This is a genomic window from Modicisalibacter tunisiensis (assembly GCF_020148005.1).
Lineage (GTDB): Bacteria > Pseudomonadota > Gammaproteobacteria > Pseudomonadales > Halomonadaceae > Modicisalibacter > Modicisalibacter tunisiensis.
Map to the genome: position 1 here is coordinate 743,541 of NZ_JAGXFD010000001.1, position 57,671 is coordinate 801,211.

Below are 57,671 nucleotides of genomic sequence, written 5' to 3' on the forward strand. Positions count from 1 at the left end.
GGCGATCGCGCTCGGCGAGCAGTGCGCGGTTGGTGGGCGCGAGGTCGTGGACCAGGGCATCGACGCCGGCCCAGAAGGCCTCGGGGTCGACACCGGTGCCGGGCAGGGCCTCGTCGGTGATGAAGCGGTCGAGTTCGGCGGCCACCTGCAGGCGGTGGCGGGTAACGCGGTCGGTCATGGAAGGATGTCCTCTCGCTGCGCTGTCGCATCGGCGTTCGAGCGCCGATTCGGTATTCATTATGGCAAAAGCAGTTATGGAAACGTCTTCCATATATTAACCGAAAGCGGGGTCACTGTGGATACCGCTCGACTAAGGGCTAAGAGCCCGTACCGCGCCGACGCCGCCATCATGCGCATCACGGGGATTGACCGGCGACAGACGACCTGCTCTCGTTCACAATCGGTACAAGCATGGAAGCGAACCTGGGAGATGCCATGACCGATTTCGCGCCGTTACAGGCGCTGGGACCGCTGGCCGTGGTCGATGCGCCGCGCGCCGAGGCGCTGGAGGAGTACCTGGCCCACTACCGACTGGCTCCCCTGCTGTCGGAGGGAGTCGAGCTGTACGCCGGTTTCGTGGATGCCGAGCGCTACCGGCTGTGGGCCCAGGTCTGGTGTCCCGGCGAGCCCTGCGGCACGGCCTTCGTGGTCCACGGCTACTTCGACCATCTGGGGCTCTACCGCCACCTGCTGGAGCGCCTGCTCGACCGGGGCTGGCGCGTGGTGCTGTGGGACCTGCCCGGTCACGGCCTGTCGAGCGGCCCCCGCGCCACCATCGACGACTTCGAGGAGTACGGCGCCTGCCTGCACGCGCTCCAGCGCCACCTCACCCGGCGCACGCTCGCCCCCGGCCCCTGGGTGGGGATCGGCCAGAGCACCGGCGCGGCGATTCTCGCCACCGACGCCCTGGGACGCGGCACCACGGCCCCCTGGGAGGCCCTGGTGCTGCTCGCACCGCTGGTCCGCCCCTGGGGGTGGCCGCAGTCGAGCTGGCTGCATCGCCTGGCCAGCCCCTTCATAAGCTCGATTCCACGGCGCTACCAGCCCAACTCCAACGACGCCGAGTTCGCCGCCTTCCTGCGCGAGCACGACCCGCTGCAACCGGATCGCCTGACCCTGACCTGGGTGACGGCGATGCGCCGCTGGATGGCCCACATGCTGGCCCTGCCGGCCAGCGACCTGCCGGTGCTGATCCTGCAGGGCGAACAGGACCTGACCGTCGACTGGAGCTGGAACCTCGAGGTGCTGACCCGCAAGTTCCCCCGCGCCCGGGTCCATCGCCACCCCGAGGCGCGTCACCATCTGGTCAACGAGAGCCCGCCGATCCGTGACACCCTGTTCGATGAGCTCGACCAGTTTCTCGACGGCGTCATCGAACCGGCCGACCAGCCCTCGGTGACGCCGTGAAACGCACGCTCTGCAGCCTCTGCCTCGCCCTGCTGCTGGCCGCCTGTGCCGGCGCCCCGCCCTCGAGCACCACGCCCGAGCGCCGGGCCCTGCAGGGACTGAGCCAGCGCGCCGCCGAGGCCGCCATGACCGCCCCCCACTGGGCGATCCCGGCCGAGGAACGCGTCCTGCTGCTGGCCCCGCCCCGGGTCGATGCCGACCTGCCCATCGCCACCGACACCTTCCGCGAGGCGCTCACCCGCGCCCTGCTCGGCCGCGACGGCGGCCCCCAGGTCCTCAACTGGAAGCCCACGGCGAACGAGTCCGCGGCCCCCGACAACCAGTGGATCCTGGAAAGCCGGCTGCAGACCGAAGGCCCGATCCTCGCCCTCTCCGACCGCCGCCTGCTGCCCTACCGCCTGGAGCTGACGCTGCGCCGCCCGGGCAGCGACGCGCCGCGCTGGCGCTACCATATCGACGGTGCGCTGGATGCCTCAGCGCTGTAATCGCCCCATCCCGCGTTTTGCGGCACCCGGCATCGCGCGCCACAATGACCGGCCAGCCTCACCCGAGCAAGGAGTCGTCAGTCATGCCCCGCTACGCCCGTCACCTCTATCGTGAAGGCCCCGCCAACCCCTTCCCCGGCCTCAAGGCCCTGGAACGCAAGCTGGGGCGTTCGATTCCGCACCGACTGGGCTCCAACGAAGGGCTCGACATGCCGCATCACGCCCTGAAGGCGCGTTTCGGCGAGGCCGTGGCCGAGCTGGCGCGCAGCTACGGCGATGCCGAGGCGCTGGGCGTGCGCCGCCGCCTGGCCGAGGCCCTGGACACCCCGGTCGAGGCGTTGCTGGTGGACGCCGGCGCCGACAGCCTGCTGGCCCTGGCGCTGCGCGCCACCTGCGAGCCCGGCGACACGGTGATCACCAGCGCCGGTACCTACCCGACCTTTCGCTACTTCGCCGCCGGCCAGGGCTGCCGGGTCGTCGAGGTCGACTACCGCCGCGCCCCGGGCCGGCTGGCGCCCGACCTCGCCGCCTTGGCGGAACACGCCCACCAGCATCACGCCCGGCTGGTCTATCTGGCCAACCCGGACAACCCCAGCGGCCACTGCCACGACGACGAGGCCGTGCAGGCGCTGCGCGACGCCCTGCCGGCGGAGTGCACCCTGCTGCTCGACGAGGCCTATCACGACTTCCGCGGCGATGCCGACGCGCCCGCCGCCGGCGCCGTATGGCCCGGGGTGATCCGCGTGCGGACCTTCTCCAAGGCCCACGGCCTGGCGGGGCTGCGCATCGGCTACGCGATCGCCGACCCGGGAGCGCTGGCCATGCTGCACAAGGTGCGCATCCATTACGCCGTCTCCTCGCTGGCGCTGGCCGCCGCGGAGACGGTGCTCGATCATCCCGGCGAGACCCGCGAGCACGTCGAGGCGGTGGTCCGGCGCCGCGAGCAGCTCGCCGAACGGCTGCGCGGCCTGGGTGCCGAGGTGCCGCCGAGCGACACCAACTTCATCGCCGTATGCCTGCCCGACGCCGAGACCGCCGAGCGCGTGCACGGCGAGCTGCTCGCCGCGGCCGTGCTGATTCACCGCCCCGCGCACCCGGCGCTGGGCGACGTGCTGCGCATCAGCACCCTGGCCGACGCCCTGCCCGAGGGCCGCCTGGCGGCGCTGGAGGCCGTGCTGCCCGGGCGCTGACCCCGGGCCCGGGCGTCATCCCGAGGCGGCCGAGCCGCCCAGCACCAGCATCGCCACCCCGGCCAGATAACAGGCGATGATCGCCACGCTCTCGAAGCCGATCCGCCCCGGCCCCTGCTCCTGGCGGCGGATCAGGCCCAGCATCAGGATGCCGGTCATCAGCAGCGACAGCGCCACCCACAGCGACACGTCATCGGGCACGGCGTGGTAGATCGAACCGCCGCGGTAGGCGATGTCCGAGGCCGCGGCGAACAGCGTGTCGAAGGCATTGCCGCCGATGATGCCGGCCACCGCCAGCGTCAGGGCACCGCGCCGCACCGCGGCGATCGAGGTCACCAGCTCCGGCAGCGAGGTGACCACCGAGGTCATCAGCACCCCCACCGCCGCCTGACTGAGCCCGGTACGCTGGCTGATCACCGTGGCGCTGCGCTCCAGCAGCCAGCCGCTCGCGCCGAGCACCGCCGCCATGATCACGAACGCCAGCCACAGCGTGGTCAGCGAGCGGGCCAGCGCCCGATCGTCCGGCTCGTCGAGACGGGTCTCGCGGGTGCGCGCCGGCTGCCACATGGGGTCGCGCTGGGCGCGGCTGACAAGACGCAGCCCGAACAGATAGATGATGAACAGCAGCGGCGTGACGGGATGCACCTGCCACATCGTCCAGTCCGGCGAGAAGCGCCCCACCAGCAGCAGCGCCAGCAGGCAGATCAGCAGCCCGCCCTGCATCAGGTTGCCGATCGAGGCCGCGGCATGCTCCAGATTGGCGCGCCGGTGCGCCAGGTCGGCGAGCGTCAGGAACAGCGTCTGCACGGCGATGCCGCCCAGGGCGTTGCTCATCGCCAGTTCCGGCTGGTCGGAAAGTGCCGCGGACACCGACAGCACGATGCCCGACAGCGAGGTCGCCATGCCCAGCAGAAGCGCCCCGGCAACGGCCTCGCCCAGCCCGGTGCGATCGGCGAGATCATCGACTACCCGGGTCAGCCGGGTGCCCACCACCCCGATCACCAGGGCACAGGCCGCGAACAGGCCGAGACTGACCGCCAGCGGCAGGGACTCGAGCAGGGCCGTCATGCCGGGCTCCCGGGACTGCCGATCACTCGGGTGAAACGACGTGCTGTCATGGCTCGGTCCTCCGTGACCCGGATGGCCTGGCGTTCAGGCCGAGGATTCCCCGCCGCCGCGCAGCCGGTCGAGCTGGCGATAGCCGATCGCCTCCATCAGCTGGGGGCGTTCAGGGCGCGACGCCCCGGCCAGATCGGCCAGCGTCAGTGCCACCCGCAGCACGCGATGGTAGGCCCGTGCCGAGAGCTTGAGCCGGGTCAGCACCTCGGCCAGCCAGACCCGCTCGGCCTCCGGCAGGGCACAGGCGGCCTCCAGCGCGGCTCCGGGCAGCCGGGCATTGAGATGCCCCCGTGCCAGCTGCCGCTCGCGGGCGGCGAGCACCCGCTCGCGTACCGTGGCCGAACTCTCGCCCCGGGTATCGCGGGTCAGCTGGTCGGGCGGCAGGGCCGGCACCTCGACCTGCAGGTCGATGCGATCGAGCAGCGGCCCGGAAAGCCGCGACTGGTAGCGCTGGATCTGCGCCGGGGTGCATACGCAGGCCTGGCGCGGGTCGCCCAGGTGCCCGCAGGGGCAGGGATTCATGGCCGCGACCAGCTGAAAACGTGCCGGGAAGCGGCGCTGGCGGCTGGCCCGGGCGATGTGGATCTCGCCGGACTCCAGCGGCTCGCGCATCACCTCCAGCACGCCGCGGTCGAACTGCGGCAGCTCGTCGAGAAACAGCACCCCGTGGTGGGCCAGCGAAATCTCGCCGGGCCGCGGCCGCGAACCGCCGCCCACCAGCGCCGCGCCGCTGGCGGTGTGGTGCGGCGAGCGGAAGGGACGCTGCCCCCACTGCGCCAGCAGGTCGAGCCCGCAGACCGAGCGCACCGAGGCCACCTCGAGCGCCTCGTCCGCCGACAGCGGCGGCAGGATGCCCGGCAGGCGGCTGGCGAGCATGGTCTTGCCGGTGCCCGGCGGACCGGCAAACAACAGGTTGTGCCCGCCCGCCGCCGCCACCTCCAGCGCGCGGCGCGCCTGATGCTGGCCACGCACCTCGGCGAGATCCGCCAGCGGCGCCCGGGACGGGGTCGGTGCCGTGAGGGTGTGGGCCGGCAGCGTGGCCTGCCCCAGCAGGTGCGCGACCACCTCGCTCAGGTGCCCTGCCGCCTGCACCGTCAGCCCCTCGGCCAGCGCGGCCTCGTCGGCGTTGTCCTCGGGCAGCAGCAGGGTCCGCTCGGCACGGCGCGCCGCCAGGGCGGCGGGCAGCACGCCGGAGACCGGGCGCAGCCGCCCGTCGAGGGCCAGTTCGCCGAGGCACTCCACGGACTCGAGCGACGCGACGGGGATCTGCTCGGAGGCCGCCAGGATACCCAGCGCGATCGGCAGGTCGAAGCGGCCGCCCTCCTTGGGCAGGTCCGCCGGCGCCAGGTTGACGGTGATGCGCCGCGTGGTGGGAAAGTCGAACCCGGCATTGGTCAGGGCGCTGCGCACCCGCTCGCGGCTCTCGCGCACGGCGGTTTCCGGCAGGCCGACCAGCGTCATGCCCGGCAGGCCGTTGGCCAGGTGCACCTCGACCAGCACCTCCGGCGCCTCGAGCCCCAGCCCGGCGCGTGTATGAACGAGAGCGAGTGCCATGGGCGGCTCCTTGATCCGACGACGTGGCCGCGAGCCGGACCGGCAGTGCCCGGCTCGCTACTTAAGAATCTGTTGATTCAGCATTCATTGATACAGATCGGGCCGTCATCGGCAAGGGCGTGGCTCAACGCGACGCCGAGTCGTCGTCCGCGGGCCGGGGCTCATCCGCCGCGGCGGCCTCGCCGGTTCCGGCGGACTCGCGCTCCGACGTGGCGTCATCCGGCGCGGGAGCGGTCGCCGTCTCGCCGGCGGACACCGGGGCGGCGCTCTCGGCCGAGGGCGTCTCGGCGTCCAGCGACGCCTCCAGCGCGGCGACCTGCTTCTCGAGGGCCTCGACACGGGAACGGGTGCGCTGCAGCACGTCCATGAGGATGTCGAAGTCCTCGCGGGTCACCAGTTCCATGCGCTCGAAGGCACCGCGCATCACGTTGTGCACGTTGCGCTGGATATCCTCCGGCGCATGGGAAGCATCCTGCAGCCGCTCGCCGAGCTGCTGGGCGAGGCGGCTGATACGGTCGTTGGGGATCATGGGTCTCTCCTTCCAAGGGTGTCTCCAGCATACGCAACGCACCTTTCGCCTGCACCAGCCTGTGCCGCCCGCTTCCGGTCATGTCAGGGCGGGTCGCGAGCGCTCGACGCCACGTGCGCCAGGGTGATGCGCCGGTCGTCACCACCGGCACCAGAATGGTGCGCTGCATCGCAGCAAATCCTCCCCCGCTTCTTCTCGTTCGCCCCGAAAACGCCACAAGCAACTGTTTTAAAAAACAATTTAAAAAAATGGCACAGCCTTCGCGATATCCTCTTCAGGCGCCAGCCGACAACAAGGAGACGCAAGGGATGAAACTCATCACCGCCATTATAAAACCCTTCAAGCTCGACGATGTGCGCGAGGCTCTCGCCGACAACGGGGTGCAGGGCATCACCGTCACCGAAGTGAAGGGGTTCGGCCGCCAGAAGGGCCACACCGAACTGTATCGCGGCGCCGAGTATGTCGTGGACTTCCTGCCCAAGGTCAAGATCGAGATCGCCGTCGACGACGACCGGGTGGACGGCGTGCTCGAGGCCATCCGAGCCGCCGCCAACAGCGGCAAGATCGGCGACGGCAAGCTGTTCGTCACGCCGCTGGAGGACGTGATCCGGATTCGTACCGGCGAACGGGGTCCCGACGCCGTCTGAAGACGCAGGACAAGGAGACAACAACGATGACAGAGCTCAACTACGCGCTCGACACCTTCTACTTCCTGATCTGCGGGGTGCTGGTCATGTGGATGGCCGCCGGCTTCGCGATGCTGGAAGCCGGTCTGGTGCGCTCGAAGAACACCGCGGAGATCCTCACCAAGAACGTCGTGCTGTTCGCCATCGCCTGCACCATGTACCTGCTCGTGGGCTACTACCTGATGTACTCGAGCGACGCCGGCGGCTTCCTGCCCAACCTCGGCGTGCTGCTGGGCGGCGAGCACGGCGTGGATGCGGTGCTGGCCGGCGGTGACGACGCGCCCTACTATTCCGCCCGCGCCGACTTCTTCTTCCAGGTGGTCTTCGTGGCGACCGCCATGTCGATCGTCTCCGGCGCCGTGGCCGAACGCATGAAGCTGTGGGCCTTCCTGGCCTTCGCGGTGGTGATGACCGCCGTCATCTACCCCGTCGAAGGGTACTGGACCTGGGGCGGCGGCTGGCTGAACGAACTGGGCTATTCCGACTATGCCGGTTCCGGCATCGTGCACCTCGCCGGGGCCGCCGCGGCACTGGCCGGGGTGCTGGTGCTCGGCCCGCGCCGGGGCAAGTACGGCAAGAACGGCGCCATCTTCGCCATCCCCGGCGCCAACATGCCGCTGGCCACGCTCGGCACCTTCATCCTGTGGATGGGCTGGTTCGGCTTCAACGGCGGCTCCGAGCTGAAGCTCTCCGACGTGACCTCGGCGAACCACATGGCACAGGTACTGGTCAACACCAATGCCGCGGCGGCCGGCGGCGTGATCGCCGCGCTGGTTCTGGCCAAGCTCTGGTTCCGCAAGGCCGACCTGACCATGGCGCTGAACGGCGCGATCGCCGGTCTGGTGGCCATCACCGCCGACCCGCTCTCCCCCACCGCCCCGGTTGCGACGCTGATCGGCGCCATCGGCGGCCTGCTGGTGGTGGCCGCGATCGTGACCCTCGACAAGCTGCGCATCGATGACCCGGTGGGCGCGATCTCCGCCCACGGCGTGGCCGGCATCTGGGGCGTGATGGTGGTGCCGTTCAGCAATGGCGATGCCAGCTTCGGCGCCCAGCTGATCGGCGTGATCGGCATCTTCGCCTGGGTGTTCCTCGCCAGCCTGGCGGTGTGGCTGATCCTCAAGGCGATCATGGGCATCCGCGTCAGCGAGGAAGAAGAATACGAGGGGGTCGATCTGGCCGAGTGCGGGCTGGAGGCCTATCCGGAGTTTACCGTCGGCGGCAACCAGTAACGCCGCCGACATACCGAGTGAGCTGGCGTGCTCCACCTGGCCCCCTTCGGGGGGTCTTTTTTATTCGCCCAACGAGCGGTGTATGCTTTAGGGCAACAATACCGACGCAATCCGGGGCCGACACCCGCGTGCCGGCCCCGCCCCAAGGCGAGGAGTCAAGACGATGAAACTGGTGACTGCCATCATCAAGCCGTTCAAGCTGGACGATGTCCGCGAGTCGCTCTCCGAGATCGGCGTGCAGGGCATTACCGTGACCGAGGTCAAGGGCTTTGGTCGCCAGAAGGGCCACACCGAGCTGTATCGGGGCGCCGAATACGTCGTCGACTTCCTGCCCAAGGTCAAGCTCGAGGTCGCCGTCGACGACAGCATGGCCGAGCAGGTCATCGAGGCGATCACCAGCGTCTCCAACACCGGCAAGATCGGCGACGGCAAGATCTTCGTCTCGCCGCTGGAGCAGGTGATTCGCATCCGCACGGGCGAGACGGGCAAGGACGCGGTCTGAGTTCGGCCTGAAAACTGGCTACGCTCGGCCATACGGCGTTAAAAATCAGCTCAAAATGCTCATTTACTCCGCGTAAACTCCGCTTTTTCGCTGATTTTTGCCTTGTCTGGCCATCGCTCGCCGACTTTTCAGACCAAACTGCCGCTCGCATCCATCCCGAACAACAACGCCCCCATGACCTTGTCATGGGGGCGTTCTTTATTTCCGTGTCGCGCCTGTGGCTTACCGCTCCCGGCGAAGCCGGGGCTTACTTCTCGACGAAGGCGCGTTCGATCACGTAGTCGCCCGGCTCGCCCATGCGCGGCGAGATCTTGAAGCCCAGGTCGTCGAGCAGCGCACTGGTCTCGTCGAGCATCGCCGGGCTGCCGCAGATCATGGCACGGTCCTGCTTGGGATCGAGCGCCGGCAGGCCGGTGTCCTCGAACAGCTTGCCGCTGCGGATGTGGTCGGTCAGGCGGCCCATGGTGCGGAAGTCCTCGCGGGTCACGGTCGGGTAGTAGACCAGCTTCTCGCTGATCTCCTCGCCCAGGTACTCGTGGGCCGGCAGCTCCTGCTCGATGAAGTCGGCATAGGCCAGTTCGCTGACGGTGCGCACGCCGTGGATCAGCACGATCTTCTCGAAGCGCTCGTAGACCTCCGGATCCTGGATCAGGCTCATGAACGGCGCCAGGCCGGTGCCGGTGGACAGCAGGTAGAGGTTGCGGCCCGGCAGCAGGTCGTCGGTGACCAGGGTGCCGGTGGGCTTGCGGCTGACCATGATCTGGTCGCCGACCTTGAGATGCTGCAGGCGCGAGGTCAGCGGGCCGTCGGGCACCTTGATGCTGAAGAACTCGAGATGATCCTCGTAGTTGGGGCTGGCGATGGAGTAGGCGCGCACCAGCGGCTTGCCCTCGACCTCCAGGCCGATCATCACGAACTGGCCGTTCTTGAAGCGCAGGCTGCGCTCCCGGGTCGTGCGGAAGCTGAACAGGGTATCGTTCCAGTGGTGGACACTCAGCACTTCTTCCAGGGCGTACTTGCTCATCAGGGCCTCTCAATATATTCCAAAAAAGAATAATACATCGGAGTTTAACTTTCCCATAATTCTAAGACCCCGGCCGATATCTGTTAAATGGGTTGTCTGGATAACCCTTATCGGTAATCTTGATAAGCAAGCCGCCACGAGTCCGCCCATGCGCTACACCCTTCGCCAGCTCGAGGTCTTCGTCGCCGTCGCCCAGCAGCAGAGCGTCTCGCACGCCGCCCGCGAGCTGGCGCTCTCGCAGTCCGCCGCCAGCACGGCACTGGCCGAACTGGAACGCCAGTTCGACTGCCGGCTGTTCGATCGCATCGGCCGCCGGCTCAAGCTCAACGCCCTGGGCTTCCAGCTGCTGCCCAAGGCGGTGGCCCTGCTCGACCGCGGCGAGGAGATCGAGGAACTGCTGCGCGGCCAGCGCGGCATCGGTTCGCTGGACGTCGGCGCCACCCTGACCATCGGCAACTACCTGGCCACCCTGCTGATCAGCGACTTCATGCAGCGCCACCCCGGCAGCCGGGTACGCCTGCACGTGCGCAACACCGCCTCGATCGTCGAGCGCATCATCCAGCACGAACTGGACCTGGGGCTGATCGAGGGCAACTGCCAGCACGAGGACGTGGTGCTGCAGCCCTGGGTGGAGGACGAGCTGACGGTGTTCTGCGCCCCGCACCATCCGCTGGCCGGCGCCGGCGACGTGGGCCTCGACCGGCTGCTGCGGGAGGCCTGGATCATGCGCGAACAGGGCTCGGGGACCCGCCTGACCCTGGAGCAGGCCACCCGCCACCGCCGCGGGCGCTTCAACATCCGCCTCGAGCTGGAGCACACCGAAGGCATCAAGCGGGCGGTGGAATCGGGGCTGGGCATCGGCTGCGTCTCCAACCTGGCCCTGCGCGACGCCTTCCGGCGCGGCAGCCTGGTGCCGGTCGCCACGCCGGCGCTCGACCTGCGCCGCCAGTTCGCCTTCATCTGGCACCGTCACAAGTACCTGAGCACCGGCATGCGGGAGTTCCTGCGCCTGTGCCAGCAGATGACCGAAGGCGTCAGCCGCAGCGACGAGATCGAGCTGCCCAGCGTGCCCTGAGCCGGCCAGGCCCAGGAAAGTCACGTTCCCCCCTTCAGAAACAGCGTTTTCCCCGCCCCGCCAGGATGAGCCCTGCCCCTCTCGTCGAGCTCACGACGCCCCTGATTTCCGGCGTTTTACTGCAACGCAAAATCAGCCTGGCGATGGGTCAATGTCAGGTTGGGCGCCCTCGCCGGCCCTCGTATCCTGACATGAGGATTTAACGCTTTGTAACGCGTTTGTCAGCCCGCTAACGCCGAACGCATCACTCGCCGGTTCAGGCGCAGGTACGAAAACAGGCGGCCGGGCACGGGATCTTCAGGCAACAGTGTGGGGGCGTGCGATGAACAAGCGGTCGATGACCTTGGGGACACTGGTCTGTCTGTCGGGGCTGCTCGGTGCACCCGCCGCCCTGGCCCAGAGCGGCAGCACGGATGCCCAGCGCGAGGCCTGGGTGGTCAAGGCCCGCCAGGGCGAGCGCGATGCGGCGATCGACGGCCTCAAGGCGCTCTACGCGCGCACCGGCGACACGCGGGTCCTCGACGACCTGATCGCGCTGCTGGTGCGCGCCGGCCGGCTCGAGGAGGCGCTGAACGCCTGCGGCCCCTGCCGGGCCGAGGACTACTCCGAGACCAGCCTGGTCGCCCTGGGCGGCGCGGCGCGCCAGCTCGGCCGCCCCGAGCGCGCCCAGGAGTTCTTCCGGGAGCTGACCCTGCGCGACCCCAACAACCCCCAGGGCTGGCTGGGGCTGGCGCTGACCCATACCGACCTGGGCAACGTCGAGTCGGCCGGCTGGGCACTGGCCCGCTACGAGGAAACCTTCGGCCGTACCGACGAGTACCTCGAGGCCCGTGCCTACCTGGCCGCGCGCACCGACAACACCCTTGGCGAGCTGCAGGCCCGCCAGCGTCTGGTCGAGCGCCAGCCCGAGAACGACCAGGAGGTCAAGGCGCTCTACCGGCTGGCCGTCACCCTCGGCGCCAGCGCCGCCGCCCAGCGGATGATGAGCGAGCATCCCGATGTCTTCACCGAGGCCGACCGGCTCTGGCTGCGCTACTACGATGCGGTCGCCAGCCTGCGCCTGGCCGACAGCACCGGCGACCTGAGCCATGCCGAGCAGGGCCTGGCGGGGCTGAACGCGGTCATCGCCGACGAGCGCTCCGCCCCCGGGCTGGTGCAGCGCGCCGAGTACGACAAGGTCGTCGCCCTGGCGACCCTGCGCCGCTTCCGCGACGCCGAGGCGCTGGCCGCCACGCTCGAGACCCGCTACGGCCCGCTGCCCAACTACGTGCAGGAAGCCCGGGCCGACGCCCTGAGCGGCCTGGGGCGCCCCGGCGAGGCGCGACGCCTCTACCAGTCGCTGGTGGCCTCCAACCCCGGCAAGGCCCGCGACGTCGATCACCCGCTCTATGAATCGCTGATCTACGCCTACGCCGACGCCCAGCAGTACGGCCGGGCCAACGACCTCCTCGAGCGCTGGAAGGCCGAGGAGCCGGCCACCCGCTGGGACTTCACCGGCACCCGGCGCATCGACAACCCCAACTTCGAGAAGGTGCGCTACCTGGAGGTCATGCTCACGGCCTGGCGCGGCGACGAGGACGGCGCCGAGGCGCAGCTCGACGACTACCTCGCCGAGGCCCCCGGCAGTGCCTCGCTGTGGCGCATCAAGGGCGACCTGTACCGCTGGCGCGGCTGGCCGCGCCAGGCGGAGCAGGCCTATCGCGAGGCCGCCGACCGCCGACCGCCGGACAGCCGCCAGGCGGCCGACTACGGCATTCTCGGCGCGCGCCTCGACCGCGGGCAGTGGCGTGACACGGTCGCCGCCATCAAGCAGGAAGTCGCGACTCGCCCGCCCAGCGTCGCGCTCGAGGGCCTCGAGCGCGACTGGCGCGAGCAGCGCGCCGGCAAGCTGTCGATCCAGGCCGAGCGGGGCGACACCCAGGGCAACGGCGTGCAGAGCTCCCGCGACTGGCGCTACGAGACCCGCCTCGATGCCCCGCGCAACGACGCCGGCTCGCGCTTCTTCGCCCAGCGCATCGGCATCTACGGCAAGTACAACGGCGACAATCTGTACGCCGCCTACGATGCCGCCGGCTACGAATTCAACCTCTACCCGGCGACGCTCTCCCTGGCGGTGGGCCGGGGCGCTCAGCTCAACGAGGACTGGCTGGCCTGGGGCCGCTTCAACTACGCCTTCTCGGATTTCTGGTCGATCAACGCCAGCGCCGAGCTGAATACCGCCCAGACCCCGCTGCGCGCCCTCAACGACGACGTGCGGGCCGACCGCTACAGCCTCGGCGCCAGGTACCGGCGCGACGAGAAGGGCGAGGGCGGCCTGGGTCTGGCCCTGACCGACTTCGACGACGGCAACCTGCGTCGCGAGGTCTTCGCCTACTGGGACGAGGACCTGATCCATCACGACGCCTGGCGGCTCAACGGCCAGCTGTTCGTCGGCGGCTCGCAGAACGACACCGTCGAGGCCAGCTACTACAACCCCGCCAGCGACATCAGCACCAGCGGCCAGCTCGCCTTGAGCTACCTGCTGCCGCTGGGCTACCGCAAGGGCTTCACCCAGACGCTGACCCTCGGCGGCGGCAACTACTGGGAGGAGAACTACGGCAGCGACGCCACCTGGCAGATCGGCTACGCCCACCAGTGGAGCCTCGAGCCCGACCTGATCGTGAGCTACGGCATCTCGCGGCAGAAGGCCGTCTACGACGGCGACCCGGAATACGGCAACTTCATCACCGCCGGCATCGAATGGAGGTTCCTGTGAACACGCGGCTGCTTGCCCTGCTGGCACTGTGCCTGACCCTGGCCCTCGCCGCCCCGGCGTTCGCCGGCCGTCAGCCCGGCGACGTGGCGGTGATCAGCTATCACGACATCGTCGATCTGGATCGCACCCCGAACCAGAAGCTCTACCCCCAGACGATCACCCGCAACATGCTGATCCAGCACTTCAACCTGATCGCCGAGCTGGGCTACCGGCCGGTCAGCCTGCAGCAGGTGCTGGACGCCCGCGACGGCAAGCAACCGTTGCCGGACAGGGCCGTGCTGCTGACCTTCGACGACGGCTATCGCAGCTTCTACGACATCGTCTATCCGCTGCTCAAGCTCTACAACTACCCGGCGGTGGCCGCCATCGTCGGCAGCTGGCTGGACGTGCCGCCGGGCCAGCAGGTGCTGTACGGCAACGACCGGCTGCCGCGCTCGCACTTCATGACCTGGGACCAGCTGCGCGAGATGGACGCCTCGGGCCGGGTCGAGATCGCCTCGCACACCTACGCCCTGCACTACGGGCTGGTGGGCAACCCCTTCGGCAACCAGCAGCCGGCGGCCGTGACCAGTGCCTGGACGCCGCAGGGCTACGAGGATGCCGCCGCCTACCGCGCCCGCATCCGCGAGGACTTCCGTCGCTCCCAGGAACGCATGCGCCAGGAGCTGGGCCACCCGGCCCGGGCGATGGTCTGGCCCTACGGCGCCTACAGCGAGGCCACCCTGCAGATGGCCGCCGACGCGGGCATGCCGACCACCTTCAACCTGATCTCGCGCATGGATAACATCGACGACGGCACCCGGGCCATGGGCCGCTATCTGGTGGACCAGGAGACCTCCCTGCAGTACCTGCAAGAGATCTTCGCCGGCAGGACCTGGGACCGCACGACCAAGCGCATCGTGCATGTCGACCTCGACTACGTCTACGACCCCGATCCCGCCCAGCAGGCGCACAACCTCGACCGGCTGCTCGACCGCATCAAGGCCTACGGGGTGAGTACCGTCTACCTGCAGGCCTTCGCCGACGCCGACGGCAACGGCGTCGCCGAGGCGCTGTACTTCCCCAACCGCCACATGCCGGTCAAGGCCGACCTGTTCAATCGCGTCGCCTGGCAGCTGAAGAAGCGTGCCGGCGTCCAGGTCTACGCCTGGATGCCGGTGATGGCCTTCAACCTGGGGCCGGGCTACCAGTACGTCAGCGACCTGCGGCTGGGCAAGCCCAACCCGCAGAACTATCGCCGCCTGTCGCCCTACGTGGCGGAAAATCGCCGGATCATCGACGACATCTACGAGGACCTGGGCCTGTACACCAAGTTCGACGGCCTGCTGTTCCACGACGACGGCTTCTTCAGCGACTACGAGGACGCCGGCACCGCCGCGCTGGCCTGGTATCACCAGAAGTGGGGGCTGCCCCCCGGGGTCTCGCTGATCCGTCAGGACAAGGCACTGATGGCGCGCTGGACGCAGCACAAGACACGCTTTCTGATCGACTTCACGAAGCAGCTGGCCCAGGCCGCCGACCGCTACCGCCTGCACGACGAGCGGACCCTGCGCACGGCCCGTAACGTCTACGCGCCGGTGGTGCTCGACCCCGAGAGCCGCGCCTGGTTCGCCCAGGACCTCGAGGCCTTCGCCGACGCCTACGACTACACCGCGGTGATGGCGATGCCCTACATGGAGGGCGCCAACGACGACGAGCTGTGGCTGCGTCGGCTGGCCCGCGACGCCCTGGCCCGGGTGCCGAGCGACAAGCTGGTCTTCGAGCTGCAGGCCACCGACTGGCGCGACAAGTCACCGGTGCCCAGCGCCACGCTGGGACGCTGGATGCAGGTGATCCGCGAGGCCGGCGTGCGCAACTACGGCTACTACCCCGACGACTTCCTCAACAACCATCCGGACGCGGGCGTGCTGCGCCGCAACTTCTCGTTGACCGCCCGCCTGGGAGCCCGGCCATGACGTCCACGGAACTGCTTGAACTCCTGGTGCTGTTCACCGTCGGCTATCCCAGCCTGATGGCGACCATCTGGATCTCCGGCGGCCTCTACTACTACTTCCACTGGGAGCGCCGACAGGCCCACGAGATGGTGACCCCCTCGCGGGAGGACGACCCCTGGGTGACGGTGCTGGTGCCCTGCCACAACGAGGCCGCGCACATCGACGAGACCATCGGCCATCTGTTTCGGCAGAACTACCTCAACTACGAGGTGATCGCCATCAACGACGGCTCCCGGGACGACACCGGCGCCCGGCTCGACGCCCTGGCCCGGCAGTACGCGAACCTCACGGTGCTGCACCAGGCCAACCAGGGCAAGGCCGCGGCCATGAACAACGGCCTGCACCACGCCCACGGCGAGATCGTGGTGGGCATCGACGGCGACGCCGTGCTCGACTACGACGCCCTGTTCTGGATGGTGGCGCACTTCCGCCAGAGCCCCCGGGTGGGCAGCGTCACCGGCAACCCCCGGGTGCGTACCCGCTCGACCGCGATCGGCAAGATCCAGACCGGCGAGTTCTCGTCGATCATCGGCCTGATCAAGCGTGCCCAGCGCATCTACGGCATGGTGTTCACCATCTCCGGGGTGGTCTGCGCCTTCCGCCGGAGCGCCCTGCAGCAGGTCGGCGCCTGGAGCACCGACATGATCACCGAGGACATCGACGTCAGCTGGAAGCTGCAGCTCGCCGGCTGGCAGGTGCGCTACGAGCCCCGGGCGGTCTGCTGGGTGCTGATGCCCGAAACCCTGCGCGGCCTCTACCGCCAGCGCCTGCGCTGGGCCCAGGGCGGCGCCGAGGCCTTCCTGCGCCACCTGGGCGCCGCCCTGCACTGGCGCAACCGCCGCTTCTGGCCGCTGCTCGTCGAGTACGTGATCAGCGTGACCTGGTGCTACGGCATGCTGGTCCTGGCGACCCTGTGGGTGGTCGATCTGGCGATGGCCGCGCCGGTCTCGAGCTGGTCGCCGCTGGAGGCGCTGCTGCGCTGGTCCGGCGGCCTGCTGGTCATGCTCTGCCTGCTGCAGTTCGCGGTCAGCTTCTTCATCGACAGCCGGTACGACCGGGCCATGCTCAAGTGCCTGTTCTGGTGCATCTGGTACCCGTTCTTCTACTGGCTGATCAACATGGCCACCGTGGTGGTGGCCTTCCCCAAGGCCGTGGTGCGCCGCCGTGGGCAGCTTGCCATCTGGACCAGCCCTGACAGAGGAGAGCGCTTCCGTGAACCATGAACTCGGCTCGATGATCATCGACAATCCCGGACGCCGCAGCCTGAGCTACCGGCTGCGCGATACCGCCCTGGTGATGGCCACCCTGGGCCTGTGGGGTCTGTTCGCCCTCCAGATCTGGAGCACGCTGGCGAGCAGTGAATTCCTGATCGAGCAGGCCTATGCCCTGGCCGTGCTCAAGCTCACCGCGCTGGACTTCGTCGGCGTGTTCTTCCTGCTGCACAGCTGGGTGATCTACGAACGCCTGCTGTTCCGCTGGCGACAGCGGATTGCGACTCGACACGCGTGACCCGAAGCGGGCAACAGAGGCCGGGGCCGCCGGGCGGGATCGCGCTCGGCGGCGGTCCGGTGGCGTCTGCATCGCGACTGACGTCGCTCCCACGGCCGGGCGCCGGGCGAACAGCCTGCCGGGAGAAGATCACCGCTCGCTGTGCCCGGAGCACGAATCGGGAGGCGAGTCGTGGCATTCGATGCGATTGCGGCCGTGTCGCTTGGCACGATAGAGGGCGTGATCGGCGCGGACGAACAGGCTGTCGAAGCCGTCATGCGCCTGACGGTCGGCCAGCCCCACGCTCAGGGTCACGTCGGCATCGATCGACCAGGCGTGCGCGGCCACCGTCCGGCGCAGGCGTTCCATGGCGCTGCACGCCTGGCGGGCATCGGCCTCGGGCAGCAGCACGGCGAACTCCTCGCCGCCGACCCGGAAGATGGCGTCGTGATCGCGGAAGGTCGCTCGCATCAGCCCGGCCAGCTGCTCCAGGATCCGGTCGCCCTCGGGATGGCCATGGCGGTCGTTGATGGCCTTGAAATGATCGATGTCCATCAGCGCCAGCGTCAGCGGCGCGCTTTCGCCGTCCTCGGCCTCCTTCAGCCAGGCGGCGAGCGTCTCGTTGAAGGCGCGCCGGTTCTTCAGGCGTGTCAGGGCGTCGCTGTAGGCCCAGTGCTCGAGGTGGCGATTCTGCTCGAGCAGCTCCCGGCGGTGGGCTTCCAGATCGGTCTTCAGCGCCTCGAGCTCCGCCACCGCGGCGACCTTGTCCTGCAGCGCGCGCTCCGTGGTCCGGCGCGCCTGGATCAGCTCGCGCTCGAGGCGACTCTTGCGCCGGATCGGCATCAGCGCCCAGTGCCACTGCGCCTGCCCGGCCGCCCCGCGGCGCTCGATGCCGCACAGCACGGGGATCTCCCCGCCCCCGGCGGTCTTCAGCGCCAGATGCACCTCCTCGGCCTGTCCCGCCTGCTCGAGCTGCGCCACCACATGCCAGTGCAGCAGGGTGCGGGCACTCGCCGTCAGCCAGTCTTCCAGGGCCTCGCCCGCCAGCGCCGGCACCCCCAGCCAGTCGTGCAGGCGCTGGTTGGCCGCCACCACCTCGCCCGAGGGCGAGGTGATCATCAGTCCGCAGGGCGCCGTCAGCCACGCCGTGAGGGTGTCGTCCGCCCTCCGTGGCGCTTCCGGCCTCATGCCGTGATCCAGGCGCGCAGGGCGTCGGCCAGCATCTCCGGCGCGCGGATCTGCGGATAGTGCCCCTCGACCGGCAGCCACGCGAGGCGCGCGTTCGGCAGCTGCGCGGCCAGGTACTCCGCCCCCTCCCGGGATACCACGGCGTCCCCATCGGTCTGCGCGACCACGACGGGCACCGTCACCTCGGCCAGCCGCGAGCGGGTATCGCTGAAGAAGAGCACCTCGGCGAAGCGCCGCGCGACCACCGCCTCGGTGGCCAGGAACTGCTCGCGCAGCTGCGCTTCCGCCGGCGCCGGTGCCGACACCCCGATCACGTCGGCGGCCATGCGCCCGGCCCAGTCGAAGTGGTTCTGCTCCATCATGTCCAGCAGGGCATGGATATCCTCGGGCTCGAACCCGCCGTGATAGTCGGGCGCGTCGTTGAGATAACGGCTCGAGGCATTGATCATGATCAGCTGGCGGAACCGCTCGGGGCACCGTCGCGCCGCCAGCATGGCGATGATGCCGCCGATGGAATGCCCCACCACCACCAACGGCTCATCTCCGAGCGACTCGACCAGCACCAGCAGGTCGTCGGCGTAGGCATCGAGCGTGGTGTAGTTCGCCAGCTCGGTGGCCTCGCGGATGGCCCGCCCGGTTCCCGCGTGGTCGAAGCGGATCAGCCGATAGTCCCCGCCCAGCTGCTCGCACAGCGGCTGCCAGAGGCTCTGCTCGTAGCCGAAGCCGTTGACCAGCAGGACCGGTAACCGGCCGCTGCCCGTGATGCTAATCCCGTGGGTTCCCTTGTCCGAAGCTGTTCTTTTCATGTGACCGCCAGGGTTGAAAACTATCGAGTCAATGCAAGGCCGTTCCCGTAGCCACGGTCAAATGTTTGTTTGACCATCAACAATGGCCTTGATGGCGGCCTGAACCAGCCTAATCGGACTCGAGGCAGGAGCGCCATAGCCTGAGGATCGGTTCGTCGCAAAAAAGCGACAACTGTGACGCGATACATCCGGAAAGACGCGCCACGACTGTCGACCTGTCTCGCCACCTCGACCGGCGCCGCTCCCACAGGGATTGACCCACGTCAACGCAATCGGCGCCCGAGGCCGGTATGCCTTTCCCGTAGCCCCGCCGGCGTCATGGCTGCCCGGAAACAACCCCGAGACCGGCGCAGGGTGACATACACTGAACCGGAGACAGGGCGATCCGGAGGGAGGCGGGACATGGACAGGCGCAACCAGATTCACCTGTGGTACGCGATCGCGGCCTTCGTGCTGATACTGATCATCCAGAACGCCTATCTCGAATGGCGTTCCCGGGAGCCGATTCCCTATTCGGAGTTCACCCAACGGCTCGAGGCCGGCGACATCGCCACCATCAAGGTCGGCAGCGAGCAGATCACCGGCACCTTCAAGACGCCCGGACAGGACGGCCGCACCGGCTTCACCACCAATCGCGTCGACCCGGCGCTGGCCGCGACGTTCGAGAAGTACGGCGTGACCTTCGACGGCACCCGCGAGAACACCTTCTTCACCACCCTGCTGTCGTGGGTGATCCCGGTGCTGTTCTTCTTCGTGCTGTGGTCGCTGGTGATCCGGCGCCTGGCCAGCAGCCAGGGAATGGGCGGGATGATGACCCTGGGCAAGTCGAAGGCCAAGGTCTACGTCGAGACCGCCACCAGGGTGACCTTCGCCGACGTGGCCGGCGTCGACGAGGCCAAGGACGAGCTCAAGGAGGTGGTGGCCTTCCTGCGCGACCCGCAGCGCTACGGACGGCTCGGCGCCAGGATACCCAAGGGCATCCTGCTGGTCGGCCCGCCGGGCACCGGCAAGACCCTGCTGGCCCGGGCGGTGGCCGGCGAGGCGGGGGTGCCGTTCTTCTCGATCTCCGGTTCGGAATTCGTCGAGATGTTCGTCGGCGTGGGCGCGGCGCGGGTCCGCGACCTGTTCGAGCAGGCGGCCAAGGCCAAGCCCTGCATCATCTTCATCGACGAGCTGGATGCGCTGGGCCGCGCCCGCGGGCCCAGCGTGATGGGCGGCCACGACGAGAAGGAGCAGACCCTCAACCAGCTGCTCACCGAACTCGACGGCTTCGACACCGCCTCGGGGATCGTCCTGCTCGCCGCGACCAACCGCCCCGAGATCCTCGACCCGGCGCTGCTGCGCGCCGGCCGCTTCGACCGTCAGGTGCTGGTCGACCGCCCCGAGCGTCTGGGGCGCAAGGCGATTCTCGAGGTGCACATCGGCAAGCTCCAGCAACTCGCCGCCGACGTCGATCTCGACCACATCGCGGCGCTGACCCCGGGCTTCACCGGGGCGGACCTGGCCAACCTGGTCAACGAGGCGGCGCTGCTGGCCACCCGTCGCGGGGCGGAGGCCGTGAGCATGGCCGACTTCACCAACGCCATCGAGCGCATCGTCGCCGGGCTGGAGAAGAAGAGCCGGCTGCTCAATGCCCATGAGCGCGAGGTGGTCGCCCACCACGAGATGGGCCATGCGCTGGTCGCCGCCGCGCTGCCGGACATGGACCCGGTGCACAAGGTGTCGATCATCCCGCGTGGGGTCGGCGCGCTGGGCTACACCATCCAGCGCCCCACCGAGGACCGCTTCCTGCAGACCACCACCGAGCTCAAGCACCGCATGACGGTGCTGATGGGCGGCCGGGCCGCCGAGCGCCTGATCTTCGACGAGATCTCCACCGGCGCCGCCGACGATCTGGCCAAGGTCACCGAGATCGCCCGCCACATGGTCACCCGCTTCGGCATGGCCGAGGGCATCGAGCCGGTGGTCTACGAGGAGGAGCGCCACGCCTTCCTCGGCGAGACCTATGGCATGGCCCAGCCGCGCGAGTATTCCGAGGCCACCGGCCGCGAGATCGACCTCGCCGTGCGCCAGCTGGTCGACGAGGCCTATCGCCGGGCCCTGGGCATTCTCGAGGCGCGCCGCGACGACCTGAAGGCCGGCGCCGCCCTGCTGCTGGAGCGGGAAACCCTCACCGCGCAGGACTTCCCGCCGATCCGGCCCCGTCCCGGCCAGGCCCTGCCCGCCCCCGCGGAGCCGGCGAATAGCGGCTCTTCGCCCTCCGACGCCGCCTCTGACTCTTAGCCTGAGTCAATCCACGGCAAAACAGCGATAGCGAGAAATCACGAATTTTTCTTCGTGTTGATAACCCAGGTTAAATCGACATCCACTGCAAGCTGCGAGAGTGTGCGGTGTCGGGCAAGGGAGAGCCCCACAGGGAAGACCGAGCAACGGATGGCTCAGCAACCAGGGATGTACGAGCAGGAGGCTCGTTGAAGTCGGCACGGAAACGCAGCGCTACGGCAGGATCGGCCCCACGGGGCCGACCTTGTCGCCTTTTTCCATGACCGCACGAGATATGGATCAACATGCAGGCTCTATGGCCTGAAAGGAAAATCACCCTATCGGGTCACAATGTTAACTATTGTGTGCTAGTGTAACATTGCTCGTCGCGATCAGGACGATCGCCGGCAAGGAGGCCACGGCCAGGAAGGCCCCGGTATCAGGACGATACCGTCACCAGGAACGGCAAGACCGGCCAGCGGAATGGCCGGCATGACGAGACTCCCTGCATGTGCGCCCTGTCAGTCATTGGCAGGGCGCTTTTTTTGTCACCCGGTCCGGTTACCGCGCCGCCGGGGCGTCGGGAATCGGCAGGCGGGCGATCAACTCGCCGACCTCCTCGGTCATCGCGGCGATGGTCGCCTCATCGTAGAGGCGCCCCTTGCGCTTCTTCAGGCCGCGCTCGTAGAGCCGCACGTGCTCGGTGGGCGTCACCCCGGCGTTGGCCAGGCAGTGGCTGGCGCAGTGCATCTGGCAGCCGTCGATGGCGACGATCGGCCGCCCCGAGCGCGCCGTCTTCACCAGCCCGGGCACGCCGCCGCCGACACCGGCGATGCACGACATCTCGGCGGTGCCGGCGTGGTCGAGTCGCAGCGCCACCGCGTTGGCCAGCTGGGCGACATCCGAACACCCCGAGCAGGAGTAGACCAGGGGCGGCCGGGTGGATGCATCGCGTGTCATGACAACCTCCTTCCCCGCCCGTAGCAGCGGGACAGTGACGGAACCCCGGCACGGCGGCCGGCCTGCGTTACTCCATCGTTACTGCATCAACGCGCCCTCGGCGTCGTCGTCGAGCCGGAACCCGGTGACGCCGATCTCGGCCTCCAGGGCCAGCAGGTAGTGGCGCAGGGCGCGGCGCGAAGCCTGTTCGCACAGGGTGTGGCGCACCCGTTCGGCGACCGCCTCGAAGGGGCGCGGGCGGGCCTCGCGGCGCTCATCGATGCAGACCAGGTGCCAGCCGTAGCGCGAGGCCAGCGGCCGGTCGTGCAGGCCCTCGGGCAGGGTCTGCAGGGCGCGGTCCAGCTCGGCAACGGTCTGCCCCGGGGTGAGCCAGCCCAGCTCGCCGCCGGCTTCCTGCGAGGGGCAGGCGGAGTGGCGGCGGGCCAGGTCGGTGAAGCGTTCGGGATGCTCCTCGAGCTCGGCGATCAACGCCATGCCCCGGCGATAGCCGGCGTCGCGGGCCTCGGCATCGTCCGGGGCCGCCGCCAGCAGGATATGGCGCACCGACAGCCGCGCCGGCTCGCCGAAGCGCTCGCGGTGAGCGTCGAAGTAGCGTCGGCAATCGGCCTCGTCGGGCTCGGGAATCGGCAGCTCCTGCTCAAGCAGGGCGGCGACGGCGGCCTCGTCATCGCCTTCCAGACCCAGCACCTGCGCGCGCTGGCGCAGCAGCTCGCGGACCACCAGGGCCCGCACCGCGGCCTCGCGGGCGCCGTCGGCGCTGTCGGCCGGGTGGTGCTGCATCTCGCGGGCGATCTCGGCTTCGTCGATGGCGATCTCGCCGACGCGGATCGGCGCGCCGCCGCCCGGCAGGGTTTCGATGGCAATCTGTTGCATGGTCATGATCTCGAATGGCTCTCAAGGCGTTGCTGACGGAGAGGCCGGGGACAGGGTGGAGCGAGGGTCTTTTGCCATGGATGGCAAAAGTAGCGCCCATGGAAGGGTTCACAGCGCCCTCGCGAAACCCTGTCCCCGGCCCTCGTCCCGCGGCTCATGCCGATAAAGTCTTCAGGCCCGGCGCCGGACGATCTGATACCGCCGCCCCAGATACCCCAGCGGCGCGCTCCACACGTGCACCAGCCGGGTAAACGGGAAGAGCAGCACGATGGTCAGCCCCAGCAGGATATGCAGCTTGTAGATCCAGCCGATCTCGGCGAGATGCACCGCCGCGTTGCCCTTGAAGTAGACAACCGCCTGCGCCCACTCGGCGAGCATCAGCATCGCCCCGCCGTCGAGGTGATGCAGGGCCGAGAAGATCGTCAGCAGGCCCAGCGACACCTGGATGAGCAGCAGGATCAGGATCAGGTTGTCGGTAAAGCTCGAGGAGGCCCGCACCCGCGGATTGGTGAGCCGGCGATGCAGCAGGATCGCCCCGCCGGCCAGACACGACAGCCCCGCCAGCCCGCCGACCACGATGGCGACGACCTGCTTGGTGCCCGCGGCCATGAACGGCGCGTAGACCCAGTGCGGGGTCAACAGCCCCACCAGGTGACCGAAGAAAATCACCAGGATGCCGATGTGAAAGAGGTTGCTGCCCAGCCGCAGCTGGCGCCGCGAGAGCAGCTGGCTGGAACCGGTCTTCCAGGTGTACTGGCCATGGTCGAAGCGCAGCAGGCTGCCGATCAAAAAGACACTGCCGGCAAGGTACGGGTACAGCCCGAACAGCAGGGTATTGACGTAGTTCATGACGGTTCTCCGGAAACGGCGGAAACACGCGGCGCGGCGTCGACGAAGCGCACGGCCTCGGCGGGCGCGGCACGCTTGCGTTCGGCGAGCCGTCGCCCTTCGGCGGATTGCAGCGCGCAATCTTCATCGGAGGCGGCGGAGAAGCGCACCGCCTCCTCCTCCCACACGGCGTCCAGTGCCGCCGGGGTGTCGTCGCGGGGCTCCTGCTTCACCGGCTCGCGATGCTCGGCGACATCGCCCTCGGCGCCGATCAGCGCCAGCAGCGCCAGCGGCACCAGGGCGTGGCCGGCCTCGCGCTCCTCCAGGCGGGCGGCGAGCCGCGCCAGGATGTGGCGAATCTCGCCCAGCCAGCGGCCGATCTCGGCCTCGTCGCGGGTGGACAGGTACTCGAGAAACAGCGGCAGGTAGTCGGGCAGCTCGCGGGCGTCGAGCGCGAAGCCGGCGGCCTGGTACTCGTCGAGCAGGTCGACCATCGCCTGGCCGCGGTCGCGGGATTCGCCGTGGACGTGCTCGAAGAGCAGCAGCGAGGTGGCGCGGCCCTTGTCGAACAGCGCCACGTAGTCGGCCTGCAGGTCGAGCAGCGGCGTCGCGGCGAGCCGCCGGCACCAGCCGACGAGCGCCTCGCGCAGGGCCTTGGGCAGGCGCGGCTCGGCGGCGAACACCGCCGCCAGTTCATCGGCGGCGGCCTGCAGCTCGGCCTCGGGGTAGTCGAGCAGCCGCGCCAGGGCGCGCAGGCTGCGCTGGGTGGTGTCAGTCATGGGCGGTCTCCTCGGCGTGCGGGTCGTAGACGTTCACCGGCTTGACCAGGGTGGTGGTCTGCTTGCGACCGCCGAACAGGCTGGTCTCGCTGTCGCCGCCCTGGCAGCCGTTGCCGAAGCTGAAGCCGCAGCCGCCGCGCTCGGGGAAGGCCTCGCGGGCCAGCTCACGGTGGCTGGTGGGCACCACGAAGCGGTCCTCGTAGTCGGCGATCGCCAGGTAGCGGTACATCGCCTCGACCTGGGCCTCGCTGAGGCCCACGGCGTCGAGCACGGCCTGGTTCGCCTCGCCGTCGACGTGCTTGCCGCGCATGTAGACGCGCATCGCCATCAGCCGCTTGAGCGCCAGCACCACGGGGCCCTCGTCGCCGGCGGTGAGCAGGTTGGCGAGATACTGGACCGGGATGCGCAGCGACTCGATCTTCGGCAGCACGCCGTCGTCCTCGTCGCTCTCAAGTTCGCCCGCCTCGAAAGCCGACTGGATCGGCGACAGCGGCGGCACGTACCAGACCATCGGCAAGGTGCGGTACTCCGGATGCAGCGGCAGCGCCAGCTGCCAGTCCATGGCCAGCTTGTAGACCGGCGAGGCCTGGGCGGCCTGGATGACGTTCTCCGGGATGCCGTCACGCCGCGCCTGGGCGATCACCTCGGGGTCGTTGGGGTCGAGGAAGATCTCGCACTGGCGGCGGTAGAGGTCGCGCTCGTCGGCGGAGGCGGCGACCTCCTCGATGCGGTCGGCGTCGTAGAGCAGCACGCCCAGGTAGCGGATGCGCCCCACGCAGGTCTCGGAGCACACCGTCGGCTGGCCGGCCTCGATGCGCGGGTAGCAGAAGATGCACTTCTCGGACTTGCCGGACTTCCAGTTGTAGTAGATCTTCTTGTACGGGCAGCCGGAGACGCACATCCGCCAGCCGCGGCACTTGTCCTGGTCGATCAGCACGATGCCGTCCTCCTCGCGCTTGTAGATCGCGCCACTCGGGCACGACGCCACGCACGCCGGGTTGAGGCAGTGCTCGCAAAGCCGCGGCAGGTACATCATGAAGGTGTTCTCGAACTGGCCGTAGATGTCGGCCTCGATCTGCGCGAAGTTGGCGTCGCGACGCCGCTTGGCGAACTCGGTGCCGAGAATCTCCTCCCAGTTGGGGCCCCATTCGACCTTCTTCATGCGCTCGCCGGAGATCAGCGAGCGCGGCCGCGCGGTGGGCTGGTGCTCGCCCTGCTTGGCGGTGTGCAGGTGCTGGTAGTCGAAGGTGAACGGCTCGTAATAGTCGTCGATCTCCGGCAGGTCGGGGTTGGCGAAGATGTTCGCCAGTACCCGCCACTTGCCGCCGATGCGCGGCTCGATCTTTCCATCCTTGCGGCGCAGCCAGCCGCCCTTCCACTTGGCCTGGTTCTCCCACTCCTTGGGGTAGCCGATGCCGGGCTTGGTCTCGACGTTGTTGAACCAGGCGTACTCGACGCCCTCGCGGCTGGTCCAGACGTTCTTGCAGGTGACCGAGCAGGTATGACAGCCGATGCACTTGTCGAGGTTGAGTACCATGCCGACCTGGGAACGAATCTTCATTTCACGGCCTCCTGTTCGTAGTCGTTGCCTTCACCGTCCAGCCAGTCGACACGCTTCATCTTGCGCACGACGACGAACTCGTCGCGGTTGGAGCCGACGGTGCCGTAGTAGTTGAAGCCGTAGGCCAGCTGGCCGTAGCCGCCGATCATGTGGGTCGGCTTGGGACAGATGCGGGTCACCGAGTTGTGGATGCCGCCACGGGTGCCGGAGATCTCCGAGCCGGGGATGTTCACCAGCCGCTCCTGGGCGTGGTACATCATCGCCATGCCGGTCTTGACCCGCTGGCTGACCACCGCGCGGGCGGTGACCGCGCCGTTGGCGTTGTAGAGCTCCAGCCAGTCGTTGTCCTCGACGCCGATGGCGCGGGCATCCTCCTCGGAGAGCCAGACGATCGGCCCGCCGCGGGACAGGGTCTGCATCAGCAGGTTGTCCGAGTAGGTGGAGTGGATGCCCCATTTCTGGTGCGGGGTGATCCAGTTCAGCGCGATCTCCGGGTTGCCGTTGGACTTCGGCGCGTGGACGCTGGCCACCGCCTTGGTGTCGATCGGCGGCCGGTAGGCCAGCAGGCTCTCGCCGAAGGCGCGCATCCAGGGGTGATCCTGGTAGAGCTGCTGGCGACCGCTGACGGTGCGCCAGGGGATCAGCTCGTGGACGTTGGTGTAGCCGGCGTTGTAGGAGACGTGCTCGTCCTCGAGCCCCGACCAGGTGGGGCTGGAGATGATCTTGCGCGGCTGGGCGACCACGTCGCGGAAGCGGATCTTCTCCTCCTCCTTGGGCCGCGCCAGGTGGGTATGATCGCGCCCGGTCACCTTGGACAGCGATTCCCAGGCACGCACCGCCACCTGGCCGTTGGTCTCCGGGGCCAGCGAGAGGATGGTCTCGGCGGCGTCGATGGCGCTCTCGATGCACGGGCGGCCCTTGGCGGCGCCGTCGAGCTTGCGGCGGTTGAGCCGGCCGAGCAGCTCCACCTCCTTGTCGGTGGCCCAGTTGATGCCCTTGCTGCCGTTGCCCAGCGACTCGAGCGCCGGCCCCAGCGAGGTGAAGCGCTCGTAGGTGGCCGGATAGTCACGCTTGACCTCGACCAGGCTGGGCATGGTCCTGCCGGGAATCGGCTCGCACTCGCCGCGCTTCCAGTCCTTGACGTCGAGCTGGGCGAGTTCTCCCGGGGAGTCGTGCTGCAGCGGCAGGGTGACCAGGTCGGTCTCCTCGCCGAGATGCCCCGGGCAGACCCGCGAGAACGCCCTGGCGATGCCCTTGTAGATCTCCCAGTCGCTGCGCGATTCCCAGGCCGGGTCGGTGGCCGCGGTCAGCGGGTGGATGAACGGGTGCATGTCCGAGGTGTTGAGGTCGTCCTTCTCGTACCAGGTCGCGGTGGGCAGCACGATGTCCGAGTACAGGCAGGTGGTGGACATGCGGAAGTCCAGCGTCACCAGCAGGTCGAGCTTGCCCTCGGCGGCCTCGTCGCGCCAGGTCACCTCCTCGGGCTTGACGCCGTCCATGCGGCCCAGGTCCTTGCCCTGCACGCCGTGGTTGGCGCCCAGCAGGTACTTGAGCAGGTAGTCGTGGCCCTTGCCGGAGCTGCCCAGCAGGTTGGAGCGCCAGATGAACAGGTTGCGCGGGAAGTTCTGCGGGTTGTCCGGGTCCTCGGCGGCGAAGGCGAGCTTGCCGGCCTTGAGCTGCTGCACGACGTAGTCCTTGGTGGACAGGCCCGCCGCCTCGGCGGCCGCGGCCAGGCGCAGCGGGTTGGTGTCGAGCTGCGGCGCCGAGGGCAGCCAGCCCATGCGCTCGGCACGCACGTTGTAGTCGATCAGGCTGCCGCCGTACTGCTTGGGGTCGGCCAGCGGCGAGAGGATCTCCTGGATCTTGAGCTTCTCGTAGCGCCACTGGCTGGAGTGGTTGTAGAAAAACGAGGTGCCGTTCATCTGGCGCGGCGGGCGCGTCCAGTCGAGGCCGAAGGCCAGCGGCAGCCAGCCGGTCTGCGGGCGCAGCTTCTCCTGGCCGACGTAGTGCGACCAGCCGCCGCCGCTCTGGCCCACGCAGCCGCACAGCACCAGCATGTTGATCAGCCCGCGGTAGCTCATGTCCATGTGGTACCAGTGGTTCATGCCGGCACCGACGATGATCATGCTGCGGCCATGGGTCCTGGAGGCGTTGTCGGCGAACTCGCGGGCGATGCGCAGGCACTGGGCGGCGGGCACCCCGGTGATCTTCTCCTGCCAGGCCGGGGTGTAGGGGCGCACCTGGTCGTAGTCGGTGGCGCCGTCGTCGGCGTCCGCCGCACCGAAGCCACGGTCGATGCCGTAGTTGGCGCAGGTCAGGTCGAACACCGTGACCGCCAGCACCGTGCTGCCGTCGGCGCGGGTCAGGCGCTTGACCGGCAGGCTGTGGTAGAGCACGTCGTTGCCGGCGACGTGGGCGAAGTGCTCGCGCTCGATGCCGCCGAAGTAGGGGAAGGCGACCCGCGCCACGTCGTCACGATGCTCGGCGAAGGTGAGCAGCGGCTCGATCTCGCGGCCCTCGGCGTCCAGCGGCTCGAGGTTCCACTTGCCCCGGTCGGCCTCGACGCCGTCCTGGCCCCAGCGGAAGCCGATCGAGCCGCGCGGCGCCACCAGCCGGTCGCTCGCCTTGTCCCAGGCGACGGTCTTCCACTCGGGGTTGTTGGCCTGGCCGAGCGCCTCGCCGAAGTCGCTGGCGCGCAGCTGGCGGCCGGGGGCGTAGCTGCCGTCCTCGCGGGGCTCGAGCTCGACCAGCATCGGCATGTCGGTGTAGCGGCGCACGTAGTCGGTGAAGTAGGGGTCCTGGCGCTCGAGGTGGAACTCCTTGAGGATCACGTGGCCCATGGCCATCGCCAGCGCCGCGTCGGTGCCCTGCTTGGCGGACAGCCACTCGTCGGCGAGCTTGGCGACCTCGGCGTAGTCCGGGGTGATCGCCACGGTCTTGGTGCCCTTGTAGCGCACCTCGGTGAAGAAGTGGGCGTCCGGGGTGCGGGTCTGGGGCACGTTGGAACCCCAGGCGATCAGGTAGCCCGAGTTGTACCAGTCGGCGGATTCCGGCACGTCGGTCTGCTCGCCCCAGGTCTGCGGGCTCGCCGGCGGCAGGTCGCAGTACCAGTCGTAGAACGACAGGCAGACCCCGCCGATCAGCGACAGGTAGCGTGCCCCGGCGGCGTAGCTGACCATCGACATGGCGGGGATCGGCGAGAAGCCGATGACCCGGTCGGGGCCGTACTGCTTGGCGGTATAGACGTTGGAGGCGGCGATCAGCGTCTCCATCTCCTCCCAGTTCGCGCGCACGAAGCCGCCCAGGCCGCGGGCCTTCTTGTACTGCCTGGCCTTGGTCGGGTCCTCGACGATCGACGCCCAGGCGTCCACCGGGTCGTCGTGGCGCTCGAGCGCCTCGCGCCACAGCGCCAGCAGCGGCTTGCGGATCAAGGGGTACTTGAGCCGGTTGGCGCTGTACAGGTACCAGGAGTAGCTGGCCCCGCGCGGGCAGCCGCGCGGCTCGTGGTTGGGCAGGTCCGGCCGGGTGCGCGGGTAGTCGGTCTGCTGGGTCTCCCAGGTGACCAGGCCGTTCTTGACGTAGATCTTCCAGCTGCACGAGCCGGTGCAGTTCACGCCGTGGGTGGAGCGCACGATCTTGTCGTGCTGCCAGCGGGCCCGGTAGCCGTCCTCCCAGTCGCGGGTCTCGTCGCGGGTCTCGCCGTGGCCCTCGGCGAAGTGCTCGGGGCGGCGGGTCAGGTACTTCAGGCGGTCCAGAAAATGACTCATGGAATCTCTCTCCTCAATGGCTCGGGGTCATGACGACGCGGTCTGGGCCGGCGTCGCCCGCCCGGGCTCCTGAAAGCGGATCTCGGCGTTGGCGCGGGTGTAGTAGAACCAGGTCAGGGCCACGCAGACGGCGTAGAAGGCGATGAAGCCGTACAGCGCCAGTTCGGCTCCGCCGGTCAGGGCGATGGAGCTGCCGAAGGTCTTGGGAATGAAGAAGGCCCCGTAGGCGGCAATCGCCGAGGTGAAGCCGATGGTCGCCGCGGATTCCTTCTCGCTCTGCTGACGCTGCGCCGCGGCGTCGAGATCGGGCATCAGCCGCGCCACTTCCTGGCGGAAGATCTCGGGGATCATCTGGAAGGTGCTGGCGTTGCCCACCCCGGTGAAGAAGAACAGCAGCAGGAACATGGCGAAGAAGCCCCAGAAGGCGCCCGGCTGGTCCTTGATGCCGAGGAAGAACAGCACCCCGGCGACGCAGGCGATCATCGCCGCGAACACCCACAGGGTGACCCGGGCACCGCCGAAGCGATCCGAGACCCAGCCGGTGCCGGCGCGGGACAGCGCGCCCACCAGCGGCCCCAGGAAGGCGAACTGCAGCACGTCGACCGCGGGGAACTGATTGGAGGCCAGCAGCGGGAAGCCCGCGGAATAGCCGATGAAGCTGCCGAAGGTGCCGGTGTAGAGCACGCACATCAGCCAGTTGTGCTTGCGCTTGAAGATTACCGCCTGGTCCTTGAACGAGGACTTCGCGCTGGCGATGTCGTTCATGCCGAACCAGGCCGCCACCGCGCCGATCAGGATGAACGGCACCCACACGAAGCCGGCGTTCTGCAGCCACAGGCGGTCACCGTCGCCGAGGGTCTGGGGCTCGCCGCCCAGTGCACCGAACACCCCGGCGGTGATCGCCAGCGGGATCAAGAACTGCATGACGCTGACGCCCAGGTTGCCCAGTCCGGCGTTGAGCGCCAGGGCGTTGCCCTTTTCGCGCTTGGGATAGAAGAACGAGATGTTGGCCATGCTCGAGGCGAAGTTGCCGCCGCCGAAGCCGCACAGCAGCGCCAGGATCAGCATCACCAGGTAGGGAGTGTCGGGGTTCTGCACGGCGAAGCCGATCCACAGTGCCGGCAGCGCCAGCGAGGCGGTGGACAGCGCGGTGAAGCGCCGGCCGCCGACGATCGGCACCATGAAGCTGTAGAAGATGCGCAGCGTGGCGCCGGACAGCCCGGGCAGCGCGGCCAGCCAGAACAGCTGGTTGGAGCTGTAGTCGAAGCCCACCTGGGGCAGCTTGGCGACCACCACCGACCACACCATCCACACCGAGAAGGCCAGCAGCAGGTTGGGGATCGAGATCCACAGGTTGCGGGTGGCGATGCGCTTGCCCTTCTCGGCCCAGAAGTCCGGGTCCTCGGGACGCCAGTCCTGAAGCACGAAATGGCTGGGGGTGGCCAGTTCCGGCAGGTCGCGGACCTCGCGGCCGGTACGCCATTCGTGACGGCTGGCCCGCAGGATCGCGTAGTGCATCCACGCCAGCGCCGCGCCGGAGACCACGAACAGCAGCATGAAGCAGCTCTGCCAGATACCCACCACGTCGTTGAGCATGCCGAAGGTCAGCGGCAGGAAGAAACCGCCCAGCCCGCCGATCATGCCCACCACGCCGCCCACCGCGCCGACATGCTGCGGGTAGTAGCTGGGGATGTGCTTGAACACCGCCGCCTTGCCCAGCGACATGAAGAAGCCCAGCACCATGATCAGCGCGACGAAGCCGATCAGGTTCATGGTGAAGGAGAACTCCAGGGTGCCGTGCACGCCCTGCACGCTGTAGCGGGTCGGCGGGTAGCTGAGCAGGAAGCTGCACACCGCCGAGGCGATCAGCGTGGCGTACATCACGCGCCGTGCGCCGTAGCGATCGGAGAGCCAGCCGCCGAGGATGCGGAACAGCGACGCCGGGATGGTATACAGCGCGGCGACGATGCCCGCGGCGGTGATGCTCAGGCCGTAGACCTCGACCAGGTAGTGCGGCAGCCACAGCGCCAGGGCGACGAAGCCGCCGAAGACGAAGAAGTAGTACAGCGAGAAGCGCCACACCCGCAGCTCGACCAGCGGCGCCAGCTGCTGCTTGAGCGGCACGGCGTCGGCACGACGCTGGGCGCTCTGCGGGTCGGTGCGGGCCAGCAGCAGGAAGGCCACGCCCATGATCGCCATCACCGTGGCGTAGACCAGGGCCGCGCCCTGCCAGCCCAGCGCCAGCAGCAGGAAGGGCGCACCGAAGTTGGTCACCGCCGCGCCGACGTTGCCGGCGCCGAAGATGCCCAGCGCGGTGCCCTGACGCCCGGGCTCGAACCACGCCGAGGTGTAGGCCACGCCGACGATGAAGGAGCCGCCGGCCAGGCCGATGCCCAGGGCGCCCAGCAGCAGCATGGGGTAGCTGGTGGCGAAGGTCAGCAGGTAGACGCAGCCGGCGGTGGCCAGCATCAGCAGGCTGAACACCCAGCGCCCGCCGAAGCGGTCGGTGAGGATGCCCAGGAACAGTCGGCTGATCGAGCCGGTGAGTACCGGCGTCGCCATCAGCAGGCCGAGCTGGGTGTCCGACAGGTCGAACTCCTGCTTGATCTGCAGGCCGAGAATGGAAAACAGCGTCCACACTGCGAAACACAGGGTGAACGCCAGCGTGGAAAGGCCCAGGGCGCGATTCTGGGCGCGCTTCGGCGGGCTGGTAGTGTTGGCCATGGTCGTCCCCTCTGGCTCGGTCAAAGACTTCCCGAGCGCCTTTTCGCCCGGGTCGGGCGCTGCGAAAGGCGCTCTGAGCGGACCTTGCTACAGGGGGGCGGGCCGGCCGTTGACCTGAGTCAATGTGCTTGTCCCGACGCCTCGGCGAGACTAGGCTGGATACCTCTTTCGGGGTATTCGGCCACCCCTGGCAACACCTTGAACAACAACAATTTTTCAGGAAGGGCCGCCCCGGCGGCGTGGCGCCCCCGGCCGGTTGACTCATTGGAGGTACTCCCCCGTCGTGTGTCGAGATCGTCTCTCATGCCCCGTTCCCTGACCTTTCGCGCCGGGCTGGCCATGGCCGGCATCGTGCTGCTGGCACTGACCAGCATGCTCGGCTCGATCGTCATCGCCGAGACCGCCAGCGGCGACGCGGCGGCGATCAACCAGGCCGGCGCCCTGCGCATGCAGGCCTACCGGCTGCTCGCCACGCGGGCCCGGCCCGACAGCGCCGAACGCCTGTCTGACCGGCTCGCCGAACTCGACCGCAGCCTGGCCTCGCCGGTGATCACCGAGCGCCTGCCGGACGACCCGCAGCACCCGCTGACCCGCCAGTACCAGGCGGTCGCCGAACAGTGGCGCGAGCAGCTGCGCCCGCTGATGCAGACACCCGCGGCCACCGCACCGGCCGACGTCGCCGCCCGCGTGGGCGACTTCGTCGACCAGGTCGACCGGCTGGTCGGCCAGCTGCAGCGCGAGGCGGAATCGCGCATCCAGCTGCTGCGGCTGTTCCAGGGCGTCATCCTGTTCCTGACGCTGGGCCTGGTGTTCCTGGCCATGTACAAGCTGGCCGCCGGGGTGATGCCGCCGCTGCGCGATCTGCTGCAGGTGGTCGAGCGGGCCCGGCACGGCGACTTCAGCGGCCGCACCCGCTACACGGCGGGCGACGAGCTGGGCCTGCTGTCGCGCACCATCAACCAGATGAACGAGAACCTGTCGCAGATGTACGGCCGGCTGGAGGAGCGGGTGGCCGCCAAGACCGCCGAGCTCCAGCGCAGCAACGAGAGCCTCGGCCTGCTCTATCAGGCGGCACGCCGGCTCAACGGTGCCCCGCCCGGCGATGCCCGCTACCGGCACGTGCTCGCCCAGCTCGCCGCCGTCACCGGGCTGGGGCCGATCACCCTGTGCCTGGCCCAGACCGACGCCGAGCAGGCCTACCTGCGCCTGTCCACCCGGGCCGAGGACTGCCCCGACTTCTGCCGGGCGCCGGACTGCGTGCCCTGCCTCGACGACCACGACGACACCCCCTCGCCCTGGGTCTACCGGGTGGCGGTCAGCGAGGCCGACCGCCACTACGGCGTGCTGCTGATCCAGCACCCGCCCCACTCGCCGCCCGAACCCTGGCAGCGCGATCTGGCGGACACCATCGCCGGGCTGATCGCCACCTCGATCTCGCTGGCCCAGGGCTACGCCGAGCAGCGCCGCCTGGCGCTGATGGACGAGCGCGCGGTGATCGCCCGGGAACTGCACGACTCGCTGGCCCAGTCGCTCTCCTACCTGAAGATCCAGGTCGCCCGCCTGCAGGCGCTGGTTCGCGCCCAGGCCCCGGCGGCCGACACCGAGGCGGTGCTCGACGAGCTGCGCGAGGGGCTCAACGCCGCCTATCGGCAGCTGCGCGAGCTGCTCAGCACCTTCCGTCTGAAGATGAGCGGGCCGGGGCTGGAGGCCGCGCTCGAGGAAACGGTGCGCGAGTTCACGCGGCGCGGCGAGCTTTCCATCCGCCTCGACTACCGGCTCGACCACTGTCCGCTGTCGCCCAACGAGCAGATGCACGTCCTGCAGATCGTCCGCGAGGCGCTGTCCAACGTGCTCCATCACGCCCGGGCGAGCCGCTGCGAGGTTCATCTGGCCACCGACACGCACGGCCAGGTGACGGTCAGCGTCGATGACGACGGCATCGGGCTCGGCGAGCGCACGGACCAGCCCGGCCACTACGGCACCACCATCATGCGCGAGCGCGCCGCCGGCCTGAACGGCCGGCTCGAGGTGTTCGAGCCGGCGCCGGGCGGCACCACGGTACGGCTGCACTTCACGCCTCAGATGCGCCGCGACACCCCTGCCACCACCCTGCCCGGAGACGCCGAATGACGACCCCGGTCCTGATCGTCGACGACCACCCGCTGTTCCGCCGCGGCGTTCGCCAGCTGCTCGAGATGGACGCCGCCCTGAGCGTCGCCGGCGAGGCCACCGACGGCCAGGCGGCCCTGGACATCGCCAGCCGCGAGGCCCCGGCGCTGATCCTGATGGACCTGAACATGGCCCGGATGGACGGCCTGGACGCCCTGCGGGCCCTGCGCGAGGCCGGCGTCGAGTCGCGCATCGTCATGCTCACCGTCTCCGACGCCGAGGAGGACGTCATCGCCGCGCTGCGTGCCGGCGCCGACGGCTACCTGCTCAAGGACATGGAACCCGAGGACCTGCTGGCGGCGATCAAGGAAGCCGCCGAGGGGCAGATGGCGATCAGCCCGCGGCTCGCCGGCCTGCTGGCCCGAGCCCTGAGCGGGCCACGCGCCACCCCGGGCGAGGACGCCCTGGCCACCCTCACCGCCCGCGAGCGCGAGACCCTGCGTGCCCTGGCCCGCGGGCTGAGCAACAAGCTGATCGCCCGCCGGCTGGCCATCAGCGAAGGCACGGTCAAGGTGCACGTCAAGCACGTGCTCAAGAAGCTCGGGCTGCGCTCGCGGGTCGAGGCCGCGGTCTGGGCGGTCAATCACGACCTCAGCTAGCCGTGTCCCGGTGGCCGGTTCATCGCGACCGACGTCGCTCCCACGGCCAGGTGGTGAATGTGGCGAATGAACAACCCGACGAGAGATCACCGGCGGCACGGTCGGGTTGAACTATACTTCGGGTCCGCATTCCCATCGCGAGAGAGGCCATGCTGACCGTCAAGCTCTACCGCTACCAGCCGGAAACCGACGACGCCCCCTACCTGGACACCTTCGAGCTCGACGACCGCTTTCGACGCCGGATGGTGCTCGACGTGCTCGAGCACCTGAAGGTCGCGCACCCGGACATCAGTTACCGGCGCTCCTGCCGCGAGGGTGTCTGCGGCTCCGACGGCATGAACATCAACGGCAAGAACGCCCTGGCCTGCGTCACGCCCGTCGGCGAGGTCCTGGGCAAGGGCGATACCCTGACCCTGCGACCATTGCCCGGCATGCCGGTGATTCGCGACCTGGTGGTCGACCTGGGCCTGTTCTACCGCCAGTACGAACGCGTCAGGCCCTACCTGATCAACGACCAGCCGCCCGCCGCCATCGAACGCCTGCAGAGCCCCGAGGAGCGCGACAAGCTCGACGGCCTCTACGAGTGCATCCTGTGCGCCTGCTGCAGCTCGGCCTGCCCCTCCTGGTGGTGGAATCCGGAGAGCTATGTCGGCCCCGCCGGGCTGCTCCAGGCCTACCGCTTCCTGATCGACAGCCGCGACACCGCCACCCGCGAGCGCCTGGCGGCGCTTCAGGACCCCTTCAGCGTGTTCCGCTGCCGGCAGATCGGCAACTGCACCTGGGTCTGCCCCAAGGGGCTCAACCCCATGAAGGCCATCGGCCACATCAAGGCGCTGCTGCTCGCCGAGGGCACCTGACAGCCCTCTTTGCGGGACGGGAAAAACATGGCATGGCACGTGCATGACTATGAGGAGAGGGTTCGATCGACATGGCGAACCCATGGCCCCCAGCCCATTCAGGAGGCAATCATGACCCTTCCCGCCATTCAGCGCCTGCAGGCCGATCACGTCCGCTACGAGACCCTGCTCTGCATCCTCGACCACCAGTTCCACGCCGCCGAGATGGGCGAGCCGACCGACGCCGCCCTGCTGCGCGATATCCTCCACTACCTGACGCACCATGCCGAGCGCGCGCACCACGCCTTCGAGGACCGCCTCTTCGCGCGACTGCAACAGCGCGACCCGGGCATCCGCGAGACGCTGGCGCTGCTGCAGGAAGAGCACCGGCGCATCGAGCGCTACGGCGAGGAGCTGCATGCGCATTTCGACCGCCGCGCCGCCAACGGCGCCGCGGAGGCGTGGGAGCCCGCGACGCTGAACCTGCTCCAGGCCTACATCGAGCTCTACCGGGGGCACCTGCACTGCGAGGAGACCCGGGTGCTCGAGCGGCTCGCCACCACCCTGACCGGCGGCGACTGGCTGGAGCTGGTCAGCGGCTGCGACTGGGGATGCGATGCTTCGCTGCTCCCCGAGGCCGATGCCGAGTACCGTGCCCTGAAGGCACGCATCGGCGCCGATGGCCGGGGCGTCTGGATGGGCGACGACGACACGCGGGCGGCCGACGCCTGCCCGCTGTGCCAGGCGTGACGAAGTCACTTCCGCAACCCCCTCCCGCAACAACCGCGGCCATGCCGATCAGCCTGACGAGTGGCCTTGCGGGAGGGGATTCATCCCCGTCATCGGGATACCGCTGCCGGGCTCATCGCGACTGAAGTCGCTCCCACAACCAGCAACCGTGGTCGTACCGGTCAGCCTGATGGGCGGTCTTGTGGGAGGGGATTCATCCCCGACGGCGGCGGCCCGGGGGCCGGTTCATCGCGACTGAAGTCGCTCCCACAACATGCTGCTCAGCCCGATGGATGGTCTTGCGGGAGGGGGCTTCATCCCCGACGGCGGCGGCCCGGTGGCCGGTTCATCGCGACTGACGTCGCTCCCACAGCCAGCAACCGTGGCCGTGCCGGTCAGCCTGATGGGCGGTCTTGTGGGAGGGGATTCATCCCCGACAGCGGTGTCCCGGTGGCGGGTTCATCGCGGAACCAAACAACTAGCCCGGCGCGCCATCGGCGCGCCGGCTGCCCAGCACGGCGACATAGCGCACCAGATACAGGGCCAGCGCCAGGCTCCAGGCGAGGACGGCGATATCCAGCGCCACGGGCCGGGTCTGCGGCCAGATCGCCGGCAGCAGCGCCCGCGCGACACCGGCCAGCAGCATCAGCGCCAGGGCCGTGGCGATGCCGCGCGGCGCGACGAGCGCCCGACCGGTATGTCCCAGTGCCACGCGCGCCATCATCGCCAGCATCATGCCGCCCATGCCGCCCACGGTCAGGGCGTGGACCGCCAGCGACAGGCTCACGAGATTCCAGGCCGACAGCGCCCACATCGTCAGACCCAGGCAGACGAAAGCGTAGCTCAGGTGCAGGCTCCACAGCAGCGGCTCGCGCCAGCCCTGCCAGCCGGCCCAGCGCAGCCCGCGCACGAGGTTGGCGAGCGCCGCCACGCCGGCGACCACGCCCCACACGCCGGCCGGCACGTCGCCACCGACCAGGGCCGCCAGCTGCAGGCCGACCAGTGCCACGACGCCGCCGATCGCCGTCGCCTCGAGCACCAGTGGCCGGCTCGCCTGGGGGCGGTTCAGACGCCGCGCGGTGAAGAAGGGAATCACCCGGCCGCCGAGGATCACCATCAGCAAAGTGATCAGCAGCACCGCGAGGGACTCGCCGCCGTGCAGCAGCCCCGGCGCGCCGCGGAACAGCGCCAGATGCGTGGCCAGGTTGGCCACGGCGAGCAGCGCGAGCACCGGCACGAAGACCAGGTTGCGCCACTGGCGCCGGTGAATCACCGGCCGCGCCAGCAGCACCGCGGCCAGCGGCAGGAAGGCCAGGTCAATGCCCGCCACCCAGGCCGGCGACAGCGCCTGGGGAAAGGCGATCGCCAGCCGCGCCGCCAGCCAGAGCGCGGCAAGCCCCAGCAGCGGCCAGCCGGAAAGCCCCGGCCGGCCGGTCCAGTTCTGCACCGCGGTGAGCAGAAAGCCCACCACCACCGCCGCGGCGAAGCCGAACAGCATCTCGTGGGGGTGCCACCACATCAGCCCGCCGTAGGGGGCGAGCCACACCTTGCCGTTCCACACCCCGCCCCACACCAGCATCGCCACCAGGCCGAACGCCGCGGCGAGCAGGAAGAAGGGGCGAAACGCCAGCCGCCACAGCGGCATGCGGCGCGTCAGGACGGACGATTCGTGCATCGGGCGCTCCCGGTCAGCCGGCCTGCAGCGGCCGCGAGGGGCCGAAGTGTTCGTAATGGCGCCGCTCGCCGGGCACACCCAGGCTGTCCAGGGCGTGATCGACGGCGGTCATGAAGCCCTGTGGCCCCACGAAGTAGCACTCCGGGTCGCCCTCGGGCAGATAGCGCGCCAGCAGCTCGCGATTGACGCGGCCGATGTGGTCGGCTCGATCGTCCTCGTCGCCCCGCTCGTAGAGCGTCACCGAGGTCAGGTGGTCGGCATGCTCGCGGGCCAGCGCCGCCAGTTCCTCGGCGAAGGCGTGGTGGGCGCGCTCCTGGGCGGCATGCAGGTAGACCACCCGGCGCCCCTGCTCCAGCGCCCGGCAGGCCATCGGCAGCATCGGCGTCTGCCCCACCCCGCCGCTGATCAGCATCACCGGTGTCGAGGCCTCGTCGAGCGTCAATTGCCCCGAGGGCTGCAGCAGCTCGAGCGTATCGCCGACATCGAGCCGGTCGTGGAAGTACTCGCTGACCCGGCCGCCCGTCTCGCGCTTGATCGAGATCCGGTAGCTCCTGCCGTTGGGGGTGCCGGACAGGCTGTAGTGGCGATAGACGGGCTCGCCGTCGATGGTCAGTCTGACGCCGATGAACTGCCCCGGCTCGAAGTCCGCCACCGGCCCGCCGTCGACCGGCTCGAGCACGAAGGAGCGAATGACCCGGCTCTCCTGGCGCGTCTCGGCGATGCGGAAGGTGCGCGTGCCCTGCCAGCCGCCGGGGCGCGCGGCGAACTCATGGTAGGCTTCCGCCTCCAGATCGATCAGCAGGTCGGCCAGCTCCTGATAGAGCGCGCCCCAGGCATCGGCGATCTCGGGAGTCACGGCATCGCCCAGCACCTCGCCGATCGCCGCCATCAGGCATTCGCCGACGATCGGGTACTGGTCGGGCTGAATCCCCAGCGAGACGTGCTTGCTGACCACCGTGGCCAGCACCTCGCGGGCCTGGTCCGGGTCCTTGCGCATCTGCACATAGGCCAGCACCGCACTGGCCAGCACCCGGGGCTGGCCGCCGTCGGCCTGGTGAGCCTGGTTGAACAGCGGCGCCACCTCCGGGTAGCGCTCGAACATCAGCGGATAGAAGCGTTTCGTGATCGCGTCGAGATGCTCGGCCACCACGGGAGCGGTTGCCTCGATCAGGCTTTCCTGCTGGTCCGTCAACATGTTGAACCTCTTTGATGTGTCGATTGGTCAGGCATGGGCCCATTACCGGTGTAGCAACCCATGTGCCCGCCTTCAAAACGGCTGCCCGGATGCGGCACTTTGTCGCGAATCAACCCCAACCAACTGATTTATCAACCATTCAACAATGACCGCAGCACCTGCCGGTAATTCCGCTGCGGCATCTTCCAACCCGGACAGTCAAGATGACAGCCTTTTTACTGTCTTATTGACAGCATTGTCAGGATGACACCCCCCTTGTTCGGCCTTGACCCGCGCGACGTTCACCAGTATCACCAGGCAATTCACGCCAATCGTCAGCCGTGCATGACGCCAGCCCGCTTCGTGCGGGTTGTCGAACGGGGCGACCGGGAAGTCGTGCCCCACTCGCCAGAGTTCGGCTGCCCCGTCCCCCGAGCCATTCACGGGACAAGGCTTCACCTCGGCTCGAGAAGACACTATCCACGCGGCGAAAACGCATCGCCGATGGCGCCGCCTGGACCACTCCGGACCGGCCCCTCTCGGCGGGGTGAGCGATGGCGTCGTCGCCACGGGCAGCTTTTGCAATTCGCAGGGATCTCACCGACATGACAAGACTCGCCCGACTGATCGATCGCACCGCGGCCGACTTCTTTCCCGGCTACTTTGCCGTCGCCATGGCTACCGGCACCCTCTCGATCGCGGCGCATCTTCTGCGGATCGAGGCGATGGCGCGGGCCTTTTTCTACATCAATTGCGCCGCCTATCTGGTGCTTTTCGGCCTGCTTCTCGTCCGCATCATCCGTCACCCTCATCGCCTGATCGCCGACATGCATTCGCATTCACGGGGCCCGGGATTCTTCACCCTGATTCCCGGCACCTGCATTCTCGGCGCGCAGATGCAGCTCATCGCCCACTCGCCGCTCATGGCCGATCTTCTTCTCGGCCTCGGCATGTTGCTGTGGGTGGGAGTGATGTACTGGTTCTTCATCGCCGTCATCGTGCACCCGAGAAAGCCCAGCCTGCGCAACGGCATCAATGGCTCCTGGCTTCTCGCCTCCGTGGCGACCCACTCGCTGGCCATCCTGTGCACGCTGATCGACTGGCCCAGCGCGTGGCAGACACTCGCCTTGCTGGCCGCCCTGTGCCTGTTCCTGGTCGGCGGCATGCTCTATCTGGTGATCATCCCGATCATCTTCTACCGCCTGACCTTCGTGGCCCTCGACGTGACGCTGCTCTCGCCCCCTTACTGGATCAACATGGGCGCCATGGCCATCGCCACCCTGTCGGGCGCGGGGCTCATGCTCACCCTGCCCACCGTGCCGGCCTTGAGCGACTTCCTGCCGTTCATCCGGGGCATCACGCTGTTCATGTGGGCATCGGCCACGTGGTGGATCCCGCTGCTGCTGGGCCTGTCGGCCTGGCGCTACCTGATCGCCCGCCATCCCCTGCGTTACGACCCCCAGTACTGGAGCATCGTCTTCCCGATCGCCATGTATACCGCCGCCACCGCGCGCCTGGGCGAGGCGCTGGCGATACCGGCGCTGCTCGTGCTGCCCCATCTTTCCCTCTGGGCGGCGCTCGCCGTGTGGGTCGGCACGGCCATCGGCATGCTGACGGCACGCCGGAATCAGCCTGTCCAGGGCAGCAGCAAGGCCGACGACTGAGCGGCGCTCTTAAAGCAACACAGGGGCATCGGAGAGCCCCAGTCGGCTTCGTGTCGCGACAGACAGGTTCTGCCAATGCTCGAAGAGCCAGTCTGAAAAATCATTGCCTCCCATGACCTGAATGCCATCCTTCTCCGCCAGCGCCTCGACACCCTCGTCGACAATGGCCGTCGTGATCAGCCAACGCTGGGCATCGTCATCATCAAGTGCGGCGAGCTGGCGGATGCCGTGAGCCCCGGTAGTGCCCTGATGATGCTTTACTTGAACAAGGAGCTTTGTGGGATTGAACCGGTCCTTCCGGTAAGCTTCGATATCGGCATCGGCAACTCCCTCATAGTGCCGCTTGCTGGGTCGACGGACCTCATACCCTTCCAGCTTCAAAAGCTCCATCACCAGCATTTCCAGCCCATTGCCACCGCCCGCAAGGAAAGTGCTCCCCTGCTGTATACGCTCCAGAAGCGTCTTCTTGAAGGTATTGACCGCTTCGCTGTTTTCGGCTTCATGCTGGCTATTGATGTTGCTGAAACCGCCAGACTCCAGCCGGGAATACAGCGTTTCCAGCTCATCTGAAAACTCATCCAGCGATGCAACGGCCATCCGAATTTTCAGTCGGGTCTCAAGAGCCGTGGAAAGGTCATCGCGAGGTATCCGCTTGACCTTCCCATCCGGGTCGCGCAGGAATGTCGCACCGATCCGGTTCTCCCCATAGCCGACATCCAGGCCGAATCCTTTCTCGCCCGTGGCCCGAGCCAGTAGAATGGCGCGAGGTACGGGGACCACGATCAGGTCACCGGCGCGAATATTGAAGAATCGCCGGATCTGATTGCCCTTCCTGCCGATCTCAATTCCCCGGTCTCGAAACGCCTTCATCAGAGAGTCGGCCGACGCGTGCTCTGAAAAGTTCATCTGCGACCAGCCATAGCCCGCCTGGTCCCCTGCAGTCAGCTCAAGCGGGCTTCTCACCATGACTACCCTTGACACAGCACTTTCCTTTTCGATTTAGAGTAAAACAGGCTTGGAAACGGCCTGAAGCCATTACCTTACGATATCCATCAGCTTGTCATAGGAATCCACCACGTCGTACTTCACCGTCGCCGTGGCGATGGTGTCGAAGAACTCCGTGGCACACTTGATCTTGGCCTGCTCGATTTCACGCAGCTCCAGCGATGACATGCTTCCTTTCGTCTCGGCCACGAAGTAGACGTGTTTCACGTCATTCTCATTGAAGGCGATGGCCCAGTCGGGGTTGTAGTTGCCCACCGGCGTCGGGATGAAGAAGCTCTTCGGCAGCTTGGCGTAGACCACCACTTCCTTGCCGGTGTCGAGCTCTTCGACGAAATCCCGCTCGATCCTGGAGTCGGTCACCACGTAGTCATAGACGTGCCGGTTGGCCTTGTAGGCCCGATCCAGATTATTTTCCGGCTTCTCGAGGGTGAAGATTTCCCGGCTGTGCTGCTCGTTGATGGGGTCGTAGCTGATGTGCTCGACCACCATGCTGGCCTTCTGCTCGTTGATCAGCCTGGCGGCCTGAGCCATGAAGTCTTCGGGGTTCATCGGGTACTGCTTGAAGGTCTTCGGCTGGATCTTGGAGAGAATCGCCGCGACGGTGCGCCGCGTTAGCTGTGTGGCCTCGGCCAGACGGCCGATCAGATCGTACTGTACCGCCGAGTGAAGCGAGCCGTCATGCTTGACCCGCTCGCTCTCGTTGACGGTGAAGGCCTGCCCGCTGGTCATGTCCTGGTAGCTGGCTTCCGCCTTCTGCGTGCCGCGCTCCACCTGGTACTCGAGCCGCTTCACGTTGAGTTTCAGGTCCAGATAGCCCACGCATTTCTCGATCAGCTCGTTGGAGTCGAAGCTGACCGAGTAGGCCGCCTTGCGGTTGATGCGCTCCCAGAGCGCCTGAAATTCCTTCTTGTGGAAGTTGTCGTTGAGCGGGTTCAGCTTGGCCTTGCGGCCGTCCTCGATGTGCGGCAGCTGGGCGTTGCTGAAGACGCTGTCGATCAGCTGGAAGACCTGCTGTGCATGGGGCTGTAGCGCCTCCGGCAGCTCGGCTCGGGTGCCGTCCTCCTTGGCCTGGTGGTAGGCCTCGGTGATGTGATCGGCGTTATCCGTGTAGTCGTTCTTGAGCAGGTAGCGGTAGATATCCTTGGCCATGGCGGGCGTGACCTCCACCTCGCCCTCATCCGACACGAGCAGCTTGCCGGTGAAGTAGGCCTCGTCGGCGACCCGCGGGCGTTCGGAGAGCTCATTGCTGATGTCGCGCTGCAAGGCGGTGACGAAGTCCTTGTAACTCTCGCTGGCGACTACCGCCAGCTCGTTGATGTCGTGTACCGTCAGCGGGTCGTCCATGCGCTCGCCCAGCTGGTTGACCGCCAGACGCAGGCCGCGCCCCACCTCCTGGCGCCGGGAGATGGTGTTGTCGCTGTGCTTCAGCGTACAGATGACGAACACGTTGGGGTTGTCCCAGCCCTCTCGCAGTGCAGAGTGGGAGAAGATGAAGCGCGTGGGCTCTTCGAAGGAGAGCAGACGTTCCTTGTCCTTCAGGATCAGGTCGTAGGCATCGACATCGTCCGTCTCGGTCGAGCGCGCTTTGGTCTTGGGGTCAACGAGACGCTTGGACTTCTTGTCGATGGAGAAGTAACCGTTGTGGGTATCCGAGGTGTTGATGCCCTTTAAGTAACGGTTGTACTCACTATCTTCCAGGGTCTGCACCTGGTTGAGCTGACATTTGTATTCCTCCTCGAATATTTGAGCATATTCACCCAGCACCTCACCGCTGTCATCATACTGACGATACTTGGCCACCTCATCGATGAAGAACAACGTGAGCACCTTGACGCCCTGAGAAAAAAGCTGCTGCTCCTTCTGGAAGTGCGCCTTTATCGCCTCACGGATCTGAATCCGCCTAAGCGCCTTTTCGGTAACATCGACGGTTACCTCCCCGGCGGTAAGCTCGACGCCGTTGGTGAAGCTGAGTTGGTCGACCCGGGCGTCAATGTCCGAGACGACGAAGCCCTTGTACTGGTCCAGCCCACCCGACAGCTCATGGAGGTTGTCGCCTTTGCCCAGCTTGCGGCGCTTGCGCTTCACGCCACTGGCCGACTTTTCCTCGTACTCTACCCAGGCCACTGGCAGCTTGTTCTTGGCCGTCTCGATATTTTCCAGGTAGAGGTAGGCATCGGTGCCGGTGAGGCCCTTGGTGGTGACACCATGCACCGAGATCTTCTTCACCAGCTTCTGGTTGTAGGCGTCCAGAGCATCCAGCCGGTGGATCTTGTTGTAGGTCGTCTTGTGGGTCGCCGAGTAGCGCACGATGAACAGGGGATTGAACTCGCTCAGTGAGCTGAGCGTCTTGCCTCCTTCCATCTTCTGCGGCTCATCGAGGAACAGGATCGGCCGGTTGGCCTTGATGACATCGATGGGACGCCGGGACTGGAAGTCGTCCAGCTCATCGTAGATGCGGCGGTTGTCAGCGCCACGGGAGTTGAAGGCCTGCACGTTGATGACCATCACGCTGATGCCGGCATCCGAGGAGAAGCTTTCCAGATTGTGCAGCTGCTTCGAGTTGTAGATGAAGAAGCGCGCCTTTTCCCCGTAGCTCTCCAGGAAGTGATCGGCAGTGATCTGCAGCGACTTGTACACCCCCTCGCGGATGGCGATGCTGGGCACCACCACGATGAACTTGCTCCAGCCGTAGCGCTGCTTCAGCTCGAACATGCTCTTCAGGTAGACGTAGGTCTTGCCGGTGCCGGTCTCCATCTCCACATCCAGGTTGTAGGGGCAGCCGGTCTTGTCATCCTTCTTCAGGCCGTCGGAGAGCGGCAGATTCTGGCGGCGCTGCACGGCGCGGATGTTGTTCAGCAGATCCAGCTCCGTCAGCTCCAGCGCGGCGTTCTTGAAGCCGGCGTCGTCCGGGTCTGGTGAGGCGTACATGTCACGCTGCATCGGCCGTGCCAAGGGTGCGGATTCGCCCGGGTCGATGCGGTAGCGGATACCGCTGCTGAAGGGCTGGCCGGCAAAGCAGTCCGCCAGCGCCTCGACGGCCCGCGTCTGGTATTCCTGCGTCTTGAACTTGAGCTTCATGGGGTTCCTGCTAATGCCTCTCTCTGCAAGCTTTCTGCAAACCAGCACTGCAAAGAGGTATAAATGCATGATTTTTAAGGTTTTAACGAGCGCTCTCTTTGCAAGGCTCTATGTTTTTCTTTGAAAGCTCTCTGCAAGCTGCCAGCAAGGCGACGTATCTGAACCGTTATTGACTATGACCCCACGACGCCGCAGCTTTGTCAACAAACTACTGATTTTATTATATTTTTGTTTGTAGCTTAAGGCTTCGCTGAGCTTGCCCAGCAGCAGTTCGTTGATATCTGCCCTGTTGGCCTGGCCAAATTTCTCCAGGTAATCCGTCAACAGCTTGGCATAGAACTCATCATCTTGAGCACGGGTTCGAATATAGTCGGCCTTGCTGGCCGTCGCCCCTGCCACGCGGGCGGAAACATGGAAGTTGGGCTTGCGTCCCTCAATGAGGCCGGCATGTCGTAAACGCCTAACCGCCTCATCGCTAATCGGTAACCGCTTCTGCACTCGGTCCAATGCCAAAATTTCGAAAAGCGTCAGATCTGTCTTCTGAATCAACAGGCGACTGTACGCGGAGTCGACCACGCCACCGTAGATACCAAGTCTGACGGCGCCTGGCTCGCTCAGATCATAGTCCGGTAGCGGTAGATAACGTTTAGCTTGACGGGAATACATGTCGTGAATGCCGTAGCCCATGGTATCGATCATATTGAGCTCGGCCATGGCCTGGGTCAGGAACGGATTCCGATAGCGCTTCGGGACCCGGTGCCCTTCCAGATAGTCGCCAGGCTCCCCTTCGAAAAAGCTGCCTTCATTGTCGAAGACCAGCCGGTCGGATTGCTCGATCACCACCACACGCGCATTGCGACCGTAGTCCTGATGAGCGATGCAGTTGTGCAACGCTTCCAGCACGATCTTCTGGTCGTACTTGGAGACTTCGACAGGCAATAACTCGTCCTGGGGCAACAGCCGCAACTGGATATTGCGGATACGCTGATACAACTGCGTGGTGGTCAGCAGGAACGGCGGGCCGAAGTGCTGGTAGGCCCGCTCCGGCCCTTCAAGCTTCCAGGTCAGCTGAGCCGGATGGGGAGACAGCAGCGGCGCCGCCTCCTCCTTGCCGAGCAGCAGGAGAGCCGCCCGGGTTACCTTGCCGTCCAGCGTCAGCTTGGCACGATCCAGGAAGGTGGCCAGCGGCCACCCCATCACCTCGCCGGGCTCGAAGCGGTTGGCGTACTTCTTGGCGAAGGATTCGCGGGCCTTGCTCACCGCCTCGGGGTCGAGATGGTCGAGCGTGGCATTCGGCACCAGTTGCACGGACCAGTCGGTGGCGTCGGTCTGTCGCCGGATCGCATCCTGCTTGTCCAGGCCCAAGCCGGTCAGACTCTCCCCGGCGCGGGCGTAGTAATGCCCCAGCCAGGCGATGGGCATGCCCATCGGCGCGGGCGGAATCTCGAACATCAGCACCCGGCCCTCCGGCGTTTCCAGCTCGTGGATGTCACGGAAGGTGATGCTGGGCTCGGTGCCGTCGGCGATCTGCATCTTGAGCTTGTCGAGCTCGCCAGGCGCTTGCCGGTACTCGGACCCCAGGATGTGCCTCGTCTTGTCGTCGATGCCAAAAACCAGCCAGGCGCTTTCGCAGGCACGCAGATTGGCCTCGTTGGCCAGCGCCGAGAGGTACTTGCCGAGATCCGAGGTGGAGAAGCCCTTGCCACCGCGCTTGAACTCGACCACCTCGCTCTCCCAGCGCTCGATAAGGGAGTGCAGCAACTGCGTCAGCGCCTGCTCGTCCATGCTCATGGGCCTAGATCACCTTGACGTCGGTATTGGGCGACTTCTGGGCGAAGATTTGCTCGACGTTGATCTTGACGCTGTCGCTGGCAAAGCCGGCATCGCGGAACACCACGCGCAGCGGCTCGTACTCGGCGAGCTGTTTGACGAATTCCTCGTCGATATCCAGATCGAAGCAGGCGGCCAGCGCCATATGCTTTTCCGCCCCGTCAACGAAGAAGATGGTTTTTCCATCAACATCCTGGCGGGAGATGGGCAGGGAAAGGTCGACGCCCCAGTCCAGGAGGACCTGGAAGAGCAAGTCTTCTGAACTCCGGCCCTCGCGGATATTGTCGATATTCTCAGAAAGCAGGTCTTGGCTAAGTGAGTCCGGCGAATAGTGAATTTCTCGCATGTTTGACGATTCAACTTTCATGACGCGAAAGCCAAGATCGAGAGAACTAGCCTTCTGGTCATCGGCTTCTGATGAAACTTCTTTGGCATAGTTTTTGACACGCCTTGCACCCATTTCAAATATTGAGCCAAGGCCAGGTTCTGGTTTAGGGAGCGGCTCGGGGATTTGCACCCCGATAAAGCGCCGGCTTCCTTTGTCCTCATAGTTCTGCTTTAGCACTGCGTGAGCTGTCGATGCGCTTCCGCTAAAGAAGTCAAGAACAATGTCGCCGCCATCTGGCGATGTGGATAGCTGCAAGATCCTCTGTATCAGCTCAACTGGCTTGACGGAATTGAGAACATTTTCAGTTTCTTGGAAGTCGACATATTTTAGAAGTGACTTTTTTGCATCTTGAGTATGTCCAACTTCAGAGTAAAACCAAATAGTCTGCGGGGTTCTCCCCTGCTTCACCTCGGAAAGAAACCTCTTAAGGCGTGGCATATTATCACCATCCTTCCCCCACCATATACGATTGTCATCATCGAGCTTCTTAAAGTTTTCTTCATTGATTCGCCAATAACTTCCCCTTGGCGGACCATCAATAACTCGCCCAGATGGACACTTAATTGAATATAGCCCTGCGTCGTACCTATTTCTAGCCGCCAGATCGCTAGAAGTCCAAGGGCCACGCGGATCATTATCAGGATTCTTATACCGCGCAATCATTTCTTCCGTTTGCGGAAGCATGTTTGGAGCCCACGACCCTTTATTCTTTGCGTAAACAATAATATAGTCATGGTCTTCAGAGAACCACTTGGCGCTGTTTTTTGGAGAGAAAACTTTTTGCCAAATCAATTGAGCAACAAAATTATCACCACCAAAAACCTCATCGCAGAGCTTTCTAAGGCTATCAACTTCATGATCGTCAATGGAAATAAATATCACGCCGTCATCGCATAAAAGGTTCTTTGCCAGCCGCAACCGAGGGTACATCATAGATAGCCAATCTGAGTGAAATCGGCCGTTCGATTCGGTATTGGCAACTAGACGGCCGCCTTGCTCATCACGCTGCCCGGACGAATCAAGGTAGTCGTCAAAAGACTCGTGATAGTCATCGTCGTAGATAAACTCACGCCCTGTATTGTAGGGCGGGTCGATATAAATCAACTTGACCCTGCCCAAGTAAGTCTCCTGAAGAAGCTTCAGGGCTTCAAGGTTATCTCCTTCGATGAAAAGGTTCTTGGTGGTGTCAAAGCTCACACTCTCTTCCCGACAGGGGCGCAGTGTCTTGGCAATCGGCGCATTAGCCGCCAGCAGGGCTTCCCGCTTGCCGGGCCAGTTGAGGTGGTAGCGTTCCTGGGGACCCTCGACGATATGCTCGGAGAGCTCCTGGCGCAGCTGGTCGAAGTCGATGGCTTGCTTCATCCGCCCCTGTTCATCCCGCGCTTCGGTGACGCAGCTGGGGAACAGCTTGGCCAGCTTGGCAATGTTGGCCTCGGTCAGATTGGGGGAGTGCATCTTCAACTTGTCCATCATGTCGCGTGTCTCCAGACCTCTGTGGGAACCTTTGCAAAACGACTGCGCTCGTCATTTCGCGTCCCGGCGGTGCTCGAAATACTCATGTACTGAAGTACATTCCGCTTTCTATGCGCCGGCGAAACACGAACTGAACGTCGCTCGCCACGTTTTCCAAGGGCTCCCAACGGGTCGTGATCAGGTGTCGTAGTCGGCAATTGCATAATCGGCCAACCTCTGGCGGATCGAGCGCAGCTCGGCGTTGATCTCGACCTTGCGGTTGAACTGTTTCGTGTTGCGAAGGCGCTTCTCGAGCTTGTCGGCATCCTTCTTGAGGGCTTCCAGGGCCCTCAAGCGCTCCAGCTGATCGGGCAGGGCTTCTCCCTGAAGTGCCGGGGCCGGAAGCAGGCTGCGCAGCAGCTGCTGGTAGAGCTGCTTCAGGTCGATGGCCGTGGGCAGCGGCTGCCGAGGCGTCTCGGCTGGCAGCCAGTCGCTGCTGGCGTAGTGGTCATCCAGCACCCATTTGCTGGGGTCGGCCTGGCTGGGCCGCTTGTAGGCGGCGGTGACACGGATGCCGCGGGTGCCGTGGAGCTCGAACAGGATCGGAAAGGGAATGGCGCGGTCGATGGCCCGCAGCACGTCTCGGTGCAGATCATCGCCCTTGAGGGTGATCACGAAGACCTGCAGCTCCGGTACGTCATCGGTGCCAGGCAGATTGAGCGTGCTATGGGCCAGCTTGGCATGCCAGGTGATCTGGGCGACGTCATCCCGCAGACGCTCCCTGAGGGTGGCGGTGGCCCGCACATGCGCCAGGATGCGCTGCTTGGCCACCACTCGACCGAGCATTGTCTTGGCGGGGTACTGGTAGAGCGGTACCGTCATGGTGCTTTACTCTCGCTATCCCTGCTGGCCACATGGCGCTCCGTACCTGTGTCTATGGTCGAGCCCGCGTCACGAATGACGATAAAGGTGATCAGTTCGAAGTCGTTTAACCCTTCGATGGTATCGACAAGTGCCGTGGTCTCGCCGCCGCTGAACAGGCTGTCGATATCCCTGTCTTCCTTCACCTCGATCATCGAGCGGATGGCCTGATCCAGTAGCGCCGAGTAGGCGTGCATCTCCCGGCCATCCTGGGTCTCCTCGTTGAAGTGCCGATAGACGGCTTCGACAGGCTCGCCCAGCCCCTTGCATGCGGTGCGGGCCAGATCCAGCAAGCGCTTGACCTCGGTGTAGTCGCTGATTACTTCGCCGGTGTGGCTTATGTAGACCAGGTAGAAAGGGTGCAGGCGGTTCTGCTGCTGCAGGCCACTCCCTTGGTGCCCTACCTGCTGATTGAGGTTGCGCAGGGTGAAGATGACCCCGGGCTGCAGGCCCCTCTCGGGGCGGGCTGGCACCACGGTATGCAGCCCATTGGGAATACGGCTCAGGTCGCCGTTCTCCTTCATATAGCCCAGCAGGTCCATGCGGAATTCATTAAGGCCCAGGTCGGTGATCGACACGCCGGACTTGAGGTCTTCCATCTCCACCACTTCATCCTGCAGCCGGCGCAGTTGCTCGCGCCGGTAGGCGACGTCGTTGGACTGGGCATTGAGCACGTTGTCGTCGCCGGTGGCGGTGACGTCGGCAATCACCATGCGGTTCTCGACGCGCTCCTTGAGGTTGATGTACTCGTCCAGGCTGATATCCGGCCAGTAGTTGACCAGCTGGATGCTGGCGTTGGGCGAGCCGATGCGGTCGATGCGCCCGAAGCGCTGGATAATGCGCACCGGGTTCCAGTGGATGTCGTAGTTGATCAGGGTGTCGCAGTCCTGCAGGTTCTGGCCTTCCGAGATGCAGTCGGTCCCGATCAGGATGTCCAGCTCGCGGGGCTCACCGGGGTACACCATGGCCTTGCTCTTGGCCTGTGGGGCGAACAGCGTCAGCAGGCCCTGGAAGTCGTAGTGCTGGCGGCTGCCCGGCATGGCGCCGATGGTCGATTTCGGAGTGTCGCTGCCGGTCACCAGGCCGGTGTGCACGCCCTGGTTCTCCAGCAGGCCAGGCGCCAGGTTATCGTAGAGGTACCTGGCGGTATCCGCGAAGGCGGTGAAGATCAACACCTTGCGGTTGCCGGGGTTGATCGGCGTGGCCAGTTTGCCGGCGATCTGCGTCTTCAAGTGCTGCAGCTTGGCATCGTCGGCCGGGGTGACCTTGGCCATTTCTTCCAGCAGCAACTCGATCCACACCAGGTCGGTGCTCAGGTCATGCTCCCAGGACGGCAGGTCCATGTCCTCCAGGCTGATCTGGACCTTCTTGCCCACCGTGGTATCGCCCGGCATGGGGATGCTGTCGTCGTCGGGGCCGGCGTCTTCGAAGGACGCGGTGATATCCGTGAAGCTCTCCGAACGGCCGGTCCGCTTGAAGGCCTCGATCTTGTCCAGGGTGGTCTGGTAGCTATCCTGCAGTCCCTCCAGGGTCAGTCGAAACGCCGCTACCGAGCTCTCCAAACGCTTGAGCAGGTTGGTGGTCATCAGGGCCTGCAGGCTCTTCTCCCGGTCCACCTGCTTGAAGCTACCGCCCCCACTGGACACTTCGGTGTCGTACATCTCCTCGTACTTCTTGAGGCGGCTGGGCAGGATGTAGCTGATCGGGGCGTAGACGGAAAGCTTGAGCTGGGAGAGCTGCTGGAAGATCTCGTTGAAGCCGATCACATCGGGCCGCTGGGTGAGCGGGCAGTGAAACGAGAGCGGCTTGCGACGCGCCGGGAAACTGCCGATATCACTGGTGTCGTAGAAGGTTTCGATATGCCGGCGTGAGCGGGCGATGGTGACGCTGTCCAACAGCTCGAAGAAGTCGAAGTCCAGCGCCTGCAGGATGGCGCCCGTGGTGCGCTTCTCCGGCGGGAGCGCCGACCACTCGTTGAAAGTGGCCTGGGCGCGGCGGAAGGTGCCCTCGATGTCCTTGGCCCCGCTGAGATGGCGAGTCAAGTTCTCGGCGTCCCCCTCGTAGGCCAGGGCCAGCTGGTTCTTCAGATCAGTGAAGCGGTTGTTGACCGGCGTTGCCGAGAGCATCAGCACCTTGGTCTTCACGCCCGCCCGGATCACCTGGTTCATCAGCTTCTGGTAGCGCGTCTCGCGGTCCTTGTAGACGTCGTTGTTGCGGAAGTTGTGCGACTCGTCGATCACCACCAGGTCGTAGTTGCCCCAGTTGACACGATCCAGCGGCATGCCGAAGGATTCGCCGCGGGTGCGCTGCAGGTCGGTATGGCAGAGCACGTCGTAATTCAGGCGGTCCTGGGCCAGCACGTTGGTGGTCAGGTTGCGGTTGTAGGTCAACCAGTTGTCGGCGAGCTTCTTGGGGCACAGTACCAGCACGGAGCGGTTGCGCAGCTCGTAGTACTTGATGACCGCCAGGGCGGTGAACGTCTTCCCGAGGCCCACGCTGTCGGCCAGGATGCAACCGTTATAGGTCTCCAGCTTGTTGATCACGCCGGTGGCCGCATCGCGCTGGAAGTTGAACAGCTTCTGCCAGATGACGCTGTCCTGGTAGCCGGTGCGGTCGTTGGGCAGCACATCCTCGCTGATGTCTTCCAGGAACTCGTGGAAGATGTGGTAGAGCATCAGGAAGTAGATCCGCTCCGGCGGGTTCTCCCGGTAGACCGAGGCGATATGCTCGCGCAGCCGTTCGGTCACATCCTCGAGCTTCTCTTCGTCCTGCCACAGCTGGTCGAAGAGGGCCATGAACCGAGAGGTGTGGCCCGGCTCGCTGAAGCGGGTGACGAAATTGGAGACCGCGTTGCCCTGCTGGTAGCCCAGATCCACCGCCGTGAAGCCCTGCAGCGGCATATAGACCGTATCACCGCCTGTGGCCGCTACGCCGGCAAAGGGCTGCATGGCGGCCTGGCCGCGGTTGGAGCGGAACCGGGCCTTGCGGCGCATCCAGTCGGCGCACTCGCGAGCGATGGCCCGCTGGGTCAGCTGGTTCTTGAGCTGGATCTCGAACTCGCTGCCGTGGACGCTGCGCTCGCGCGCCGCCTTGGGGATGTGAAACTCGCGGTGTTCCTTGCGGAACTTGTCGCTGGCCTGGTCAGGCACGAAGGTGGGTGAGGTGAAGATGAACTCGACCGAGTCCAATGCTTCCAGCTCATCCTTGAGCGCCTCATAGGCGTAAATCGAGAAGCAGGAGGCCGCGATCTTGAGGCGGGCGCCGGGCCGCAGGGTGTCCTTCAGGTCGTCGCCGAGCAGCCGGCTGACGTTGTCGATGATCTCCATGGTGCGGCTCCCTGCAGTTCCCTGGCCGCCTGAAGGCGGTCTCGTTGCGCTGCACTCAGCTTATATCAACAGCTAAGTGGGGTGAACGCTGGAGATTGCTACAAGGAGCGTGGGTAAACTTCGATCAGCAGCCTCACCGCCACGTAGGCATCGCCCAGCCCCGCTCACGCGCAATACCGGCGAGTACCGGGTCCGGATGGATGGCGTGCGGCCTCTCCACCGCCTCGAGAAGGGGAAGATCGTTACGGGAATCGGAGTAGCCCCAGGTTTCCGCCGGCTGCGTCTCCCCCAGCCACTCCCGGAGTGCGTGAAGCTTGCCTTCCTTGAAGGTGCGGGTACCGTGCGCCTGGCCGGTATAGCGACCGGCTTGCTCCTCGAGCGCTGTTGCCAGTGCCGCATCACAGCCTAAGCGCCTGGCGAGCGGTACCACCAGCTGAGCGGTCGAGGCGGAGATGACGACGATGGTATGCCCCTGCTCGCGATGCCATGCCACCTGCGCCAGGCCCCCCGGGAACAGCCGGGGCATGATGCGGCTATCGAGGAACACCTTGACCTGCTCGGCCACTTCCTGGACCTCGCGTCCTGCCAAGGGGGCGAGGAGAAACGTCAGATGCGCCTCCATATCCAGGGTGCCTGCCGCGTAGTCAGCCATATGACGATCCCAGGTGCGACGATACTCGGCGGCATCCGGGATCCAGCCCTGTTCGATCAACCACTCGTTCCAGTACCCGGTGATATCCCCGTCGAGCAGGGTGTCATCCAGATCGAACAGCGCCAGGCGCATTGCCCTGCGAGACATACTCACTCCTCAAGCTCCTGAACCTCATCGAGGTCGACAAACACCAGCACCTCGCTCTCCTCGGCCAGCAGATGGCGGCTGCCTCGGTTGAGGGCATCGACAGAGAGCTCAATCCCGGCACACTCCACCGCATAGCGTACGATGTTGCCCAGCAGCTGACGACGGCGGATCACGCCTCGGCAGCCAGGGCCTGCGTGGGTTGGCACTTCACCGCCTGGCGAGGCCTCTGACACCGGCTGCAGGTAGATGGCCTCGGGCCTCAACGCCACGCGCGCCGCCCTGCTCACTGTGCCGAGCAGCGCATGCGCCTGCTCCCCCGACAGCACGTTGTAGTGCCCCATGAAGCCAGCGGCCTGATGGCTGCGGGGCCGTGTGTACAGTGCTTCGGCATCCCCTTGCTGCAGGATACGTCCGTCATGCATCAGGAAGATGCGGTCGGACATCATCAGCGCCTCTTCCTGATCGTGGGTCACGAACAGCGTCGTCAGGCCCAGCGTCTTCTGAATGTCGCGCAGCTGCTGACGCAGGTGACGGCGGATGCGTGCATCCAGCGCCGACAGCGGCTCATCCATCAGCAGGATACGGGGCTCCACGACCAGCGCGCGAGCCAGCGCCACCCGCTGGCACTGCCCGCCAGAGAGTTGATGCGGAAACTTGTCAGCATGCTCGCGCAGCTCGACCAGGCGCAGCACCTCGTCCACGCGGCGGCCGCGCTCCTCCTGGGGCACCTTCTGCATGCGAAGCCCGAAGGCGACGTTGTCGGTGACCCGCATATTGGGGAACAGCGCATAGTGCTGGAACACCATGCCGACGCCGCGCTGCTGGGGAGGGAGTGACGTAATCTCCTCGCCACCCACCATGATGCGTCCTTCATCGAGCGTGTTCAGACCGGCGATAGCCCTCAGCAGGGTCGATTTCCCGCAGCCGGAGGGGCCCAGCAGCGTGACGAACTCGCCCTTGGCGATCTCGGCATCGATCTGGGAAAACACCTGAGTCTCGCCGAAACGCTTGGCCAGGCTCTCGAGGCGCAGATAGTCAGGCGACGCAGTGGCTGTGGTGCCCTGCTGCCTTGTCGCCACCTCGGCCACGGTGTCGCAGCGATCGAGCGTCGGGAGGTGGTCGCGGGCATAGGGAGCAGCGGTCAAGGTTGTCATGCGTTGGCATCCTTGGCGATGGCGTGGCCGGACTGGCGATTCCCCAGCCAGGTCAGCAACAGGGTGAACAGGAAGAGCGTGATCACCAGCGCGCTGGTGAAATGGCCGCTGGCCCCACGCATGTTGTTGAGATAGACCTGCAGGGTCTCGAAGCGGGTACCCACCAGCATGTTGGCGAAGACGAACTCGCCCACCAGGAAGGAGAAGGAGAGGAAGACGGCGACCTGAACACCGATGCGGATATTGGGCAGGATCACCAGGAAGAAGGCCCTGAACGGCGTCGCGCCAAGCAGCTGAGCGGCGTCCATCAATGACCTCACATCGATGGTCCGCAGACTGTTGGCGACGGCCCGATAGACGAAGGGAAGCGCGATCGTCACGTAGGTGAAGATCAGGATCCAGGGGGAGCCCACCAGCGGCAGCGGGCCACCGGCATAAAGCTGCAGCAGACCTACCGAGGAGACCACCGGCGGTACGGCAAAGGGCACCAGCACCAGCCCGTTCATCCAGGCATCCAGCCGCGGGTAGCGGGTATGGGCCAGGAAGGCCACCGGCACGACCAGTACCAGGCTCAGCACAAGAGCTCCCAGGGTCACCAGCATGGAGCGAGCGAACGCCAGCTGGAAGCGCGGCGTGCTCCACAGCTCCAGAAACCACTTGAGGGTCAGCCCGTCCGGCAGCAGCGTGGCGCCCCAGCTGGTGGCCAGCGCATACCCCAGAGTCGCCACCAGAGGCAGTGCCAGCAGGGTAAAGACTCCCCCCACCACCAGGGCATGAATAGATGGACGCGGTAAGCGAAGCGTCGGCAGGGCCGGTGCCTTGGGCCGCGACAGGGTGAGATCAGCGTTCTGCGACATGATGGCTCCTGCGTAACAGCCACTGCTGAATCAGGGTGACCATGGCCAGCAGGCCCACCAGGATCAGCGCCAGGGCACTGGCCAGGTTGGGCTGCAGGAACAGGTCGCCCGACACCAAGTTGGCGATACGGATGGTCATGAGGTTGTAGCTGGTGTTGACCAGGGCGTAGACGGTGGCATAGGCGCCCATGGCATTGGCGATCAGGATGGTGAAGGTCCCCGCCAACGCTGGCCGGAGCACCGGCAGGCCGATGTGGCACCAGTAGGCGACTCGCCCGGCGCCCAGCAGGCTGGCGGCGTCACGCCAGTCGGCACGCAGCCCCGCGAAGGCAGGAAACAGCAACAGCATGCCCAGCGGAATCTGGAACCAGGTGTAGATGACGATCAGGCCGGTGCGTGAGTAGAGCGAGAAGTCATCGATCAGCCCCACACGCTGCAGGGCCAGAGTCAGTACCCCGTTGGCCCCCATCAGGATGATGAACGCGAAGGCCAGCGGCACCCCGGCAAAGTTGCTGGTCATGTTGGTGAAGGCGATCATCCAGCGACGCAGCGGGCCACTGGTACGGGTCAGGCTGTGGCACGCCAGAACGGCGATGATGAGTCCCAGCAGACTGGAGACCAGGGAGATCTCGAGGCTGCGCCAGATCGCCTGGCGAAAGAAGGGCGATGTGGCGATCTCCTGAAAGTGCCCCAGCCCCCAGCTTCCCTCGACCTGGAAGGCGCTGACGGCGATCCAGCCCAGAGGCGCCATCTGGAAGGCAACGAAGACCAGCGCGAAAGGCATCAGCCACAGCCAGGCAGGCAGCAGGCGCTTCACGACGCGTCCCTCCCCTCAACCAACAGCTCGGGATGGGAGGGCTTGTCGTGTTGCAGGCCCAGCAGGCTGGCAAGCGTGCCGCACAGTCGAGGCTGCTGAAGGGTGATCGCTGCGTCATGGGCAAAGGCCTCGCCGAACAGCCACAGAGGCACTCGGCGTTCCTCTTCCAGCAGGCCCGAGTGGGAGCCGTCGGCATTCATCCCATGGTCGGCGGTCACCATGACCTGGTAACCCTCAGCCAGCCAGGCCGGCAGGTAATCGGCCAGAGCGATATCGGCTCGCCGCGCGGCGTTGCGGTACTGGGGCGACTCCCCGCCATGACGGTGGCCGGCATCATCGACATTCATGCTGTGTACCAGCAGGAAGTCAGGGTCGCTCAGACGGCGTAGCGCCTCGGCATCACTGAAGAG

Annotated in this window: 44 protein-coding genes (1 of these 44 only partly in view); 17 read left to right on the top strand and 27 right to left on the bottom strand. The window is 66.4% G+C overall.

Features of this window, described 5'->3' with window-relative positions; all coding sequences use genetic code 11:
• Positions 1–178 (bottom strand): hypothetical protein (locus KGQ91_RS16825; protein ID WP_224421369.1); only part of this gene is annotated, 178 nt, incomplete at its 3' end.
• Between the two features lie 257 nt (positions 179–435).
• Here KGQ91_RS16825 and KGQ91_RS03485 point away from each other — a divergent pair.
• The 3 genes from KGQ91_RS03485 to KGQ91_RS03495 all read left to right on the top strand — a co-directional run bounded on the left by KGQ91_RS03485 (position 436) and on the right by KGQ91_RS03495 (position 3,082).
• On the top strand, positions 436–1,407 hold the full coding sequence (locus KGQ91_RS03485; protein WP_163649632.1) for an alpha/beta hydrolase: 972 nt from the start codon (positions 436–438) through the stop codon (positions 1,405–1,407).
• Complete coding sequence (locus KGQ91_RS03490) at positions 1,404–1,892, top strand: hypothetical protein (protein WP_224420266.1); 489 nt, start codon at positions 1,404–1,406, stop codon at positions 1,890–1,892. The genes KGQ91_RS03485 and KGQ91_RS03490 overlap by 4 nt, the downstream gene beginning before the upstream one ends.
• 83 nt (positions 1,893–1,975) lie before the next feature.
• Positions 1,976–3,082 (top strand): aminotransferase class I/II-fold pyridoxal phosphate-dependent enzyme, encoded by a 1,107-nt coding sequence (locus KGQ91_RS03495; RefSeq protein ID WP_224420267.1) that lies wholly within the window; start codon positions 1,976–1,978, stop codon positions 3,080–3,082.
• 15 nt (positions 3,083–3,097) lie between these two features.
• Here KGQ91_RS03495 and KGQ91_RS03500 read toward each other — a convergent pair whose 3' ends face one another.
• The 3 genes from KGQ91_RS03500 to KGQ91_RS03510 form a co-directional block, all read right to left on the bottom strand.
• Positions 3,098–4,150, bottom strand: coding sequence for a sodium:calcium antiporter (locus KGQ91_RS03500; protein ID WP_224420268.1), 1,053 nt, complete (start codon positions 4,148–4,150; stop codon positions 3,098–3,100).
• A gap of 84 nt (positions 4,151–4,234) precedes the next feature.
• Positions 4,235–5,755, bottom strand: a complete 1,521-nt coding sequence (locus KGQ91_RS03505) for a YifB family Mg chelatase-like AAA ATPase (protein WP_224420269.1) — start codon at positions 5,753–5,755, stop codon at positions 4,235–4,237.
• Positions 5,756–5,879: 124 nt separating this feature from the next.
• Positions 5,880–6,284, bottom strand: a complete 405-nt coding sequence (locus KGQ91_RS03510) for an accessory factor UbiK family protein (RefSeq protein WP_163649628.1) — start codon at positions 6,282–6,284, stop codon at positions 5,880–5,882.
• Between the two features lie 308 nt (positions 6,285–6,592).
• Between KGQ91_RS03510 and KGQ91_RS03515 the strand changes: the two genes are divergently transcribed.
• The 3 genes from KGQ91_RS03515 (at position 6,593) to KGQ91_RS03525 (ending at position 8,704) form a co-directional block, all read left to right on the top strand.
• A complete protein-coding gene (locus KGQ91_RS03515; RefSeq protein ID WP_224416263.1) occupies positions 6,593–6,931 on the top strand; it encodes a P-II family nitrogen regulator in 339 nt (112 codons plus the stop codon).
• Positions 6,932–6,957: 26 nt separating this feature from the next.
• Positions 6,958–8,202 carry an ammonium transporter gene (locus tag KGQ91_RS03520; protein WP_224420270.1) on the top strand — a complete coding sequence of 415 codons (1,245 nt, stop codon included), beginning with the start codon at positions 6,958–6,960 and terminating at the stop codon, positions 8,200–8,202.
• A gap of 163 nt (positions 8,203–8,365) precedes the next feature.
• Positions 8,366–8,704, top strand: a complete 339-nt coding sequence (locus KGQ91_RS03525) for a P-II family nitrogen regulator (RefSeq protein WP_224420271.1) — start codon at positions 8,366–8,368, stop codon at positions 8,702–8,704.
• Between the two features lie 247 nt (positions 8,705–8,951).
• Here KGQ91_RS03525 and KGQ91_RS03530 read toward each other — a convergent pair whose 3' ends face one another.
• Positions 8,952–9,728 (bottom strand): ferredoxin--NADP reductase, encoded by a 777-nt coding sequence (locus tag KGQ91_RS03530; protein WP_163649624.1) that lies wholly within the window; start codon positions 9,726–9,728, stop codon positions 8,952–8,954.
• 148 nt (positions 9,729–9,876) lie between these two features.
• Here KGQ91_RS03530 and KGQ91_RS03535 point away from each other — a divergent pair, with 148 nt between their 5' ends.
• The 5 genes from KGQ91_RS03535 (at position 9,877) to KGQ91_RS03555 (ending at position 17,061) form a co-directional block, all read left to right on the top strand.
• Positions 9,877–10,803, top strand: coding sequence for a LysR family transcriptional regulator (locus KGQ91_RS03535; protein WP_163649623.1), 927 nt, complete (start codon positions 9,877–9,879; stop codon positions 10,801–10,803).
• 337 nt (positions 10,804–11,140) lie between these two features.
• The gene (gene pgaA / locus KGQ91_RS03540) at positions 11,141–13,558 is read left to right on the top strand and encodes a poly-beta-1,6 N-acetyl-D-glucosamine export porin PgaA (protein WP_224420272.1); all 2,418 of its coding nucleotides are present in this window, start codon (positions 11,141–11,143) and stop codon (positions 13,556–13,558) included.
• A complete protein-coding gene (gene pgaB / locus KGQ91_RS03545; RefSeq protein WP_224420273.1) occupies positions 13,555–15,513 on the top strand; it encodes a poly-beta-1,6-N-acetyl-D-glucosamine N-deacetylase PgaB in 1,959 nt (652 codons plus the stop codon). The genes pgaA and pgaB overlap by 4 nt, the downstream gene beginning before the upstream one ends.
• Positions 15,510–16,775 carry a poly-beta-1,6-N-acetyl-D-glucosamine synthase gene (pgaC, locus tag KGQ91_RS03550; protein ID WP_224420274.1) on the top strand — a complete coding sequence of 422 codons (1,266 nt, stop codon included), beginning with the start codon at positions 15,510–15,512 and terminating at the stop codon, positions 16,773–16,775. The genes pgaB and pgaC overlap by 4 nt, the downstream gene beginning before the upstream one ends.
• A complete protein-coding gene (locus KGQ91_RS03555) occupies positions 16,765–17,061 on the top strand; it encodes a hypothetical protein (protein ID WP_224420275.1) in 297 nt (98 codons plus the stop codon). Before pgaC ends, KGQ91_RS03555 begins: the two co-directional genes overlap by 11 nt.
• 129 nt (positions 17,062–17,190) lie before the next feature.
• Here KGQ91_RS03555 and KGQ91_RS03560 read toward each other — a convergent pair whose 3' ends face one another.
• Both KGQ91_RS03560 and KGQ91_RS03565 read right to left on the bottom strand, forming a co-directional pair.
• The gene (locus tag KGQ91_RS03560) at positions 17,191–18,228 is read right to left on the bottom strand and encodes a GGDEF domain-containing protein (protein ID WP_224420276.1); all 1,038 of its coding nucleotides are present in this window, start codon (positions 18,226–18,228) and stop codon (positions 17,191–17,193) included.
• Positions 18,225–19,034, bottom strand: coding sequence for an alpha/beta fold hydrolase (locus KGQ91_RS03565; RefSeq protein WP_224420277.1), 810 nt, complete (start codon positions 19,032–19,034; stop codon positions 18,225–18,227). The genes KGQ91_RS03560 and KGQ91_RS03565 overlap by 4 nt, the downstream gene beginning before the upstream one ends.
• A 402-nt stretch (positions 19,035–19,436) precedes the next feature.
• Here KGQ91_RS03565 and ftsH point away from each other — a divergent pair, with 402 nt between their 5' ends.
• The gene (gene ftsH / locus KGQ91_RS03570) at positions 19,437–21,317 is read left to right on the top strand and encodes an ATP-dependent zinc metalloprotease FtsH (RefSeq protein ID WP_318010239.1); all 1,881 of its coding nucleotides are present in this window, start codon (positions 19,437–19,439) and stop codon (positions 21,315–21,317) included.
• A gap of 540 nt (positions 21,318–21,857) precedes the next feature.
• Here ftsH and KGQ91_RS03575 read toward each other — a convergent pair.
• From KGQ91_RS03575 to KGQ91_RS03605, 7 genes are all read right to left on the bottom strand, one after another.
• Entirely contained in the window at positions 21,858–22,256 is a 399-nt protein-coding gene (locus KGQ91_RS03575) for a putative zinc-binding protein (protein ID WP_224420279.1), read from the bottom strand.
• A gap of 78 nt (positions 22,257–22,334) precedes the next feature.
• Complete coding sequence (locus tag KGQ91_RS03580; protein WP_224420280.1) at positions 22,335–23,129, bottom strand: peptidylprolyl isomerase; 795 nt, start codon at positions 23,127–23,129, stop codon at positions 22,335–22,337.
• 171 nt (positions 23,130–23,300) lie between these two features.
• A complete protein-coding gene (narI, locus tag KGQ91_RS03585; protein ID WP_224420281.1) occupies positions 23,301–23,978 on the bottom strand; it encodes a respiratory nitrate reductase subunit gamma in 678 nt (225 codons plus the stop codon).
• Positions 23,975–24,736 carry a nitrate reductase molybdenum cofactor assembly chaperone gene (gene narJ / locus KGQ91_RS03590; protein ID WP_224420282.1) on the bottom strand — a complete coding sequence of 254 codons (762 nt, stop codon included), beginning with the start codon at positions 24,734–24,736 and terminating at the stop codon, positions 23,975–23,977. Before narJ ends, narI begins: the two co-directional genes overlap by 4 nt.
• Positions 24,729–26,297, bottom strand: coding sequence for a nitrate reductase subunit beta (narH, locus tag KGQ91_RS03595; RefSeq protein WP_224420283.1), 1,569 nt, complete (start codon positions 26,295–26,297; stop codon positions 24,729–24,731). The genes narJ and narH overlap by 8 nt, the downstream gene beginning before the upstream one ends.
• Complete coding sequence (locus tag KGQ91_RS03600; protein ID WP_224420284.1) at positions 26,294–30,064, bottom strand: nitrate reductase subunit alpha; 3,771 nt, start codon at positions 30,062–30,064, stop codon at positions 26,294–26,296. Before KGQ91_RS03600 ends, narH begins: the two co-directional genes overlap by 4 nt.
• Before the next feature lie 27 nt (positions 30,065–30,091).
• Positions 30,092–32,788: a nitrate/nitrite transporter gene (locus KGQ91_RS03605; RefSeq protein WP_163649609.1), complete on the bottom strand. Its 2,697-nt coding sequence runs from the start codon at positions 32,786–32,788 to the stop codon at positions 30,092–30,094.
• 303 nt (positions 32,789–33,091) lie between these two features.
• Here KGQ91_RS03605 and KGQ91_RS03610 point away from each other — a divergent pair, with 303 nt between their 5' ends.
• The 4 genes from KGQ91_RS03610 to KGQ91_RS03625 all read left to right on the top strand — a co-directional run bounded on the left by KGQ91_RS03610 (position 33,092) and on the right by KGQ91_RS03625 (position 37,142).
• Complete coding sequence (locus tag KGQ91_RS03610) at positions 33,092–34,918, top strand: type IV pili methyl-accepting chemotaxis transducer N-terminal domain-containing protein (RefSeq protein WP_224420285.1); 1,827 nt, start codon at positions 33,092–33,094, stop codon at positions 34,916–34,918.
• Positions 34,915–35,556, top strand: coding sequence for a two-component system response regulator NarL (gene narL / locus KGQ91_RS03615; RefSeq protein ID WP_163649607.1), 642 nt, complete (start codon positions 34,915–34,917; stop codon positions 35,554–35,556). Before KGQ91_RS03610 ends, narL begins: the two co-directional genes overlap by 4 nt.
• A 152-nt stretch (positions 35,557–35,708) precedes the next feature.
• A complete protein-coding gene (locus KGQ91_RS03620) occupies positions 35,709–36,413 on the top strand; it encodes a succinate dehydrogenase iron-sulfur subunit (RefSeq protein ID WP_338140534.1) in 705 nt (234 codons plus the stop codon).
• A 111-nt stretch (positions 36,414–36,524) separates the two neighbouring features.
• Positions 36,525–37,142 carry a hemerythrin domain-containing protein gene (locus KGQ91_RS03625; protein ID WP_163649605.1) on the top strand — a complete coding sequence of 206 codons (618 nt, stop codon included), beginning with the start codon at positions 36,525–36,527 and terminating at the stop codon, positions 37,140–37,142.
• Between the two features lie 457 nt (positions 37,143–37,599).
• Here KGQ91_RS03625 and KGQ91_RS03630 read toward each other — a convergent pair whose 3' ends face one another.
• A complete protein-coding gene (locus tag KGQ91_RS03630; protein ID WP_163649604.1) occupies positions 37,600–38,796 on the bottom strand; it encodes an NnrS family protein in 1,197 nt (398 codons plus the stop codon).
• A 13-nt stretch (positions 38,797–38,809) separates the two neighbouring features.
• Positions 38,810–39,991, bottom strand: coding sequence for an NO-inducible flavohemoprotein (hmpA, locus tag KGQ91_RS03635; protein ID WP_224420287.1), 1,182 nt, complete (start codon positions 39,989–39,991; stop codon positions 38,810–38,812).
• 584 nt (positions 39,992–40,575) lie between these two features.
• On the opposite strand from hmpA, the gene KGQ91_RS03640 reads away from it, so the two are divergent.
• Entirely contained in the window at positions 40,576–41,634 is a 1,059-nt protein-coding gene (locus KGQ91_RS03640) for a tellurite resistance/C4-dicarboxylate transporter family protein (protein ID WP_163649602.1), read from the top strand.
• Positions 41,635–41,643: 9 nt separating this feature from the next.
• Here the strand turns inward: KGQ91_RS03640 and KGQ91_RS16785 are convergent, their stop codons facing one another.
• From KGQ91_RS16785 to KGQ91_RS03695, 11 genes are all read right to left on the bottom strand, one after another.
• Positions 41,644–42,615, bottom strand: a complete 972-nt coding sequence (locus tag KGQ91_RS16785; protein WP_163649601.1) for a restriction endonuclease — start codon at positions 42,613–42,615, stop codon at positions 41,644–41,646.
• Between the two features lie 54 nt (positions 42,616–42,669).
• The gene (locus KGQ91_RS03650) at positions 42,670–45,717 is read right to left on the bottom strand and encodes a type III restriction-modification system endonuclease (protein WP_224420288.1); all 3,048 of its coding nucleotides are present in this window, start codon (positions 45,715–45,717) and stop codon (positions 42,670–42,672) included.
• A gap of 108 nt (positions 45,718–45,825) precedes the next feature.
• Entirely contained in the window at positions 45,826–47,508 is a 1,683-nt protein-coding gene (locus tag KGQ91_RS03655) for an RNA-binding domain-containing protein (protein WP_224420289.1), read from the bottom strand.
• Positions 47,509–47,512: 4 nt separating this feature from the next.
• Positions 47,513–49,408: a site-specific DNA-methyltransferase gene (locus KGQ91_RS03660; RefSeq protein WP_224420290.1), complete on the bottom strand. Its 1,896-nt coding sequence runs from the start codon at positions 49,406–49,408 to the stop codon at positions 47,513–47,515.
• A 177-nt stretch (positions 49,409–49,585) separates the two neighbouring features.
• On the bottom strand, positions 49,586–50,269 hold the full coding sequence (locus tag KGQ91_RS03665) for a DUF4391 domain-containing protein (protein WP_224420291.1): 684 nt from the start codon (positions 50,267–50,269) through the stop codon (positions 49,586–49,588).
• Positions 50,266–53,634: a helicase-related protein gene (locus KGQ91_RS03670; RefSeq protein WP_224420292.1), complete on the bottom strand. Its 3,369-nt coding sequence runs from the start codon at positions 53,632–53,634 to the stop codon at positions 50,266–50,268. Before KGQ91_RS03670 ends, KGQ91_RS03665 begins: the two co-directional genes overlap by 4 nt.
• A gap of 133 nt (positions 53,635–53,767) precedes the next feature.
• On the bottom strand, positions 53,768–54,433 hold the full coding sequence (locus KGQ91_RS03675; RefSeq protein WP_224420293.1) for an HAD family hydrolase: 666 nt from the start codon (positions 54,431–54,433) through the stop codon (positions 53,768–53,770).
• Between the two features lie 2 nt (positions 54,434–54,435).
• Complete coding sequence (locus KGQ91_RS03680; protein WP_224420294.1) at positions 54,436–55,587, bottom strand: ABC transporter ATP-binding protein; 1,152 nt, start codon at positions 55,585–55,587, stop codon at positions 54,436–54,438.
• Positions 55,584–56,444: an ABC transporter permease gene (locus tag KGQ91_RS03685; protein ID WP_023006927.1), complete on the bottom strand. Its 861-nt coding sequence runs from the start codon at positions 56,442–56,444 to the stop codon at positions 55,584–55,586. The genes KGQ91_RS03680 and KGQ91_RS03685 overlap by 4 nt, the downstream gene beginning before the upstream one ends.
• The gene (locus KGQ91_RS03690; protein ID WP_023006926.1) at positions 56,428–57,261 is read right to left on the bottom strand and encodes an ABC transporter permease; all 834 of its coding nucleotides are present in this window, start codon (positions 57,259–57,261) and stop codon (positions 56,428–56,430) included. Before KGQ91_RS03690 ends, KGQ91_RS03685 begins: the two co-directional genes overlap by 17 nt.
• Positions 57,258–57,671 carry the 3' portion of an alkaline phosphatase family protein gene (locus KGQ91_RS03695; RefSeq protein ID WP_224420295.1) on the bottom strand. It continues 411 nt past the right edge of the window, so the window shows 414 of its 825 coding nt (coding positions 412–825); its start codon lies off the right edge, out of view; it ends in the stop codon at positions 57,258–57,260. The genes KGQ91_RS03690 and KGQ91_RS03695 overlap by 4 nt, the downstream gene beginning before the upstream one ends.

Bases quoted from the DNA above. Each gene is read 5' to 3' on its own strand.
- KGQ91_RS03670 (WP_224420292.1), bottom strand. From the start codon at position 53,634: ATGGAGATCATCGACAACGTCAGCCGGCTGCTCGGCGACGACCTGAAG.
- KGQ91_RS03535 (WP_163649623.1), top strand. From the start codon at position 9,877: ATGCGCTACACCCTTCGCCAGCTCGAGGTCTTCGTCGCCGTCGCCCAG.
- hmpA (WP_224420287.1), bottom strand. From the start codon at position 39,991: ATGTTGACGGACCAGCAGGAAAGCCTGATCGAGGCAACCGCTCCCGTG.
- KGQ91_RS03520 (WP_224420270.1), top strand. From the start codon at position 6,958: ATGACAGAGCTCAACTACGCGCTCGACACCTTCTACTTCCTGATCTGC.
- narI (WP_224420281.1), bottom strand. From the start codon at position 23,978: ATGAACTACGTCAATACCCTGCTGTTCGGGCTGTACCCGTACCTTGCC.
- KGQ91_RS03675 (WP_224420293.1), bottom strand. From the start codon at position 54,433: ATGTCTCGCAGGGCAATGCGCCTGGCGCTGTTCGATCTGGATGACACC.
- narJ (WP_224420282.1), bottom strand. From the start codon at position 24,736: ATGACTGACACCACCCAGCGCAGCCTGCGCGCCCTGGCGCGGCTGCTC.
- KGQ91_RS03650 (WP_224420288.1), bottom strand. From the start codon at position 45,717: ATGAAGCTCAAGTTCAAGACGCAGGAATACCAGACGCGGGCCGTCGAG.
- KGQ91_RS03505 (WP_224420269.1), bottom strand. From the start codon at position 5,755: ATGGCACTCGCTCTCGTTCATACACGCGCCGGGCTGGGGCTCGAGGCG.
- narL (WP_163649607.1), top strand. From the start codon at position 34,915: ATGACGACCCCGGTCCTGATCGTCGACGACCACCCGCTGTTCCGCCGC.
- KGQ91_RS03575 (WP_224420279.1), bottom strand. From the start codon at position 22,256: ATGACACGCGATGCATCCACCCGGCCGCCCCTGGTCTACTCCTGCTCG.
- KGQ91_RS03605 (WP_163649609.1), bottom strand. From the start codon at position 32,788: ATGGCCAACACTACCAGCCCGCCGAAGCGCGCCCAGAATCGCGCCCTG.
- pgaA (WP_224420272.1), top strand. From the start codon at position 11,141: ATGACCTTGGGGACACTGGTCTGTCTGTCGGGGCTGCTCGGTGCACCC.
- pgaC (WP_224420274.1), top strand. From the start codon at position 15,510: ATGACGTCCACGGAACTGCTTGAACTCCTGGTGCTGTTCACCGTCGGC.
- KGQ91_RS03525 (WP_224420271.1), top strand. From the start codon at position 8,366: ATGAAACTGGTGACTGCCATCATCAAGCCGTTCAAGCTGGACGATGTC.
- KGQ91_RS03685 (WP_023006927.1), bottom strand. From the start codon at position 56,444: ATGTCGCAGAACGCTGATCTCACCCTGTCGCGGCCCAAGGCACCGGCC.
- KGQ91_RS03510 (WP_163649628.1), bottom strand. From the start codon at position 6,284: ATGATCCCCAACGACCGTATCAGCCGCCTCGCCCAGCAGCTCGGCGAG.
- KGQ91_RS03665 (WP_224420291.1), bottom strand. From the start codon at position 50,269: ATGACGGTACCGCTCTACCAGTACCCCGCCAAGACAATGCTCGGTCGA.
- KGQ91_RS03680 (WP_224420294.1), bottom strand. From the start codon at position 55,587: ATGACAACCTTGACCGCTGCTCCCTATGCCCGCGACCACCTCCCGACG.
- KGQ91_RS03515 (WP_224416263.1), top strand. From the start codon at position 6,593: ATGAAACTCATCACCGCCATTATAAAACCCTTCAAGCTCGACGATGTG.
- ftsH (WP_318010239.1), top strand. From the start codon at position 19,437: ATGGACAGGCGCAACCAGATTCACCTGTGGTACGCGATCGCGGCCTTC.
- KGQ91_RS03500 (WP_224420268.1), bottom strand. From the start codon at position 4,150: ATGACGGCCCTGCTCGAGTCCCTGCCGCTGGCGGTCAGTCTCGGCCTG.
- KGQ91_RS03565 (WP_224420277.1), bottom strand. From the start codon at position 19,034: ATGAAAAGAACAGCTTCGGACAAGGGAACCCACGGGATTAGCATCACG.
- KGQ91_RS03600 (WP_224420284.1), bottom strand. From the start codon at position 30,064: ATGAGTCATTTTCTGGACCGCCTGAAGTACCTGACCCGCCGCCCCGAG.
- KGQ91_RS03495 (WP_224420267.1), top strand. From the start codon at position 1,976: ATGCCCCGCTACGCCCGTCACCTCTATCGTGAAGGCCCCGCCAACCCC.
- KGQ91_RS03560 (WP_224420276.1), bottom strand. From the start codon at position 18,228: ATGAGGCCGGAAGCGCCACGGAGGGCGGACGACACCCTCACGGCGTGG.
- KGQ91_RS03530 (WP_163649624.1), bottom strand. From the start codon at position 9,728: ATGAGCAAGTACGCCCTGGAAGAAGTGCTGAGTGTCCACCACTGGAAC.
- KGQ91_RS03625 (WP_163649605.1), top strand. From the start codon at position 36,525: ATGACCCTTCCCGCCATTCAGCGCCTGCAGGCCGATCACGTCCGCTAC.
- KGQ91_RS03640 (WP_163649602.1), top strand. From the start codon at position 40,576: ATGACAAGACTCGCCCGACTGATCGATCGCACCGCGGCCGACTTCTTT.
- KGQ91_RS03610 (WP_224420285.1), top strand. From the start codon at position 33,092: ATGCCCCGTTCCCTGACCTTTCGCGCCGGGCTGGCCATGGCCGGCATC.
- narH (WP_224420283.1), bottom strand. From the start codon at position 26,297: ATGAAGATTCGTTCCCAGGTCGGCATGGTACTCAACCTCGACAAGTGC.
- KGQ91_RS03660 (WP_224420290.1), bottom strand. From the start codon at position 49,408: ATGATGGACAAGTTGAAGATGCACTCCCCCAATCTGACCGAGGCCAAC.
- KGQ91_RS03655 (WP_224420289.1), bottom strand. From the start codon at position 47,508: ATGAGCATGGACGAGCAGGCGCTGACGCAGTTGCTGCACTCCCTTATC.
- KGQ91_RS03630 (WP_163649604.1), bottom strand. From the start codon at position 38,796: ATGCACGAATCGTCCGTCCTGACGCGCCGCATGCCGCTGTGGCGGCTG.
- KGQ91_RS03485 (WP_163649632.1), top strand. From the start codon at position 436: ATGACCGATTTCGCGCCGTTACAGGCGCTGGGACCGCTGGCCGTGGTC.
- KGQ91_RS03580 (WP_224420280.1), bottom strand. From the start codon at position 23,129: ATGCAACAGATTGCCATCGAAACCCTGCCGGGCGGCGGCGCGCCGATC.